Below are 56,861 nucleotides of genomic sequence, written 5' to 3'. Positions count from 1 at the left end.
CACCCTGTGCTTCGCCGTTCCGGGGCTCGATGCCCCGACGGCGCTGATGACGCTGGATCTCGCCGGCGTCGCGATCTCGTCCGGCTCGGCCTGCGCCTCCGGAAAGGTCGCCCGCTCGCCCGTCCTCGCGGCCATGGGCGTCACCCCTGCGCTCGCCGCAGGGGCCCTGCGCGTGAGCCTCGGGTGGAACAGCACCGAAAGCGACGCAGCGCGGTGTCGCGCCGCCTGCGAACGCCTGGTGGAGACCCTATATCGACGGCAGGGGCACGCGGCGTGAGTGCCGCCTTCCCAAGCCATCCGACCCACACCCGGCCCTTGACGCCGGGCATGTCAGGAGACGCATAATGCCTGCAGTGCAGGAAACCATCGACCGGGTCCGCTCGATCGACCTCGACCAGTACAAGTACGGGTTCGAGACCACGATCGAGATGGAGAAGTCCGCCAAGGGCATCTCCGAGGACGTGATCCGCTTCATCTCGGCCAAGAAGGACGAGCCCGCGTGGATGCTGGACTGGCGCCTCGACGCCTACAAGCGCTGGCAGACCATGCAGGAGCCTGATTGGGCCCGGGTGTCCTATGACAAGGTGGACTACAAGGACATCTACTACTACGCGGCGCCCAAGCGCCCGGCGGCGATGTCGCTCGACGAGATCGACCCGGAGATCCTGAAGACCTACGAGAAGCTGGGCATCCCGCTGCGCGAGGTCGAGGTGCTGGAGGGCATCGCCCCCGAGCGCCGGGTCGCGGTCGACGCCGTGTTCGATTCGGTCTCGGTGGCCACCACCTTCAAGGCCGAGCTGTCCAAGGCCGGTGTGATCTTCATGCCGATCTCGGAGGCGATCCGCGAGTACCCGGACCTGGTGCGCAAGTATCTCGGCTCGGTCGTGCCCGTGACCGACAACTTCTTCGCGACCCTGAACTCGGCGGTCTTCTCCGACGGCTCGTTCGTCTACATCCCGCCGGGCGTGCGCTGCCCGATGGAGCTGTCGACCTATTTCCGCATCAACGAGCGCGATACCGGCCAGTTCGAGCGCACGCTGATCATCGCCGACAAGGGCTCCTACGTCTCGTACCTGGAGGGCTGCACCGCCCCGAAGCGCGACGACAACCAGCTCCACGCCGCCGTGGTCGAGCTCGTCGCCCTCGATGATGCCGAGATCAAGTACTCGACCGTCCAGAACTGGTACCCGGGCGACAACGAGGGCAAGGGTGGCATCTACAACTTCGTCACCAAGCGCGGCGATTGCCGCGGCGCCAACTCGAAGATCTCCTGGACGCAGGTCGAGACCGGCTCGGCGATCACCTGGAAGTACCCGTCCTGCATCCTGCGCGGCGACAATTCCCGCGGCGAGTTCTACTCGATCGCGGTGTCGAACGGCATGCAGCAGGTCGATTCCGGCACCAAGATGATCCATCTGGGCAAGAACACCACCAGCCGGATCATCTCGAAGGGCATCTCGGCCGGGCGTTCGCAGAACACCTATCGGGGCCTCGTCTCGGCGCACCGCAAGGCGACGGGCGCGCGCAACTTCACCAACTGCGACTCGCTCCTGATCGGCGACCAGTGCGGCGCGCACACCGTGCCGTACATCGAGTCGAAGAATTCCTCCGCGCAGTTCGAGCACGAGGCCACCACCTCGAAGATCTCGGAAGACCAGATGTTCTACTGCCAGCAGCGCGGCCTCTCCAACGAGGAGGCAACCGCGCTCATCGTCAACGGCTTCGTCCGCGACGTGCTGCAGCAGTTGCCGATGGAGTTCGCCGTCGAGGCCCAGAAGCTGATCTCGATCAGCCTCGAAGGCTCGGTGGGCTGAGGACAAGGGACGCCGCAAGCCGTCGCGACGCGGCGCCGGCGCTCTGGTTCCCCATGGGGGGACCGGAACGCCCGGCGCCCTGCCGTCCGGGCCGGCAGCCGCACATCAGAGCTTTCCGACGCCAGGGACCGTTTCGGTTCCGCGCCGGGTATTCAACCTAGAACGGACTATGCTGCAATGATCGAAATCAAGAACCTCGTGGTCGCCATCGAGGACAAGCAGATCCTCAACGGCCTCAACCTCACCGTGAACGACGGCGAGGTCGCCGCCATCATGGGCCCGAACGGCTCGGGCAAGTCGACCCTGTCCTACGTCATCGCGGGCAAGGAAGATTATGAAGTCCTCGACGGCGAGATCCTGCTCGACGGCGTCAACATCCTCGAGATGAGCCCCGACGAGCGCGCCGCCTCGGGCGTGTTCCTGGCCTTCCAGTACCCGCTGGAGATCCCGGGCGTCGGCACCATGACCTTCCTCAAGGCGACCCTGAACGCCCAGCGCCGGGCGCGGGGCGAGGGCGAGCTCTCGACCCCCGACTTCATCCGCCGGGTGAACGGGGCGGCCGAGAAGCTCGAGATCAACAAGGACATGCTCAAGCGCGCCCTCAACGTCGGGTTCTCCGGCGGCGAGAAGAAGCGCATGGAGATCCTGCAGATGGCGCTCCTGGAGCCGAAGTTCTGCGTCCTCGACGAGACCGATTCCGGACTGGACATCGATGCGCTCCGCATCGTCTCCGAGGGCGTCAACGCGCTGCGCGCCCAGGGTCGCTCGTTCCTCGTCATCACCCATTACCAGCGCCTGCTCGACTACATCGTGCCGGACGTGGTCCACGTCATGTCGCAGGGCCAGATCGTGAAGTCGGGCGACAAGGACCTCGCCAAGGCCCTCGAAGCCTCCGGCTACGCCGAGTACCGCACGGGCGAGGCCGCCTGACCATGGCCGACATCACCCCCCTCCGCACCGCGGCCGAGACCGGGCTGTCCAAGCTCTTCGAAGCCACCAGGATGAAGTACCCGACGGGCGTCTCGATCGCCCGCGAGGAGGCGTTCCGCTACTTCGAGGCGGTGGGCCTGCCGACCCGCCGGGTCGAGGCCTTCAAGTACACCGACCTGCGCTCGGCCTTTCGCGATGCCGCGCACCCGGCGGAGATGCCGGCGGCCGAGGTCGCTGCGCGCGCCGTCGCCGATGCGAAGGGCTTCGCCGGGATCGAGGCGGTGCGCCTCACCTTCGTCAACGGCCACCTGATCGCGGATCTGTCCGACCTCGGCCGCATCCCGGCCGGCATCACGGTCACGCCGCTGACCCAGGCGCTCACCGACGGGCACGCCCTCCTCGAGAAGCTGGCGCCGGTGCGCCAGGCGTCCGAGAATCCGATCTATCAGCTCAACACGGCCTTCCTGGCCGATGGCGTGCTGATCGCCGTGGAGCCCGGCGCCAAGGTCGAGACCCCGCTGCACCTGCGCTTCATCGCCACCGGATCGGAGACGTTCTCGACCGCCACCCGCGCGCTCGTGGTGCTGGGGGAGGGTGCGGAGGCGCTGGTCCTGGAGAGCCATGAGGGGCCGGACGGCGTCGCCTACCAGCCCAACGACGCCCTCGACGTGACGGTGGCCGACAACGCCACCTTCCGGCACGCCCGCCTGAACGCGGAAGGCCGCGAGGCCGTGGCCCTGTCGACCTTGTCGGTCAAGCTCGGCGCCGCGTCGGCGGTCGAGACCGTCAACGTGGTCGTCGGCGGCGTACTCTCGCGTCACCAGGTCTACCTGAACTTCGCCGGAGCCGACGGCCGCGCGGTGGTGAACGGGGCGGCCATGCTCAACGGCCGGCAGCTCGCCGACACCACCTTCCTGGCCGATCATGCCGCCACCGGCGGCGTGAGCCGCGAGCTGTTCAAGACCGTGGTGGATGATGCGGCCACGGGCGTGTTCCAAGGCAAGATCATCGTCCAGCAGGCGGCTCAGCAGACCGACGGCAAGATGATGTCGGCCTGCCTCATCCTGTCCGACGAGGGGCAGATGATGAACAAGCCCGAGCTGGAGATCTTCGCCGACGACGTCGCCTGCGGCCACGGCGCCACCTGCGGCGCCCTCGACGAGGACCTGCTGTTCTACCTGATGCAGCGCGGGCTTCCGAAGGCCCAGGCCGAGAGCCTGCTGGTCCAGGCCTTCCTGGGCGCAGCCATCGAGTCGGTCAGCCACGACGGCGCCCGCGAGGCGCTGATCGGCACCATCGAGGCGTGGCTCGCGGCGCGGGGCTGATCACACCCCGCCGACGGCCCTCTCCCGCGACGGGGGAGGGCCGCGCGCGTCCGACACCACACAGGTCCACCCATGAACGCACCCGTCCCGAACATTCCCTACGACGTCGAAGCGATCCGGGCCCAGTTCCCGATACTCGGCGAGAAGGTCTATGGCCGGCCGCTGGTCTATCTCGACAATGCGGCCTCCGCGCAGAAGCCGCGCGCGGTCATCGACGCGATGGTGGCCTGCATGGAGACGGGGTACGCCAACGTCCATCGCGGGCTGCACTTCATGGCGAACGCTGCCACGGAGGGCTTCGAGGGCGCGCGCGAGACCACCCGGCAGTTCCTGAACGCCGACTCCACCGACGAGATCATCTTCACCCGCAACGCCACCGAGGCCTACAACCTCGTGGCCTCGTCGATGGGTCTGCTCGGCCAGATCGGGGAGGGCGACGAGATCATCCTGTCGATCATGGAGCACCACTCCAACATCGTGCCCTGGCACTTCCTGCGCGAACGGCGTGGCGCGGTGATCAAGTGGGCCCCGGTGGACGACGCGGGCAACTTCCTCGTCGAGGAGTACGAAAAACTCTTCACGCCACGCACCCGGATGGTGGCGATCACCCACATGTCGAACGTCCTCGGCACGGTGACGCCGGCGGCCGAGATCGTGCGCATCGCCCATGCGCACGGCGTTCCCGTACTCCTCGACGGGGCCCAGAGCGCGGTGCACACGCCGATCGACGTGAAGGCGCTGGATTGCGACTTCTTCGTCTTCACCGGCCACAAGGTCTACGGTCCCACCGGCATCGGCGTCCTCTACGGCAAGAAGGAATGGCTGGAGCGGCTTCCCCCCTACCAGGGCGGCGGCGAGATGATCCGGACGGTGAGCCAGGACAGCATCACCTACAACGATCCGCCCCACCGCTTCGAAGCAGGCACGCCCGCCATCATCGAGGCGGTCGGCCTCGGGGCCGCGCTGGAATTCATGATGGGCGTCGGGCGCGACCGGATCGCCGCCCACGAGGCGTCCCTGCTCGCCTACGCGCAGGAGCGCCTGGGCGCCATGAATTCCCTGCGGATGATCGGCACGGCGAAGGGCAAGGGCGGCGTCATCGCCTTCGAGATGAAGGGCGCGCACGCCCACGACATCGCCACCGTGATCGACCGCTACGGCGTCGCGATCCGGGCGGGGACGCATTGCGCGATGCCGCTGCTCACCCGCTTCGGCGCCACCTCCAGCTGCCGCGCCTCCTTCGGCCTGTATAACACCACGCAGGAGGTGGACGCCCTGGCCGAGGCGCTGGCCAAGGCCGAGATGATGTTCGCCTGAACGATTTTCGAGCGGGGCCCGGCCACTCCGCGCCATCGCGAGACCAGGACAGAGACCCATGAGCGATTCAGCCATCACCGGGGGGGCCAACACCCCCACCATCGCGAGCGACTCGGCGATCCCGCCCGAGGAGCTCGACCGCCTGACCGACGACATCGTGGTCGCCCTGAAGAGCGTCTACGATCCGGAGATCCCGGCCGACATCTACGAGCTCGGACTGATCTACAAGGTCGACATCGCCGACGACCGAAAGGTCGCCATCGATATGACCCTGACCGCGCCGGGCTGCCCCGTGGCCGGCGAGATGCCGGGCTGGGTCGAGACCGCCGTGGCCGCCGTGCCGGGGGTCCAGTCCTGCAGCGTCACGATGGTGTTCGATCCGCCGTGGGATCAGAGCCGGATGTCCGACGAGGCCCGCGTCGCGCTGGACATGTGGTAGCGGACCGTCAGGCGATGGGGGCCTCGCGCAGTCCGACGAAGGTCATGCCGTCGTAGATGTCGACCAACGACAGGGTCGCACCGATGGCGGGCAGATCGACCGCCGCGTCCATGGTCTCGAAAGCCTGCGTATCCCAGGTTTCTCCATCGCGCCGATAGAGCGTGGCGCTGGGCCAGCGTGTTTCCCCGAGCTGGATATAGGCGATCGTCGGATGTCGCTTGTATTCTTCCAGCTTCCGGAAGCGATCGAGGGTGCTCGTCGAGGGCGACAACACCTCCACGACGAGGCGCGGAGTCCGACTCTCGTAGCTGTCCAGGATCAGGGCTCCGCATTCCACGGTGACGTCCGGACGGCGCAGGGTCGCGATCCCGTTGCGCGCAGCTGGCCATGATGGGCGGCGATGATGTTGACGGTGCCCCGGTCCTGCCGGGCGCTGGCCCCCGTCATCATCTTCACAAGGGGGTACCGGCACGCCCTCGACGAGTTCGTGGAGACGATCCTGGCGCTGCTGGCAGGCGACAAACGCCTCGACGCTCATCGCGCGCCGCGCCCTTCGTGCCATGAAAGCCTCCATCGGCCGTCGCCGAGGATAACGCGGTTCAGGTCGGCTTCCGCCGGCCATGGACCGCAGGCTCCGCAATCCTTATCTTAACCGGGTTCAAGCACCCTCACCCGCCCGGGCCTTGAACCCGGCCGTCGGAGAGACATCATGGCATCGAAGTTCAAGGTCCTGTCGCTGACCGACGCGGCGGCAGCCCGCATCAAGGCGATCATCGCCGATGCGGACCAGCCCATCGCGGGCGTCCGGGTCGGCGTGAAGAACGGCGGCTGCGCCGGCATGTCCTACACGATGGAATATGCCGAGGGGCAGAAGCCCGGCGAGGACAAGGTCGAGGATCGCGGCGTCACCGTCTTCGTCGATCCGAAGGCGCTGCTGTTCCTGCTCGGGACGCAGATGGACTTCCAGACCAGCAAGCTCTCGTCCCAATTCGTGTTCAACAACCCGAACCAGACCTCGGCCTGCGGCTGCGGCGAGTCCGTGGCGATCACCCCGGTGAACCCCGAGGCGGTCCACGCCGGCGCCTGAGGCGCCGGGCCAGACGCAGGATCAGGCGACGCTCGACAGGTCCTCGACGCGCGACAGGTCCATGTCGGCGTCGTCGACCGTCCGGTTGCGGCCCTCGCGCTTGGCCCTGAACATGCACTGGTCGGCCCGCTCGAGCAGCGACACCGCGGTGTCGCCCGGGCGGTGCATCGCCACGCCGAGGGAGATCGTGATCTTGCCGAGCGACTCCCCGGTGGACCGCTTCACCAGTTCGCGCGCCATCACGCTGGTCCGCACCGTCTCGGCGAGGGCGTAGGCCGCTGCCCGGTTCGTGGCAGGCAGCAGCATGGCGAATTCCTCGCCGCCGAAGCGGGCGAGGACCGCGCGGGCCTTCACGGGCTCGCGCATCACCATGGCCACGAGGCGCAGCACCTGGTCGCCCGTGATGTGGCCGTAGACGTCGTTGAAGCGCTTGAACGAATCGACGTCGATGACGATCAGGCAGGCCGGGGCGGCCGGGGAGGCCCCCTGGACCAGCCGGCACAGGCTGTCCTCGAAGTGCTTGCGGTTCGACAGGCCGGTGAGCGGATCGGTGAGGCTCTCCAGGCGCGTCGCCTCCAGGGTCTCGCGCAGGGTCTCGATCTCGCGCCGGCTCTCGCGCATCCGCGCCTCCAGGGTGCGGTTGTTGGCCGTGACCTCCCGCGTCGTCGCCACGAGGGCGGCCACCACCTTGTGCACCCCGGCCGCCGTCGGGACCGTCCCGTCGAGGTCTCGCGCCAGGGTCCGCAACGACGCGTCGTACTGCGCCGTGGAGCCGAGGGAGAGGTCCAGCACCTCCATCACGCCCGCGATCTCCGACAGGACGCTGCTGCTCGCCCGCTCGGTGGCGGTCGAGAGGCGGGAGGGATCGAGATAGCTCTCGTAGAGGCCGTCGATGTCCGCGTGGCTCAGGCGCCCCGATGCGGCCGTGAGGCGCTTCACCGCGTCGTTCATCTGCGGCTGCGTGCCCGAGACGTAGGCGTACCAGACGGCGTAGGCGCGCGGTTCCGCCGACGGACCGTAATCGCGGATCAGCGCGTTGGCACGCTCGGCCAGCGCAAAGCTCCGTTCGCGGTCGCCCTGACTGCCGCCCATCGTTCGTCCAACCGTCCCATCCACCCGGCCCGATCCCGGAGCGGAGCGTTTCCGCAGGATCGCATCATGCGGACGCGATGGTGGAGATGCGGTTAAGGTTCGACAGGATGAACGACTGGCGGTGTCACGTTACTTCGAAGATTTGACCACGGCCGGACGCAGCAGAAAGGCCGGCACGTGCGAGCCGAGACCGACGGGTGTCTCGCCCTCGTCTTCGTCGCCGCGCCGCCGCGGCGAACGACGCTCGTCGCGGGACCGCTCGGACCGCTCGGCCGTGCGCTCGGGACGGGGCGCCCGCTGCGGGGCCGGGGCCGCGGGGGCGGCAAGGTCCTGCGCGACCTCCGCCTCCGGGGCCGCACGCTCGGACGAACCCCGGCGGGACGACCGCCCGCCCCGTCCGTCCCGGCGTCCCTCCCGCTTGGGGGCGCGCTCCTCGACGGACGCCTCGGGCCGATCGCCGGCCTCGGGCCTGGCATCGGATCGAGCGCTCTCGGCCCTCGGCTCCGAGCGGCCGGCCGATGCGGCGCGCCCCTCGGAATTTCGTGTCTCGGGATTCCGGGCCTCGGACTTGCGCCCTTCGGATCGGCGGGCCTCGCCGCCGCGGACCTGCCGGCCGGTCTTGCCGCGGTAGCGCGTGCGGGTCGCCTCGCCCTCCGCGGACGGGGCGGATTCAGGCACCGAGGCGAGGTCGCCCTCGGCCCAGGGGATCGGCTGGCCGATCAGCGCCTCGATGGCGTGGAGCGAGCGCTCGTCGGACCGGCTCACCAGGGTGAAGGCGTGCCCGGCGCGACCGGCGCGGCCGGTGCGGCCGATCCGGTGCACGTAGTCTTCCGGGTGATGCGGCACGTCGAAGTTGAAGACGTGGCTCACGGCCGGGATGTCGAGGCCGCGGGCCGCCACGTCGCTCGCCACCAGGAGCGGGACCTCGCCCGAGCGGAAGGCGTCGAGGGCGATGGTGCGGGCGCGCTGGTCCATGTCGCCGTGCAGGGCGGCCACGTTGAAGCCGTGGCTGGCAAGCGACTTCTGCAGCAGCGCCACGTCGCGCTTGCGGTTGCAGAAGATGATGCCGTTGTTCAGCTCGGCCTCGCCCCGGATGAGGCGGCGCAGGAGGTCGCGCTTCTCGTGCCCCTCGGAACTCGTGGCCACGAGCTTCTGCACGATGGTCGAGGCGGTGGAGGCGGGCCGGGCCACCTCGATCCGCTGCGGGGTGTGCAGGAACATGTCCGCCAGCCGCTCGATCTCCGGCGGCATGGTGGCGGAGAAGAACAGGGTCTGGCGCGTGAAGGGCACCATCTTCACGATGCGCTCGATGTCGGGAATGAACCCCATGTCGAGCATGCGGTCGGCCTCGTCGATGACGAGGAGCTCCACGCCGGTGAGCAGCAGCTTGCCGCGCTCGAAATGGTCGAGGAGCCGGCCCGGCGTCGCGATCAGCACATCGGTGCCGCGCATCAGCTTGGCGTCCTGCTCCGCGAAGGAGACGCCGCCGATGATGAGGGCGACGTTGAGCTTGTGGTTGATGCCGTAGCGGTCGAAATTCTCCACCACCTGGGCGGCGAGCTCGCGGGTGGGCTCCAGGATCAGGGTGCGCGGCATGCGCGCCCGGGCACGGCCGTTCTCCAGCAGGGTCAGCATCGGCAGCGTGAAGGCCGCCGTCTTGCCGGTGCCGGTCTGGGCGATGCCGAGGACGTCGCGGCGCGCGAGCACGTGGGGGATGGCCTGGGCCTGGATCGGCGTGGGCTCGGAATAACCGGCCGCCGTGACGGCCTGGAGGACTTTGTCGCTCAATCCGAGGTCGGCAAAAGACATATTCTATGAGAACCGTTGCGCGCGGGAATGGACCAACCGGCGCGGAGGACATCGACACGGCGACGGCTGGCATCAGGGGCGGCTTCGACACTCGACCCGCCGCGCACACGCGTTGCGGGGACACTTAGGGCCTTGCACGGCCTTGTCAATCGAGGGGAGCCCAAGCAGGACGGCTTATCCGCAGGCCCGTGGTCCGGCGTCCTCCCTGGCCGAGCTCTTGCTCGGGCCCTTGCTCAGGCCTGCACCATCCCCACCCTGGACGAGGTCCGGACCCCCTTGCGCATCCTCCTCATCAACCCGAACACCACCGCGTCGGTCACCGACCTCGTGGCCGGCCATGTCCGGGCGATCGCCGGGGCCAGCGTCACCCTGGTGCCCGCCACCGGGCGATTCGGGGCCCGCTACATCGCCAGCCGCGCGGCGGCGGCGATCGCCGGGCACGCCGCCCTCGACGCCTTCGCCGCGCACGGGGCCGGCTGCGATGCGGTCTACCTCGCCTGCTTCGGCGATCCTGGCCTCGCCGCCCTGCGCGAGGTCTCCCCGGTGCCCGTGGTCGGGATGGCGGAGGCCGCCTGCCGGGCCGCGCAGGCGGGCGGGCGGCGCTTCGCCATCGTCACGGGCGGCGTCCTGTGGGGACCGATGCTGACGGAGTTCGTGGCCGGCCTGGGCCTCGGCGAGCGCCTCACCGGCGTGCGCACCGTCGCGCCCACGGGGGGCGAGATCGCCGCCGACCCGGAGGCGGCCCTCGGCCTCCTGGCGGCGGCCTGCACCGCCTGCGTCCGGGAGGACGGCGCCGAGGCCGTGATCCTCGGCGGTGCGGCCCTGGGCGGCCTCGCCGCACGGATCCAACCCGCCGTCCCGGCGCCGGTGCTCTGCTCGGTGGAGGCCGGGACCCGCGCCGTCCTGGCCGCCGCGGCCGGGGCAAGGGCCGGGCGACAGGCCGAGGCTCCGCCCCTCGCGAGCCTCGGCCTGTCGCCGGCGCTCACGGCCCTGTTGGCGGGCGACTGACGGCCTCTCCGCCACGCGGCGATGATTCCTTGCAGGGCAGGGCGCAGGGAAAGCCCCTGCGTTGGTTCTGCAGGCCCATGTCGCTTGCGGCGCAAGGCATCCACGCCATGCGTCGGCTCGGCGGTTCGGGCGGGACAACGCGTCCCAGATCCTCGTGCACGAGAGCGACGGGCTAGGCTTGCGCACCGGTGTCCGCGCAGGGCTCGGCCCCACGGCGGCGGCCCCTCGCCCGAGAGGGGAGGATCTGACAGGCGAGAGTCCAATAGGCAGGGATCCGACAGGCAAGAAAACGCCGAGACACACCAGCGCTCGGCAGAATTCTGCCAGCCCCGCACATCTCAACAAAGTGTTCAGCCGCGCCTTGATTTCAACACGGCTTGCACAAACCGGAGATCACCTGTTTCTCGTGGATGTGCGTGATGGCACCCCCGCGCAAAGGTCAGGATGACCGATCGCTAACCTTTACCCTTCTTTGACATCTGGGGGCCTAATAGGTGGCCTTGTTGCAGGAAAGCGACAGACCTCGCGTCGGCCAGGGACTACAAGCGCGCCGGCTCTCGCCAACCAGGACCAGGTAAACCAATGAAAAGACTGCTTCTCGCCTCCACCGTGCTCGCCGGCCTGACTGCCGTCGCTTCGGCCGCCGACCTTCCGCGCCGCGCGGCTCCCCCGGTGTTCGTGCCGGTGCCGGTGTTCACCTGGACCGGCTTCTACGCCGGTTTCAACGCCGGTTACGGCTTCGACGCTTCCAGCAACAACCAGGCGACCGTCATCGGCGTGAACGGCGCCAGCACCCTGGTCCTGCCGGGCACCACCGCTGCCATCGCCTTCGGCAACGGCCGCAGCAACGATGGCTTCGTCGGCGGCGGTCAGATCGGCTACAACTACCAGTTCACCCCGGGTTCGGGCGTGGTCGTCGGTATCGAGGCCGATGCCCAGTACGTCGACTTCGGTCGTGAGCGGAACCGCTTCTCGGCCACCGGCCCGCTGGCCGCCCAGCAGGTCTTCAACCCGGCCGGCGTCTCGGGCCTCGACTACTTCGGCACCGTCCGCGGTCGCCTCGGCTACGCCTTCGACCGCACCCTCGTGTACGGCACCGGCGGCTTCGCCTACGGTTCGGGCGGCGGTCGCGACTTCGGTCTGACCAACTCCAGCCGTGACGACTTCCAGACCGGCTGGGCTGCCGGCGGCGGTATCGAGTACGCGCTTCCCACCGACTCGTTCCTGAACTTCTTCAAGTCCTCGGCCGTGACGCTGAAGGTCGAAGGTCTGTACGTGAACCTCGACCAGGGCAACCGCAACAACGGCGCCTTCGCGGTCAACAACGTCGGCACCGTCATCACCACCACCAGCCCGGGCGTCGTGCTCGTCAGCGGCGGCCGCCAGGTGCGCGACACCGAGTTCGCCGTCGTCCGCGCCGGCCTGAACTACAAGTTCGGCTCCTACTAGGATCTGAACTCACGGCCTCCCGCGCGGTCGATCCGATCGCGCGGGCCCCGGCCAACAAGAAAGCCCGGCCTCGCGGCCGGGCTTTCTTGCGTCTGGGCTCCTCTTCAAGACGGGCGTCCGTTCGGGGCCCGTCGATCGTCGCCCGCGCGTCCGGTCTTCCGAAGGCGCGGGCGATCGCCGTCTCAGATGTCGAGCTCGGCCCCGTCGGCGAAGGCGGCACGCTCGGAGATGAAGGTGAAGCGCGCCTCGGGCTTATTGCCCATCAGGCGCTCCACCGCGTCCCCGGTGGAGTCGCGGGCCTCGTCCAGCACCTCCACCCGCAGGAGCGTGCGCTTCTTCGGGTCCATGGTGGTCTCCTTCAACTGGGCCGGCATCATCTCGCCGAGGCCCTTGAAGCGGCCGATCTCGACCTTGCCGTTCTTGAACACCGTCTTGATCAGTTGCGCCTTGTGGTCGTCGTCGCGAGCGTAGGCCGTCTTGGCGCCCTGGCTGATCCGGTAGAGCGGCGGGATCGCCAGGTAGAGGTGCCCGCGGTCGATGAGCTTGGGCATCTGCCGGTAGAAGAACGTGATCAGCAGCGAGGCGATGTGGGCGCCGTCGACGTCGGCGTCCGTCATGATGATCACCTTCTCGTAGCGAAGGTCCTCCGAGCGGTAGCCCGTGCCGGTGCCGCAGCCGAGGGCCTGGGTCAGGTCCGAGATCAGCTGGTTGGCGCCGAGCTTGTCCCGGCTGGCCGAGGCGACGTTGAGGATCTTGCCGCGCAAGGGGAGAATCGCCTGGGTGGCGCGGTCGCGCGCCTGCTTGGCCGAGCCGCCGGCCGAGTCACCCTCGACGATGAAGATCTCCGAGCCGGCCATGCCGGCCTTGGAGCAGTCGGCGAGCTTGCCCGGCAGGCGCAGCTTGCGGGTGGCGGACTTGCGCGCGACCTCCTTCTCCTGGCGCCGGCGCAGGCGCTCCTCGGCCCGGTCGATCACCCAGTCGAGGAGCTTGTTGGCCTGGGCCGGGGAGGCGGCGAGCCAGTGGTCGAACGCGTCGCGGATCGCGGTCTCAACGATGCGCGAGGCCTCGACGGTGGCGAGCTTGTCCTTGGTCTGGCCCTGGAACTCGGGCTCGCGGATGAAGACCGAGAGCATCGAGGCGCAGGTCGCCATGACGTCGTCGGTGGTCACCGCCGTCATGCGCTTGGCCTGGCCGACGCGCTCGGCATGCTCGCGCAGGGCCCGCAGCAGGGCGACGCGCAGGCCGCTCTCGTGGGTGCCGCCCTCCGCCGTCGGGATGGTGTTGCAGTAGGAGGCCGAGACGCCGTCGTCGGTCACCATCCAGGCGACGGCCCATTCGAGGGAGCCGTGCCCGCCCGGCTTGGTGATCTTGCCGGAAAAGATCGCGTCGGTGACGAGTTCCTTGCCCTCGAGATCGCGGGCGAGATAGTCGCGCAGGCCCCCGGGGAAGCGGTGCACGGTCTCGGCCGGCACGTCGTCCAGGCCCTCGAGGAGGGCGGGGGCGCAGCGCCAGCGGATCTCGACGCCGCCGAACAGGTAGGCCTTGGAGCGGGCCATCTTGAACAGGCGGCGGGGATCGAACTTCAGCGCCCCGAAGATCTCGGCATCGGGGTGGAAGCGCACGCGGGTGCCGCGCCGGTTCTGCACCCGGCCGACGGTTTCCAAGGGACCCTGGACATGCCCCCGCGAAAAGGTCTGGCGGTAGAGGGTCTGGCTGCGGGCGACCTCGACCTCGAGCTCGTCCGAGAGGGCGTTGACCACCGAGATGCCGACGCCGTGCAGGCCTCCGGACGTCTCGTAGACCTTCGAGTCGAACTTACCGCCCGCGTGCAGGATGGTCATGATGACCTCGAGCGCGGACTTGTTCGGGTATTTCGGGTGCGGGTCGACGGGGATGCCGCGGCCGTTGTCGGTGACGACGAGGTGGCCGCTCTCCTCCAGCTCCACCTCGATGAAGCTGGCATGGCCCGCCACCGCCTCGTCCATGGAATTGTCGATCACCTCGGCGAAGAGGTGGTGCAGGGCGCGCTCGTCGGTGCCGCCGATATACATGCCGGGGCGGCGGCGCACCGGCTCCAGCCCCTCCAGCACCTCGATGGTGGAGGCGTCGTAACCGGCCTCCGCCGAGACGGGGGGAAGCGGCGCCACAGCGTCGAGCTTGCGGCGCTCGGCGGTCTTCGGCAGGGGCGCCTTGCCGCCGGCGAAGAGATCGCGTGCGGGGTCGCTCACCGGAGCGCCTCGCGCGGGTGAGGGGGCAGCCGCGGGCTTCGCGGGCCGGATCGCAGAGGGAGACCGTGCAGCATTCGCCTTCATCCTCTCACCATACCGGAACAAACCGGAAACAGAAAGGGGTTCCCGCTCCGAGAGGCGGGAGCCGGAAGCCCCCGCCGCACAGGGCGTACCACCCCATGACATGGTATGGGGGTGGTTAAGAAGGCCTGACGGTGGCGTGATCCGTGGATCGTCGCGCCGGGCGCCGCGCCCGTGGGCCGCCTCAGGTCCCGACGCGGCCGCCCCCGCGGCGGGTGATCGTCAGCACGGCGGGGCGGGGCGGCATCGCCGGGTCGAAGTCCGGCCAGCGGGTGGCGGGCGCCTCGAAGGTGGCGGGCACCGCCTTCGGGTCCTCCTCGTCGGCCTCGCCGGGATGCTGGACGGCCACGAAGAAGGTGGTGTCGTCGGGGGTGAAATAGGGGCCGCACATCTCGGCGCCGTGGGGCACGCGGAAGAAGTGCTTGCCCGTGCCGCGGCCCGCCCCTTCGGTCTCCACCGCCCAGATGCCGTCGTTGCGGCCGGTGCGCGATGGGGCATTGCCGTCCGTGGCGACCCAGAGCCGGCCGAGGCCGTCGACCGAGCAATTGTCCGGCATCCCGAACCAGCCGTTCGTCGTGGTGGCCGACGAGAAGGTGGCGCCGACCTGGGCGATGCTCGGGTCGCCGCAGCGGACCAGGATCTCCCAGGTGAATCCGGTGGCGGCATGGTCGCCGTCGTCGGGGGTGAGCTCGACGATATGGCCGAACCGATTGTCGGCCCGCGGGTTGGCGGCGTCGACCTGATCGGCCTTGCGCTTCCCGTTGTTGGTCAGCATCACGTAGACCTTGCCGGTCTTCGGGTTGGCCTCGACGTCTTCGGGCCGGTCCATCTTGGTGGCCCCGAGCCAGTCGGCGGCGAGCCGGGCGCCGATCACCACGTCGGCCTGGGATGCAAAGCCGTTCTCGGGCGTCAGCGGACCCTGCCCGAAGACCAGCGGCATCCAGGTGCCGCGCCCGTCGGCGTCGAAGCGGGCGACATGCAGGGTGCCGGAATCGAGGAGGTCGCGGTCGCCGCTGTCGGCCCGGCCCAGGGTGACGAACTTGTAGACGTAGTCGAAACGCTCGTCGTCGCCCTGGTAGATCACGTACTGCCCGGCCTTCGCGACGATGCCGGCCGCGCCCTCGTGCTTGAAGCGCCCCAGGGCCGTGCGCTTCTTGGGGACGCTCGTCGGGTCGAAGGGGTCGATCTCCACCACCCAGCCGAAGCGGTTCGGCTCGTTGGGCTCGCGGCCGAGGTCGAAGCGCGGGTGGAAGCGGCCCCAGGCATAGGCGTTGGCCGGCAGGTTGAAGCGCTTATGGTTGGCGGCCTCCGGCGAGTCCTTCGGCAGGGCGCCGGAGAAGTAGTAGTTGATGTTCTCCTCGCAGGTCAGCCACGTGCCCCAGGGGGTCGTGCCGCCGGCGCAGTTGTTGATCATCCCGAGGGCCGACCGGCCGCTGGGATCGGCGCCGGTCCGCACCCGGTCGGTGCCGGCGGCCGGGCCGGTCAGCGCCATCGGCGTCGTGGCGGTGATGCGGCGGGCGTATTTGGAATCCGGCACCACCGTCCAGCGGCCGTCCCGGCGCCGGATCTCGAGAACCGAGCCGCCATGGGCCGCCATCTCGATGTCGACGAGCGCCCGCGTCATGCCCTGGAAGTCCACCGCCTTGCCGTCCTGGCGCCCGAGGCCGGGGAACATGAGTTCCTCGTTGGTGTATTCGTGGTTGACGACGAGGAGGCCGTGCGCCGCCGGGTCGGCCGCCCCCGGCATGGGGAAGTAGCCGACGAAGTCGTTGTTGTAGCCGAACTGCTGGGCCTGTGCCGCCGCGGACTGATTGCGCGGGTCGAAGGCGGGCGCGCCGGGCAGCACCGGGTCGCCCCAGCGGATCAGGATCTCGGCATCGTGCCCTGCGGCGACGTGGTGGTGCGCGTCCGAGCCGGCCTCGATCTCCGCGAACGGGAATCGGGAGTCGCTGGCCGGCGACGCCGGACCCACCGCCCCGCCGGCGGCCAGGGCGCGGGGCGTCACCACCGCCGCGATGGCGCCGACCCCGAGGAGACCGCGCAGGAGGTCGCGCCGATCGAAGCGCGCCGCCACCACGTCGCCGAAGGTCGGGTTGGCGCTGCCGTTCGACCCGCGATCCTCGGCGGCCTCGGCGGCCTGCGAGCGGTTCTGGTTCGATGCGGTCATGGCGTGGCGGGTCCGGTGCGGGGCGCGGGCTGACGACCGTCCCCGCTACCCCGCCCGCATGGCACCGGTGTGACAGCGGCCGGTGCCCCGGCCACCGATCCTTAAGCCTTCCGGCGTGCCGCGGCGGCGGGCTTCTCGGCCGCAGCCTTGGTGCCCTTCGCCGGTTTCTTGGCGGCCGTCGCCTTCGCGGCGGGCTTGGCCGAGGCCTCGTCCCCGTCCGCTGCAGCCGTCTTCCCGGCGGCCTTCGCCGCAGGGGCCTTCTTGACCGCCGCCTTCTTCGCCGGGGCCTTGGCGCCCGCCGCCTTGCGGGCCGGAGCCTTCTTCTTGCCCCCGCCCGCGGCTTCCCGGGCGGCGATCAGCTCCAGGGCCTGGGGCAGGTCGACCGCCTCGGCCGCCATGGTCTTGGGCAGCGTCGCGTTGGTGGTGCCGTCGGTGACGTAGGGGCCGTACTTGCCCGACTTCACCACGATGGGCTTGCCCGTCTCCGGGTGCTCGCCGAGGGGCCGGCCCGGATCGGCCGCCGGCCCGCGCCGGCCGCCGCCCTGCTCCTTGGCGACGATGAGGTCGATGGCCCGGTTGGCGCCGATCTCCAGCACGTCGTCGTCGCGCCCGAGATTCGCGTACATCTTGCCGTGCTGCACGTACGGCCCGAAGCGCCCGAGATTGGCCAGGATCGGCTCGCCGGTCTCGGGGTGGCGGGCCACCTCGCGCGGCAGGGCGAGCAGCTTCAGGGCCATCTCCAGGTCGACCGAGGACGGGCTGGTGCCCTTCGGGATCGAGGAGCGCTTGGGCTTGGGCGCCTCCTTCTCGGCCGCGGCCTCGCCGAGCTGGACGAAGGGACCGAAGCGGCCGTCGCGCACCGTCACGGGCAGGCCGGAGGCGGGATCGTTGCCGAGCACCCGCGTGCCGGGCTGACCGCCGTTCTCCGACGAGCCCTCGCCGTCGCCCTCGACGCCCGAGGCGGCGAGCTGGCGCGTGTACTTGCACTCCGGATAGTTCGAGCAGCCCACGAAGGCGCCGAACTTGCCGAGCTTCAGGGAGAGCTGGCCGGAGCCGCAGGTGGGGCAGGTGCGCGGGTTCGAGCCGTCGGCCTTCTCGGGGAAGATGTGGGCGCCGAGCAGGTCGTTGAGCGCGTCGAGCACCTCCGCGACGCGCAGCTCCTTGGTGCCGGCGATCGCGGCGGAGAAGTCGCGCCAGAAGTCGCGCAGCACCTCGCGCCAGTCGATCTCGGCGTTCGAGACCCGGTCGAGCTGCGTCTCGAGATCGGCGGTGAAGTCGTACTCGACGTAGCGCTTGAAGAAGCTCTCGAGGAAGCCGGTGACGAGGCGGCCCTTGTCCTCGGCCACGAGGCGCTTCTTGTCGATCCGCACGTATTCGCGGTCGCGCAGGGTCTGCAGCACGGCGGCGTAGGTGGAGGGCCGGCCGATGCCGAGCTCCTCCATGCGCTTGACGAGGCTGGCCTCGGAATAGCGCGGCGGCGGCTCGGTGAAGTGCTGGGTCGAGGCGATGCGCTCGCGCTTGAGCGGGTCGCCCGCCTTCATGGGCGGCAGGCGCCGGCCGTCCTCGTCCTCCTCGTCGTCCTTGCCCTCCTGGTAGAGGGTGAGGAAGCCGTCGAACTTCACCACCTGGCCGGTGGCGCGCAGCTCCAGCGTGCGCGGCCCGACCTGGGCGACGACGTCCACCGTCGTGCGCTCCAGTTCGGCCGATTCCATCTGGCTCGCCACCGTGCGGGTCCAGATCAGCTCGTAGAGCTTGGCCTGCTCGGCATCGACGGTGCGGGCCACCGCCTTGGGCAGACGGCCCATGTCGGTGGGGCGCACGGCCTCGTGCGCCTCCTGGGCGTTCTTGGCCTTGACGCTGTATTTGCGCGGCGCACCCGGCAGGTAGCGCTCGCCGTATTCCTGGGCGACGACCCGGCGCACGTCGGCGATGGCTTCGGGCGCCATGTCGACGCCGTCGGTCCGCATGTAGGTGATGAGGCCCACCGTCTCGCCGTCGATCTCCACACCCTCGTAGAGCTTCTGGGCGGCGCGCATGGTCTGGGCCGGCGCCATCCCGAGCTTGCGGGAGGCCTCCTGCTGCAGGGTCGAAGTGGTGAAGGGCGGGGCGGGGTGGCGCTTGGCGGGCTTGGCCTCGACGCTGCCGACCGAGAAGGTGCCGAGTTCGAGATCGCGCTTGAAGGCCGCCGCCTCCTCGCCGGTGCCGACGTCCAGGCGCTGGATGCGCTTGCCGTCCGCGCCGGTGAGGCGGGCCTCGAAGCTGGCGCCGGTCTCCGTCACCAGGGTCGCCACCAGGGACCAGTATTCCCGCGGCTTGAAGACCTCGATCTCGCGCTCGCGCTCGCAGACGAGGCGCAGCGCCACCGACTGCACGCGCCCGGCCGAGCGGGCGCCGGGCAGCTTGCGCCACAGCACCGGCGAGAGGTTGAAGCCCACGAGGTAGTCGAGCGCCCGGCGGGCCAGGTAGGCGTCGACCAGCGCCTGGTCGATCTGCCGGGGCTGGCGCATGGCGGTCTCCACCGCCGTCTTGGTGATGGCGTTGAAGGTCACGCGCTCCACCGGCATGCCCTTGAGGGCGCGGCGGGCGGTGAGCGCCTCGACCACGTGCCAGGAGATCGCCTCGCCCTCGCGATCCGGGTCGGTGGCGAGAATCAGGCCGTCGGCGCCCTTCAGCGCCTTGACGATGTCAGAGACGCGCTTCGATCCGCGATCGTCGAGCTCCCACAGCATGTGGAAGTCCGCCTCCGGATCGACGGAGCCGTCCTTGGCCGGAAGGTCTCGGATATGGCCGAACGAGGCGAGAACCTCGTAGTCGCGGCCGAGATACTTGTTGATCGTCTTGGCCTTGGCCGGCGACTCGACGACGACGACTTTCATGTGCTGGTACTAGCCTCTCGTCAGGGCCTGACCCGCAGCAACGTCCATGCGCAGATTGTGCGGGGGGCGTCGCCACCCGTCCGGAGAGGGGGTCGGCGCGGGGGAGAAGTGGGTCAAGCCCAGGGGGATGTCAAATGGCCCCCCTGGCCCGGCCCGGCCTCACCCCCGTTTGGCGAAGGTCAGGGCGGCGTCGAGCGCCCCGTTCAGGGTGGTCACCAGCACGTCGGCGGAGAGGGTGCGGCGCAGCCGGTCGAGGGAGGCCGGATCCCGCTCGCGCCAGAAGCCGACGAGGACCCGGACGCCGGGAATCGCCCGCCGCGCCTGGCGGACGTTCAGCCGGATCTGCGACAGGCTGACGGGCTCCAGGTAGGAGAAGCAGACCAGGGCGATCCCCGAGAGATCGTCCGGCGTTTCGCCCCGGCGAAGCTCCGCCATCGACATCACCTGTGCGCCGAGGCCGTGCCGGCCGAGGATCTGCCCCAGCATCGCGGTGGCCGCCTCGTCGAAGGGGCCACGGCTCGACACGCAGAGCACGGGCCGGGCCGCCCGCCAGCGGGCCGGGAGGTCCTCCGGGCGCAGCACCACGGCGGCGACCTGCCGGTCGGGCCCGATGGCGGCGATGGCCGCCGAGGTCTCGGAATTGCCGGCCGAGGCGGAGGAACCGATCGTCCGGCCCGCCGGCACGGTCCCGAGGCGGGCGACCACGGCCCGGAGCGCGGTGCCGACCTCGTCCTGGCGGGTCCGGTCGAGGGTGCCGCGGGAGAGGTCCTCCTGCGCCATCAGCAGGCCGGCCAGCACCACCTCGTCGTAATAGGTGACGAGGGCGCGGGCCTTGAGGAACATCCGGCCCTGGTCGATCGCCTCCTCGGGGTCGCCCGCCAGCATGCGCTGGTAGAAGATCTCCGGCGGCGACAGGGCGGGGCGGTCGCCCAGGATGACGTCGAGGTACCAGAGCCGCTCGATGTGGCGCCCCAGCACCACGAGGCAGACGGTGATGGGGGTCGCCAGCACGAGGCCGATCGGTCCCCACAGGAAGGCCCAGAGGGTGGCGGCCAGGATCACCGCGATGGGCGAGAGCCCGGTGGAATGGCCGTAGAGCAGGGGCTCGACCACGTGGCCGGCGATGGGCTCCACCACCACGAACAGGATCGCGGTGGCGATGACCATGCTCCAGCCCGGATCGACGGCGGCGGCCACGATGAGGGGCAGGAGGGCGCTGATCGCCGCGCCGATATAGGGCACGAAGCGCATGATCGCGGCCAGCACCCCGAACAGGATCGGGTTCGGCACGCCGATCCACCACAGGCCGAGGCCGATCACGAGGCCGAAGGCGATGTTGAGGACGAGCTGGGCCAGGAAGAACCGGCTGAGGCGGGCCACCGCGTCGTCGATGGCCGCCGTGGTCCGGCGCAGGTCCCCCGAGCCCGCCAGCCGGATCGCGCGGTTCCGCAGATCCTCTCGCTGCAGCAGGATGAAGATCGTGAAGATCAGGATCAGGCCCGTGGTGGCGAGGGGATGCAGGATCGGGCCGGCGACGGCGCCGAGGGTTCCGAGCAGCCCGGCCTTGGCCGAGGCGATCTGGACGTGGAGGGGATGGGCGAGGCTGCCTGCGCTGCCCTCGGGCGGGGTCGCGTTCGGGTCCGGCTGCAGCTCGGCGCTGAGATCCTGCACCATGTCGACCATGCGCGAGAGGGTGCCGCTGCCGGCGGTCGCCTCCTTCAGGGAGGCGATCTTCTCGCGCATCGTCACCTGGTAGCGGGGCAGGTCGGAGGCGAGCTGCGCCGTCTCGTTGGCGATCAGGAGGGCGACCCCGAGGAGCGCCCCGAAGGCGGTGAGCACCACGACCAGGACGGCGAGCGCCCGCGGGACCCGGATGCGGCGCAGGAGGCGCACGCCGGGCACCAGGACGAAGCTGAGCAGGATCGCCAGGGTCACCGGCACGAAGACGTCGCGGCCGAGATACAGGGCCGCCGCGATGGTGATCACGAGGAGGCAGGAGGCCAGGGTCGTGAAGACCGGCATCGCCTGCCGCAGGAGGCGGGCGGTGATGGGATCGTCGCTCATGGATGGATCGGTCTCGTTGGGGTGAGCGACGCGGCAGCCGATGCGACGGCATCGGGCGCGCGGGGCGCGCGGCCGGGCGGGCCGCCTCAGGCGATGGCGGGCGCCTGCGGACCGACGGCGGCGTTGATCTGGGTCAGCAGCTTGGAGAAGTCCACCGGCTTCGGGTGGTAGTCGTTGCAGCCGGCCTGGATCGCCTTGTCGCGATCGCCCGACATGGCGTGGGCGGTCAGGGCGATGATCGGGATGCCCTTGGTGTCGCTGCCGGATTTCAGCACGCGGGCGGCCGACCAGCCGTCCAGGATCGGCAGGTTCATGTCGAGGAGGATGACGTCCGGCTGCCCGGTGCGGGCCTGCTGAACGCCGGATTCGCCGTCATGGGCGAGGATCACGTCGTAGCCGCGCCGCTTCAGCCGGCGGGACAGGAAGTCCCAGATCTCCTCGTGATCTTCCACCAGAAGAATTTTCGCCATCGCCCCAATATCCTTCGATCGTCTTCGGCCCCGATACCGCCGGATCTGTCGTAACCCCGGACGGTCCGCACGGGACCCAGCCCCCGATACACGAGCCCCCCGAGCAAGACACGTGCGCGGGCCGAGCGGTGAACGCGCGATCGGCCGGAACGGTCCATGGCATCCCACGCGATCCAGCGACACAGGCGCCGTGCTGTGACGGGCTTGCCCCTCAGGGGGCGCGCGGCGCCGGCGCCGGAGGATCGAGGCTCGTCCGGGGACGGTCGTCGCTGTAGCGCCCCTGGCTCCCCGGGAGGAGCCCGGTGTTCTGCATCCAGATCATCAGCATCACGGCCGCCAGCAGCGTCGCGAAGGAGGTGAGGCGACCGATGTGGCGCCGCCGGACCACCATCAGGACGACGGTCGCCAGGAGCAGGAGGGACAGGAGGAGGAGCAGCATGCGGCCTTCCCGGACGGGCCGTCCGGCCGGAGACGGTTCCGGCACGGACCGCGGAGCCAACGGGATCGATGCCGCCGCCGTTCCACGGGCCGGGTCCCCGGGAAGCAGGGGCGGCCATGGCGGGCCCCGGGGATCCGCGACGGGATCGTCGAGGCGGCGAACGGTGCCATCTGCGGCTCGGATCCAGGCGGGCCGGTTCGACAGGACCTCGCCGATGACGCAGCGGTCGACCGACCTCGCCGCCGACCCTGATCGCGACAAGACCTTCCGTGACAAGACGGAGGGCGGCGTGACGGTGGTTTTCCACTCTACCTGAGCCGCGACCGTCAAGACCGGGCAGGATCGCCGAAGTCAGAGCCCGCGCCGCGCGCGGGATTTCGACGCGCGGCCGGACAATAGCCATGGAGATCAGCCAAGGATATCTCGGCTCTCTTTCTCCGATGTGCATTGCGGGTCGCCCCCGGCATCCGCTAAAGCCGGACAATGTCAGACTTGGAATCCCTCCTCGACCGCCTCAAGGACGCTCAGAGGACCCTCATCACCGAAGCCGCGAAGATCGAGATGCTGCCGCCCGACAGCGTCCTGCGCCGCGTGGCCGACCTCGAGAACACGATCGCGGCCGTGGAGGCCCTGATCGAGGAGCAGGCGCATCGCCGTGGCCGCGCCACGGGGTAAGGCTCCGCCACGAACAGGAACGGCACCGCCCCTCGTGACGCCGGACGGACGCTACCTCGTGGTGCGCGGCCGGCTCTGGCGCCGGACCCGTCCCGACCTCGGCCCCGCCGCGCGCGACGCCCTCGTCGCCGCGCTGATGGATGCGCGCCGGGCCGTGAAGGCCGGCAAGGCGGCCGGGAATCCGGACGCGGTCGCGCAGGCCCGCCGGGCCGTCGACGCGGCCAAGCGCGGCCTCGGGGAGCGCGGCCCCGTCTGGTGGGACGACGGCGCGCCCGACCTCAACCGGCACATGGCCCACACCACCCCCTACGCCGATTGGTTCGCTCGGGAGACGGGTGCGGCGGGATAGCGCGCCGACTGGACCCGCGCGGCGATTTCGCCTATATCGGACCTGCGGTTGATGACCGGTTCGTAATAACGTTTCAGGACCCGGAGGGCAGTACTCCGGCGCCTCCACCACAAGCCCATCCACGTCGGCGGGTGGTCTTCTGATGGGGGCGAAATAGGATCGACTGGGCGGTAAAGGGATCGCGAGTTCGCTCTCACTTCGGTGCGGGACGATGCGGCTGTCGGTAAGGACTCGACCGGTTCGACGCAGGCAACCCCTGTTTCGAGCATTTGGCCAAAACTCTAAATGCCAACGATAACGTTGTCATGGATGCCCGCCTCGCGGCGTAAGCATCTTGCGGTAGGGTAACCGTCGAAACAGAACCCGGAGCTTCGGCTCCGGGACCCACCCTTTCCTGATCATCCCAGACCGTCGCGAGACCGTGGCCCGCGTACACGCGGAGAAGCCCAACGCGACCGCGCCTCGACGACTCCCCCAGTCCACGCACGAAAAACCCCGGGGCCGAGGGCCGCCGGGGTGTCCGCCGTTGCGAGGGCCGCCCCCCACGCGGAGGGCGGCCGTAGGGCGTCGATCAGACCGGCGTGGTCGGGTAGGCGCGCACGCGGTTGCGGCCCTCGACGGTTCCGCCCAGGGCGTTGCCCGGGATGGCGTTCGGCGAGGTGGCGGCGGCGGCCTGCGGGGCGGTCCAGCCCTCGGCCCGCCAGTTCTGGGCGCGCTCGTCGACGTCGATCGAACCGTGCTCCTCCAGGATGTCCATCACCCGGGCCGCCTGGGACTGGTCGGCCCGGACCGTCACCAGGGTGCCGCCGCGGCGCACGCCCTCGCTGTAGGTATGGGCGTCGGTCTCGCTGAGGCCCGCGCCGGTCAGGCCGCCGGCGAGGCCGCCCGCTGCCGCGCCGATGCCCGCGCCCGTCAGCGTGGCCACGAGCCAGCCCGCCGCCACGACCGGGCCGACGCCCGGGATCGCCAGCAGGCCGAGGCCGGTCAGCAGACCAGCGGCGCCGCCCAGGACCGTCCCGACGGTGGCGCCCGCTCCGGCGCCGCTGGACGCCTTCTCCGGGGTGTCACCGTGGACGGGGGCGTCCACGTCGGAGGCGGAGCGCACGCGCCCGGCATGCCGGTCCCCCTCGTTGCTGCTCACGATGCTGATGTCGGCATGCGCCACGCCGGCGGCCTCGAGCTTGGAGACGGCCGTGCTGGCAGCGTCGTAATCGTCGTACAGGGCGGTGATGGTCTGATGAGCCATGGGAAACTCCTGTGTGCGGGCGAGGGGAGGGGTGGGCGGTGGCGGCCTACTGGGCCGCGACGTTGCCCTTGAAGTCGACGCCGACCTTGACCGGCTTGCCGTCGAGCACCGCTTCGCCGCGCCAGATGCCCTTGTCGTCCTTGGTCAGACCCTTGACGTCCTTGTAGCCGGCCTCGGTGAGGCGGTGGTGCGTCTGGGCCTCGGTGAAGCTGTTGGCGCCTTCCTCGAGCTTGGCGTTCGAGGCCGCCTTGGCGGTGGCCGGCTTGGTGGCGTCCGGCTTGTCGGTGTTGGGCCGGGTCACGGCCTCCTGGCCGCCGGAGGTGGCACTCGACTTGGCGTCCGGGGCCGGGGTGCCGGTGACGGTGGTCTGGGCGGAGGCCGAACCCGCACCGAGGATCGTCAGAAGGGCGAGGGTGGTCAGGGACCGTTTCACGGCATTCTCCTTGGATAAGTCTAGGACGGGCAAGAGACCCTCTCAATTCCCGAGGACCGCAAAGCGTTCCAAGATGGAAACCGGCAATCCCGGTTCAAACGGCCAAGCCGAAGCGTTGTCATAAATGTTCCACCTTGCCCTGACAGTGATGACGGGATGAAACGACAAGATCACGAGCCGACAAAAAACCAATTTTGATCGACGCATACGCTGCATCCCGGCATCAGATCTGCCCTTCACCGCGAAAGAACACCTTCCGACCGAGACGAGCCTGCGTTCGAAGAACGAGATAGGGGATCGCCCGCCGGGAGGCCGGACGTCGTGCCCGCGCGCGCCCTCCCCGAACGGACGGCGAAGCGTACCGCCGCGAAAAATCTGTCCGGCCAGGGTTGCCAGCGCAAAAAGGAGCCTCTAAACACCCGCTCACACCGGGGGCGGCACCAACCCCCACCGGTCGCAGGCGCCCGTAGCTCAGCTGGATAGAGCACCAGACTACGAATCTGGGGGTCAGAGGTTCGAATCCTTTCGGGCGCGCCATTTCTTTCCGAAGCCTTTGCTGGGAAAGACAAATTCTCCACCTGACAGCGTGATGCGGATGCCGGCGGGACTCCGTCGCGCCGATGAGGCGTGGACGCGTCGGGCCCTTGGAGGCCCTTCCGCGCGCCCTATCTTCCCGCCCATGACAGAGCCCCCGGACGACAACCTGGATCACTACGCGCTGGGGTTCTACGCCCCCGGCAAGGGCCTGCGCCGGGAGGACTGCCCCTACGCCGAGGGCACGCAGGCGCATGCCCAGTGGATGGCGGGGTATGACGCTGCCGTGAAGGCGGGGGAGGGCGCGTGATGGTCTTCCGCCTCCTCCACGTCCTGCGCCTCTGGACCCTCCTGTCCGTCCCGGCCGGCATCGTGATCGGCAAGCTCCTCAAGGCGAACCGCCGGGCGACCACCCGGCCCGTTGACCGCCCGTAGGGGCGCAGCGGCACCGGACCCCATCGGGAAAAACGCGCGCCCGCGTCGGCGCCGGCCGGCGGCAGGGTCCCGTCGCCCCCGGCGCCCGCCCCGGGGACGGCCCGTGGGGGTAGGGGACAGATCGGAAAGGTTCGGAACACGCATGTCGCCACGTCTGACCGCCCTTTCGAGGCTCGTCCGCGCGGCGGCCTGGCTGAGCGTGGGGACCCTGGTCTGGCTCTCCTGGATTCCGCGGGATTGGGAGGCGCGCACCTCCCTGCCGGGTCAGGTCGAGCACGCCATCGCGTATGGCGGGACCGCCGGCCTGTTCGTCCTCGGCTACGGTGCCGGGCTGCGCTGGTGGCGGATCGGCGTGCCGCTCACCGTCCTGGGGGTCGTCATGGAGATCGGCCAGCGCTGGGTGCCCGGCCGGACCGCGCAGGTCATCGACGCTATGGCCAGCGGATCGGGCGCGCTCCTCGGCGCGCTGGGCGGCACGATCGTCGCCCGCTATCTGCTCAAGCCCGAGCCCCCGTTCCGGTAGGGCGCGCCGGCTCAGCCGGACGCCCCGAAGGTTCACGCCTTCCGGGGTTCGGCGGGCGAGGCCTCGGACGTCCAGAGCAGCGAGGCCGCGACATAGGACGCCTCCACCGCCACGAGCATCCAGACCGCATCGGTCAGGACGATCGCGAGGGCACGCTGCTCCAGGGCCCCCTCGATGCCGATCGCCACCGCCAGCAGCGATACGATCACCAGAAGACCCGGCAGGCGCACGGCCTGGCTTGCGACAGCTCCGAGCGAGGCAAAACAGATCAGAAGCATTTGCGCACCAACGACACCGGAAGCCAGACTACCTAGGTATTGAGAGGACACAAGCGGAAATAAACAGCACTTTTGTGCTTTGCACAATTTCAGCTGCACTGCGGTCGTTAGTCCATTATCAACCTTAGCACTCCGTGAGCGACCCAACACAGGAAGACGACCCAGGCTAGAGCCAGTCCGAACCCCAGCCCCAGGACCGTGAGGGTCGAGACCCCGTGCCCGGCGCGGCCGAAGGCGGCCCGCCGCGGCGGGATCGCGGGCCCGTCGACACGCGGTTCGGGATCGTTGGTTTTCTCCGGCAACCGCTCGATGAAGAACCCGAAGGCGATCGCCGTCGCCCGCACGGGCCGTATCGCGCCCTAAGCCGTCGCTCAGCACCGACCGCGTCGCCCGCGCCCTCACGGCGCGCGGCACATCCGGTGCGGGCGCAGGCGACGCGGGAACGGAGCGTTCCCCAACGGGAAGTCCCGATCCACGGATCACGGCGCAGTCCGGGCTGTTTCCGACTAGCCCGGCGGCGCCGCCGGATCTGGCGCGTCGAACGGCGCCCCCGCCCGCGGCGTCGCGACGGCGCCGGCCGGGCCTGCGCCCTCCCCATGCTGTCCGAGGGGGGATGTCCCACGTGTCCGCTCACCGCCAACGCCCGGATTCGGCGGGGGTGTCGGAACCGGGCCGGGAGGGCGGTCGCTTCCTGAAGCCCCTGCGCGCGGCGCGCGGCCTATGCCGGCGCCCGCTCGCCACTGTGGTCGGGGCCGAATACGACACCGTCCTCTCGCAGCTGGAGACCGGACGGGGACGGGTCCCACCGAATTGCTACCGCGCCTGGGCGGCCGTCCGCGACGTCCCCGCCTAGGCCCTCGTCCGGGACCCGATGCGCGTCGACGGCCCGCTCACCCACGCGATCCTGTTCGCGGACCACGACGCGGTGGCGGCGAGCGGCTGAGGCGACCCGCCCCCGAGCCCGTCCCCGGCGCCGTCAGGGACAGGCGGCGTCCTCCTGCGCCGGTGCGGCCGACTTCGGGGCGTTGCGGGCGCGCTCGGCCCGCAGCTCCCGCTCGGCCATCAGCCAGAACTCGACCTCGAACCCCTCGGGGCGGTGGTTGCGCTCCCAGATCTCATGGGCGCGCTCGCGGATCCGCTCGAACGTGATCCCATCCTCGGACATCGTGCTCTCTGCTCCTTCAGTCTCGGTCACAGCGTCACAGCCCGGTTCTCCCTGCGGGGCCAACGCTCCACGGCGGGATTTGTCCCCCGATCCGCGCGAGGCCGCCCCGGTCGCCCCCTGCGCAGGGCAGGCTGCCGAACCCCGGGGGATTTGACGGCGGCGCCGGAAACGGCCTAGCTTACCCGCGACGGTTCCTCTTTAACGAGGATCAAAAGGGAACGCGGTGAGGGCGAGAGCCCGAAGCCGCGGCTGCCCCCGCAACTGTAAGCGGCGAGCTCCTCATCAACACGTCACTGGGTGAACGGTCCGTCAGGACCCGGGACCTGGGAAGACGATGGGAGGGCGGTGACCCGCGAGCCAGGAGACCTGCCGTCAGTCGTGGTCACACGCGAAACGCATCGGGCGGGGTGTCCTGGTGGGTGTCGGGGCGTTCGCTTGCCGCGAACGGACCGACCTCTTCGCGGTGACGTGCCACTCCGCGCGACTCGTCGCGTCAGCCGTCCCGTCGATGCCCGTCCTCGCCCGCAAGTCTTGCTCCCGCATGCTCCCTCCGGCCGCCCCGCGCGGCCCGGTGACGGCTGCGCCGCGGACACGCCGGCCCCGGGCCCCGCTTGCCAATTGTGATGTTATAACATTCAGTCTAGCGGAGACGGCAGGTCGGCCCCGACCGATGCCCGCGCCCATGTTCGGTTGCCCCATGTCCGGTTGCCCCACGTCCAGTTACCCCACATCCCGTTACCCTATGCCCGTCGCCCCCATCCCGTCCCGAACCGCGAACGCGCGCGGGTCGCGGCAAGGCCCAACCTTGCCGTCGCGACACGTCCTGCCCCTGGCGGCCCTGCTCGGCGGCCTGCTGCCGATCTCCGCCGAGGCCGAGACCCGGGAGGTCCCGCCGGCCGTCACCCTGGAGACCCTGGAGGTCGCGGGCTCCGGGCGGGGCGGCCCGGCGCCCGCCGAGGGGCTCAACCTGCGCAGCCCCGGCCGCAGCGCCAGCCGCCTCGGCCTGACGGCCCTGGAGACCCCCGCCAGCGTCGACGTGATCGCGGGCGAGACCACGCGGCTGCGCGGCCAGAACACGGTGGCGGAGGCCGTCACCCAGAACGCCACCGGCATCACCACGGTGGCGGCGCCGGGCAACGGCAACGGCGCCTTCACGGCCCGGGGCTTTTCCGGCCCGAACTCGATCCAGCAGCTCTACGACGGCACCCGCCTGTTCGTGGGCGCCGGCACCGTCACCTTCCCGTTCGACACCTGGAACGTCGAGCGCATCGAGGTGCTGCGCGGGCCGGCCTCCGTGCTCTACGGCGACGGCGCCATCGGCGGCGTGATCAATGTCGTCACCAAGAAGCCGGTCTTCACGCTCCTCAACGAGGCCCGCGCGGCGGTCGGCTCGGACGGTCTGGCGCGTCTGGCCCTGGATTCCGGCGGCCCGATCGGGGAGGCGCTCGCCTACCGCCTCAACATCAGCGGCAACCGCGCCGAGGGCTGGATCGCCCCGGACGGGAGCTTCCGCAACCTCGCGGTCTCGGGCGCCCTGACCCTGCAGGCGACGCCGGACCTCGCCGTCACCCTGAGCCATGATTTCGGCTATCAGGAGCCGGCCCGCTACTGGGGCACGCCCCTCGTCGACGGGCGCATCCGCGACGCCCTCCGGTTCAACAACTACAACGTCCGCGACGCCCAGATCCTCTGGACCGACAACTGGACGCAACTGCGCGCCGAGTGGACGCCGAGCGCCGACGTCACGGTCCGCAACACCGCCTACCGGCTCCAGAGCCGGCGCCAGTGGCGGGACGTGGAGCAATACGCCTTCAACCGCGGCACCGGGCGGATCGACCGCTCCGACTACCTCGAGATCTACCACCAGCAGGAGCAGATCGGGAACCGCCTCGACGCCACCTTCCGCGGCACCCTGTTCGGCTTCCGCAACGAATTCCTGGCCGGGTTCGACGTGAACCACATCGCCTTCCGGCACACCAACAACTTCTATTTCGACACCACCACCAGCGTCGATCCCTTCGCCTACGACCCGGGCCTGTTCCCGGCCGAGGGCCGCGCCCGGCCCGCCTACGCCACCAGCACGCGCCAGGCCTCGGTCTTCGCCGAGAACCGCCTGATCCTGTCCGACCAGGTCTCGCTCCTGGCCGGCGTGCGCTACGACGCGCCGGTGCTGCAGCGGACCGACCTCGTCACCGGCAACACCTTCGACCGCGACTTCCGGGCGCTGAGCTACCGCTTCGGCGCCGTCTACAACCCGACGCCGCTGCTGGCGCTCTATGCCCAGTACGCCACCGCCACCGATCCGGTGGGCAGCCTGATCTCCCTGTCGCAGAGTCTCGCCAACTTCCGGCTCTCCACCGGCGAGCAGGTGGAGGTCGGCGCCAAGGGCGTGGCCTGGGACGGCCGGGCCGAGTGGACGCTGGCCGGCTACCGCATCGTCAAGGACAACCTGATCTCGGCGGTACCGGGCCAGCCGACGCTCTCGACCCAGGTCGGGCAGCAATCCTCCCTCGGCGTCGAGGCGGCCCTGAGCCTGCACCTCTCCGAGGCCTGGCGCATCGACGCCAACCTGGCGCTGCTGCACGCCCAGTACGACACCCTCGACCAGGCGGTCGGCGGGGCGGTGGTGTCCTATGCCGGGCGCCAGCCCATCGACGTGCCGGAGCGCGTCGGCAACCTCTGGGTCACTTACGCCTTCGCCCCGGCCTGGGAGGCCCGGGTCGGCCTGCAGCACGTGGGCGAGACCTTCAGCGACTTCGGCAACCAGGCGAAGCGCCCGGCCTACACCCTGGTCAATGCCGGGCTCGACCACCAGGTCACGCCGGATTCGCGCCTGTCGCTGCGCGCCTACAACCTGTTCGACACGATCTACGCGATCAGCGGCAACGCGGTGAACGGGGTCGGCACCAACTGGCTGCTGGGCCGGCCGCGCTCCGTCGAGGTCGCCTACAGCGTCCGGTTCTGATGCGGGCCTCTCCGAAACGGGCCTTCCTGAAGCCCCTGAAGCGCGGGCTGATCCTCGGCCACCGCTGGCTCGGCATCGCCACGGGGCTGTTCCTCGCCGCCTGGGTGCTGTCGGGGCTGGTGATGCTCTACGTGGCGTTTCCGGCCCTGACGGAGGCCGAGCGCCTGTCCCGCCTCGCGCCCCTCGCCTGGGACCGGGTCCTCCTCGGCCCGGACGCGGCCCTGGCCCGGGCCGGGCTCGACCCGGCCCCCGGCGGCCTGAGCCTCTCCATGCGGGGCGGGGCGCCGGTCTATCAGGTCACCACCCGCGACGACGCCCGGCACGTGGTCTCGGCCGAGACCGGGCAGGCCCTGGGCGAGATCGACGGGGCGGCCGCCCGGGCGTCGTTCGGCGAGGGCGCCACCGTGCGGGCGGTGAGCCGCGACCCATGGACGGTGCGCGACCGCTACGACCCGGTGCGCCCCTTCCACGTGGTGGCGCTCGGGGACGCGGCCGGCACCGAGCTCTACGTCTCGGCCCGCACGGGCGCGGTCGTCCTCGACACCAACCGCCGGGAGCGCCTGTGGAACTGGCTCGGGGCGATCCCGCACTGGTTCTACCCCACGCCCCTGCGGGCGCGGGGCGAACTCTGGCGCGGCACCGTGCTCTGGGTCTCCGGCCTCGCCACCGCCGGGGTGCTGAGCGGCCTGGCCCTGGGGATCTGGCGCCTGCGCCTGCGCCGGCCCTACGCCGCGGGGGTGAGCCCCTATCGCGGCCTCGGGCGCTGGCACCACCTCCTCGGCACCCTCGGGGGCCTGAGCCTCCTCAGCTTCGTGGCGAGCGGCTGGCTCTCCATGAACCCGAACCACTGGTTCTCGCCCCGCACGCCCCCGGCGGCCCTGCAGGCGGCCTATGCCGGGCCCCCGGCCGCGGTCGGCCGCGCGGCCCTCGACGGCCTGGCGCGGCCGGGGATCGTCGAGGTCCGGTTCACGCAGGTCGGCGGCCAGCCCGTGCTGGTCGCCGCCGATGCCCGGGGCCGCCGGGTCGCGGTCCCGCCGCCCACGGAGGCGATCTTGCGCGCCGCAGCCGCCCGCGCCTGGCCGGAGGCCCGCATCGCCGCGACCGAGACGCTGACCGCCTACGACGCCTACTGGTATCCCCACCACGACACCCGGCCGCTGCCGGTGCTGCGGGTGCGCTTCGACGACCCGGCCGCGACCTGGCTCCACCTCGACCCCGAGACCGGCGCGCTCCTCGACCGCCTCGATGCCAGCGGCCGGCTCCAGCGCTGGCTGTTCGAGGCACCCCACCGCCTGGACTTCGGAAACCTGTTCCAGGCCCGCCCGGCCTGGGACGCGGTGATGTGGCTCCTCAACGGCCTCGGCGCGACCATCGCCCTCTCGGGGGTGGTGCTGGGCTGGCGCCGCCTGCGGCGCAGGGCGCGGCTCGGGTAGGGGCGCCGCGCCCCCCGCGACGCGATCATCGCCTCCGGATCTTCCACGCCCGCGCCGACATCCTCGCGCCCTGCTCTTGAAGCCCGGACGCGCCTGTGCTGATCGATGGGCCGGACTCTTCCGGTCTATGGCAACATGATTTCGACAAAGAGAGCGCTTTGTCACTATAGTCCATTGCCTCCAGGCAATAGAGGCCTCACCCTAGACTGATAAAGCGGCGACGCGGCAAAGCGTCGTCAGCGATCAGGGGGGAAGGGCATGGCTGGCGCAACGCTGTCCGGGGCGGTCTTTACCGATGCCAACGGCAATGGCACGCGGGACGCCAACGAGACGGCCCTCGCGGGCGTCTCGGTCGACCTGCTCGCCGCCGACGGGAGCGGGGCCGCCCTCGCGACGGTCCGCACCGATGCGACCGGGGCCTACGCCTTCACCGCTCTCGCCGGCGGCGCCTACGCGATGCGCTTCACGCCGGCCGCGGCCGGATACCGGGGCAGCGCCGGGACGACGAACGCGAGCGGCCAGACGCTCGTCACCAACGTGAGCGTCCCGAGCGACGCGAAGACGACCGTCGACGAAGGGTTCTACAAGACCGGAAGCATCGCGGGCATCATCTTCAACGACACGAACGGCAACGGCGTCTTCAACGCGGGCGAGGTGCTGACGAACGGCGTCTCGGTCGATCTGTACAACGACATCGGCGTCCTCCTGGCCAGCACGACGTCGAGCAACAAGGACCCCTTCAAGCCGGGCACCAACGGGGTCTACAGCTTCCAGAACCTCGCCCCGGGGACCTATACGGTCGCGGTGACCGCCCCGGACGGCAAGGTCACCAGCGGCGTGACCACGCTGAAGGAGGTCGTCACCAGCGGCGCGGTGATCGCGTCGCAGAACTTCGGTGTCCGGAACAATCCCCCGACGGTCAGCCTGTCCGGGACGATCTTCGCCGACGGAGACGGGAACGGACGCCAGGGCCCCGGCGAGGCGGGCCTCGCCGGCACCAGCGTGCTCCTCAGCGATGCGGCCACCGGATTCGCGCTCAAGACCACGGTCACCGACGCCGCCGGGCATTACAGCTTCGGGACGACGGCCGGGAGCTACCGCGTCACCGTGGCGACCCCGGAAGGCCTGAAGGGCACCACCGCCACGACCCTCGCGACGGGCAGTCTCGCCAGCGGGGCCGCGAACGCGCAGCTGAATGTCGGGTTCGCGCCGGATCCGGTCCTCGACAAGACCGGCGCCATTCCGGCCGCCACGGTCCTCAACGTCGTCCTGCGCGGCCAGTCGAACACCTATTTCCCGACGCTGTACGGCGACCTGCCGAAGCTCGAGGCGGCCATCGAGGCGCAGCTCGGGTTCGACGGCGTCCGCCAGAAGGTCAACGTGATCGGCACGCGCGACAACGCCGACGGTGCCAACACGGAATGGCCGGGTACGGGGATGCTCACCGACTGGCTGAGCCCGGTCAACGGCGACTACCGCAACGGATGGACGGCGAACGCCCAGGAAATCGGCCTTCTCAGCACGATCGGGCAATGGTCCGCGGCGCAGAAGGCCGCGCCGACTGCGGTCGTCTGGCTGCACAACGAGAACGACAGCCAGAACGCGGCTCTCACGCCCGCCATGTGGGAGAGCGCCGTGCGCTACGAGGCCGGCCTCGTGCGCGGCGTGCTCGGCCAGGATGCCGCCACCGTCCCCTACCTGTTCGTCAACGCCATTCCGTTCCCGGCGCAGACGCCCGCGGTGCAGTCCACGCAGCCGGTCCAGAACCAGGCCATCCGGGTCGGGCAGGCCGAGCTGACGGAGGACAAGGACTTCAACGCCGGCTACGCCGCGCGCCAGGCCAGCGACGTCGACATGGACGTCGATGGCCACGGCATCACCCGACAGCCGGGGAGCGTTCACTTCAGCCGCGCCGACGCGACTCAGATCTTCGATCGGATCGCCCTGTCGGTCGCCGAGACGTTCCGGGCCTCGGCGCTGCCGGGCTCGCCCCTGGCGCTCGCCTCCGGCGACATCGACGACGACGGCCCCCGGGTCGTGCGCGCCGAGCGCGTGGCCGGCGCCCCCGACCAGCTCCTGCTCACCGTCGCGTTCGACCAGGCCACGTCCCTCCAGGCCCTCGGCAGCGTCGCCGCCGCCGGCACCGGCTGGAGCCTGCGCGCCGACTGGAACGCCGCCGCCAGCCAGGCGCTCGCCACCAGGGCCGAGCTCGTCGACGCCAGCCACCTGCGCCTCACCTTCGACCGCGACGTCCCCGCCGCCACCGAGCTGTTCTACGGATGGGGCGGCGCCCGCATCGCCCTGCCCGGACAGCCCGGCATCGGCGCCGCCATCTACGACGACCGCGACCTGCCCCTCTGGGTCGACCCCCGCGGCCTCGCCGTCTCCCAGGCCGTCACCCAGGCGGGCCCGATCGCGGTCCAGTCCATCGCGGACAGCGGGCCCGGCATCGACGGCAGCGGCAACGGCCTGCTCAAGGCCGGCGCCGCCGTCACCCTCGCGGTCCAGTTCACCGACGCCGTCGCCGTGACGGGCACGCCCGTGCTGACCCTGAACACCGGCGCCACCGCCGCCTATGCGGGCGGCTCGGGAACCGGAACCCTGCGCTTCACCTACACCGTGGCCCCCGGCCAGACCGCGCAGGACCTGGCCGTCACCGGCATCGACCTGACCAACGCCACCCTGGCCGGGACCGACGGCAGCCCCGTCACCCTGGCCGGATTCGCAACGGCCATGCCCGGCACCCTCACCGTCGACACCACCGCCCCGTCCCTGGCCCTGACCCAGATTCCGGCGGCCACCATCCAGGCGACCTCCGCCGCCGGGGCCGCCGTGACCTTCGCCGCCACCGCCACGGACGCGGTCGACGGCACCGACCCGGTGACGTTCCGCGAGGGCACGATGGTGGTCGCCTCGGGCCAGACCTTCGGGCTGGGCCCCCACACCCTCACCGCCACCGCGACGGACGCGGCCGGCAACGCGACGACGCGCAGCTTCAGCTTCACGGTGGCGCCTCCGGATCCCGCCAGGAACGCCACCCTGGCCGGCACCGTCTTCTCCGACACGAACGCCAACCGGACCCGCGATCCCAACGACGGCGGCCTGGCCGGGTTCGGCGTCGAGCTGCTCGCCGCCGACGGAAGCGGCGCCCCCCTCGCCACGACGATTTCGGACGCCACCGGCGGCTACAGCTTCGCCAACCTCGCGGCGGGCTCCTACGCGGTGCGCTTCACGCCCGGCGGCACGGGTTACATCGCCGAGGCCGGAACGGCCGTCGCGGGGGGCAAGACCCTCGTCACGAACGTGACGGCGGCCAACGACACCACGACGCCGCTGGACGAAGGCTTCTACAAGCTCGGCAGCATCGTCGGCCTGGCCTACGACGACGCCAACGGCAATGGAAAGCTCGACCGCGGCGAGGCGTCGATCAACGGCGTCGCGATCACGCTCTTCGATGCGTCGGGCCGCACCGTCGCCACGACCGTCACCCGGACGGGCGATCCGGCGTCCCCGAGCAAGGACGGCATCTACAGCTTCGCCAACCTCACGCCGGGCAACTACTACGTCGAGGCCGTCGCCCCCGGCGGCAAGGCCGTGACCGGCCCCGAGACGCTGTTCAAGAGCGTCGGAAGCGGCGCGACGCTCGCCTCCTCGCTGTTCAGCACCCGGGACGTCGCGACGTCCGTCTCCCTGTCGGGCACGATGTATGCCGACGCCGACGGCAACGGACGGCAGGATCCCGGAGATGCCGGCCTCGCCGGGGTCGACGTCGTGGTCCTCAACGCCGCAGGCTACGCCGTCGACACCACCGTGACGGATCGGAACGGCGCGTACAGCTTCCGCGGCCTGAACGCCGGGACCTACGAGGTCGTGGCGGCGACGCCGCAGGGCCTGAAGGGTTCGACCGCGACGTCGCTGTCCTCCGGCAGTCTCACCGCCGGCCAGAGCGCGACGCAACTCGACGCCGGATTCAAGGCCGATCCGGTGACCGACCACACCGGCGCGATCCCGGCCTCGACCACCCTCAACGTCATCGTGCGCGGCCAGTCGAACACTTATTTCCCCAGCCGCTACGGCGACATGGCCCTGATGCAGACGCAGATCCAGACCCTGCTCGGCTTCGACGGCGTCAACCAGAAGGTCAACGTCGTCGCCACCAACGTCGACGCGACGAAGGACGGCGCGCTGACCGAATGGCCGGGCACCGGAATGCTCACCGACTGGCTGACCCCGGTCAACGGCGACTACACCCAGGGCTGGAACGCGACGTTCCGCGAACTCGGACTGCTCAGCGCCATCGGCAAGCTGCCGGCGAGCCAGCAGGCCGCGCCCACCGCCGTGGTCTGGCTGCACAACGAGAACGACAGCCAGTTCGACGGGATCACGCCCGCCATGTGGAAGAGCGCGGCCCGCTACGAGGCCGGCCTCGTGCGCGGCGTGCTCGGCCAGGACGCCGCCACCGTCCCCTACCTGTTCGTCAACGCCATTCCCTTCGTCGGACAGACGACGGTCAATCAGTCCGTCAACAACCAGACCATCCGGGTCGGGCAGGCCGAGCTCGCCGAGGACAAGGGCTTCAACGCCGGCTACGCCGCGCGCCAGGCCAGCGACGTCAACATGGACGTGAACGCCAGCGGCTTCCCCTCGAAGCCCGGCGACCTCCACGTCGACCGGGCCGACGGCGCGCAGATCTTCTCCCGCGTCGCCCTGTCGGTCGCCGAGACGTTCCGGGCCTCGGCGCTGCCGGGCTCGCCCCTGGCGCTCGCCTCCGGCGACATCGACGACGACGGCCCCCGGGTCGTGCGCGCCGAGCGCGTGGCCGGCGCCCCCGACCAGCTCCTGCTCACCGTCGCGTTCGACCAGGCCACGTCCCTCCAGGCCCTCGGCAGCGTCGCCGCCGCCGGCACCGGCTGGAGCCTGCGCGCCGACTGGAACGCCGCCGCCAGCCAGGCGCTCGCCACCAGGGCCGAGCTCGTCGACGCCAGCCACCTGCGCCTCACCTTCGACCGCGACGTCCCCGCCGCCACCGAGCTGTTCTACGGATGGGGCGGCGCCCGCATCGCCCTGCCCGGACAGCCCGGCATCGGCGCCGCCATCTACGACGACCGCGACCTGCCCCTCTGGGTCGACCCCCGCGGCCTCGCCGTCTCCCAGGCCGTCACCCAGGCGGGCCCGATCGCGGTCCAGTCCATCGCGGACAGCGGGCCCGGCATCGACGGCAGCGGCAACGGCCTGCTCAAGGCCGGCGCCGCCGTCACCCTCGCGGTCCAGTTCACCGACGCCGTCGCCGTGACGGGCACGCCCGTGCTGACCCTGAACACCGGCGCCACCGCCGCCTATGCGGGCGGCTCGGGAACCGGAACCCTGCGCTTCACCTACACCGTGGCCCCCGGCCAGACCGCGCAGGACCTGGCCGTCACCGGCATCGACCTGACCAACGCCACCCTGGCCGGGACCGACGGCAGCCCCGTCACCCTGGCCGGATTCGCAACGGCCATGCCCGGCACCCTCACCGTCGACACCACAGCCCCGTCCCTGGCCCTGACCCAGATTCCGGCGGCCACCATCCAGGCGACCTCCGCGGCCGGGGCCGCCGTGACCTTCGCCGCCACCGCCGCGGACGCGGTCGACGGCACCGACCCGGTGACGTTCCGCGAGGGCACGACGGTGGTCGCCTCGGGCCAGACCTTCGGGCTGGGCCCCCACACCCTCACCGCCACCGCGACGGACGCGGCCGGCAATCCCGCCGATCCGGTCGCCTTCAGCTTCACGGTGGCCGACACCGCCAAACCCGTCATCGCCATTTCCGCCCCGGCGCCCACCATCCAGGCGACCTCCGCGGCGGGCGCGCCAGTGACCTTCGCCGCCACCGCCACGGATGCGGTCGACGGTACCGACCCGGTGACCGTTCGCGAGGGCACGACGGTGGTCGCCTCGGGCCAGACCTTCGGCCTCGGCCCCCACACCCTCACCGCCACCGCGACGGACGCGGCCGGCAATTCCGCCGATCCGGTCGCCTTCAGCTTCACGGTGGCTGGCACCCCGATCGCGGCGGCGGATACGGCCGCCCTCGACGCCCACACCTTCGCGACGGGGAACGTGCTCGCGAACGACGTCGATCTCGGCGGTGCGGCCCTGCACGTCACGGCCGTGCGCACGGAGGACGGCGCGACCACCGCCGTACCGGCCGGCGGCACCGTCACCCTCGCGAGCCCCCACGGGGCCCTGACGATCGGCGCCGACGGACGCTACGCCTATCTCGGGCGGAGCCCAGGGGCCGATTCCTTCGCCTACACCATCGCCGACAGCGACGGCGCCACCGCCTCGGCCACCCTCACCACCACCGTCGCGGCGCACGGCCCCGCGGCGGAGGCGACCTTCGCCTTCGCCTTCACGCAGGCGACCCTGACCTATCAGAACGGGGCGGCGGTGCTGACGGGGCCGGATGGCACGGTCCAGGACGTGACCGGCATCGGCCGCCTTCACTTCACCGACGGCACGATCGACGAGGCCGACGGATCCCCCCTCGTGGACGATCTGTTCTACCTCGCCCAGAACCGCGATGTCTGGCAGGCGCGCGTCGATCCCGATCGGCACTATGCCGAATGGGGCTGGCGCGAAGGACGCGATCCCAACCCTCAGTTCTCGACATCGGGCTACCTGGCGGCCAATCCGGACGTGGCCGCGGCCGGTGTCGATCCGCTCACCCATTACGATCGGTTCGGCTGGCAGGAGGGACGCAATCCCTCGGCGGCGTTCGATACGGAGGCGTACCTGGCCGCCAACCCGGATGTCGCGGCGGCGGGGATCGACCCCCTCGCGCACTACCTGGAATACGGGCAAGTCGAGGGCCGCACGGCCCTGCCCGTCCCGCCCGCGGGGCCCGCCCCCCACCACCTCGATGGCGCATTCGATGCCACCTACTATCTCGCGCAGTACCCGGACGTGGCCCGCGCGGCGGCGGCCGCCGGCGGTGATCCGGACAGCTTCGCCTTCGCGCATTACCTGCGATACGGGGCCGCCGAGGGGCGCGACCCGGACGCCTACTTCTCGACGACGGGCTATCTGGCGGCCAATCCCGACGTGGCCGAGGCCGGGCTGAATCCGCTCCTCCATTACGAGGCCTACGGCTGGCGGGAGGGCCGCAACCCCTCCGCCCTGTTCGACACGAAGGCGTACCTCGCCGCCAACCCGGACGTGGCCGCCGCGGGGATCGACCCGCTCGCCCATTATCTCCAGTACGGCCTCGCCGAGCATCGGGACCTCGCCTGACGGGGCACACGGCGCCCGGGCACCCGACGCCCGGGGAACACGGCCTCGTCGAGCCGGATCAACCCGGTGCGCGCCCCCGCGTGTCGCGGCAGAGGGCGGCCGCCTCGGCCATGGCCTCGCGGCCCTGGCGCAGGGCGGCCTCCGCGTCGGGCAGGGAATAAAGGGCGCTCCGCACCACCTGGTCCGCCTCCCGCACGGTCCAGCGGTACCGGGTGGCGTCCTCGGGGCAGCTCTCAACCTCCAGGGTGAGGGGACCCATCGCTTCGCGCGCCATCGTGACCTCCTGCGGTGCCGGGTTCGACGCCCGCGGCGGCGGGCGGACACTCGGGGAAGTCCATCCAGTCCGTGAAGGCCTCCGCCGGGTAGCTGTGCTGGCAGGAGGCGACGTGCCACGGCCGGGGATCGCCCAGGCCCGCCGGGTCCCAGCGGATCACCGCGCGCCGGTCCGGGTCGGACCGGTGGATCGCGATGATCCAGCGACCGTCATGCGGGGCCCGGTCCATCGCCCTCCAGGTGCGCATCCTGCTTCTCCCCCTCCGAGGCCACAGGAACGCGCGAACCGGCCGAACCGTTCGGCGAACCCTTCGGAACGACCCCGGCGTCGAGGCCGGGGTCGGCAGGGTCCCTCAGAGGACCGGCATCGCCCCGGCGACGGTGACGAGGGCGCCGGAGGTGTAGCTGCTCTCGGCCGAGGCCAGCATCACGTAGGCGGAGGCGAGCTCCGCCGGCTGGCCCGGGCGCCCGAACGGGACCTGGCTGCCGAAGGACTTGACCGCGTCCTCGCTCATCCCCGCGGGGATGAACGGCGTCCAGATCGGCCCCGGCAGCACGCCGTTCACCCGGATGCCCTTCTCGGCCAGCAGCTGCGCCAGGCTCAGGACCATGTTGCTGAGCGCCCCCTTGGTGGCGCTGTAGGCCATCAGCGAGGGCATCGGGTGCTTGGAGTTTACCGAGGAGGTGAAGATCACCGAGGCCCCGGGCTTGAGGTGGGGCAGGGCGGCCTTGGTCACGTAGAACGGCCCGAACACGTTGGTGCGGAAATGGTCCTCGAAGACCGCGTCCTCGATGGCGTCGAGCCCCTGGTTCGGCTGCTGGAAGGCGCCGTTGTTCACCAGCACGTCGAGGCGGCCGAAGGCGGCGACCGTGCGCGCCACGAGGTCGCGGCCATGGGCCGGGTCCTTGAGGTCGCCCGGCAGAAGCAGGGCGCGCCGGCCCGCCTTCTCGATCCAGCCGGCCACCGCCTCGGCATCCGCCTGCTCCTCCGGCAGGTAGGCGATCGCCACGTCGGCGCCCTCGCGGGCGAAGGCGATGGCCACCGCCCGGCCGATGCCGGAATCGCCGCCGGTGATCAGCGCCGCCTGGCCCGTCAGCTTGCCCGAGCCCCGGTAGCTCGCCTCGCCGTGATCCGGCTCGGGCACCATCCGGCCGGTCTTGCCGGGAAAGCTCTGCGGCTGGCCCGCGAAGGGCGGGCCGGGATAGGTCGTCAGGGGATTGTCGGTCACGCGGCATCTCCGATGGAATGCCGCGTCAACCGGAGGTCGCGTCGCGGCGTTCCCGGCACGCGATGCCGCGCGACCTCGCCGCGATCATCCGGGTATACCGCGTGCCGCCAGACCGGCGACGCCGTCCCGCCCGAGGGCGATCCGGTGGTCCACCGCCTCGGCCGAAAGCCCGATCAGCGCCCCGGCGGCGACGTCCACCGGAAAGTGCGCGCCACGCAGGACCTGGACGGCCACGACCCCGAGGGCCGCCGCCGTCGCGACGCCGCGGATCTCGGGATAGGCCCGGCCGGCCGCCGTCGCCACCGCGACGCTCAGGGCCGAGTGTCCCGACGGAAACGACTGCCACGGCCCGACATTCGGCCCGAACCAGCCCTTCTCGTAGAGGCCCTCATCCATCAGCACGTTGGGCCGGGTCCGGTGCACGACCCGCTTCACGGTGGTCTTGGTGGCCGCCGCCAGGATCCCGGCGAGGAGCATGTGCCGGCCGGCCTCGGCCAGACGCGGGTCCCGCCGCAGCACGCCGAGGGCGAGGGTTCCGCTGGAGAGCGCCAGCAGCCACTTCCAGCCGCCCGCCTCGCTGGCCGCCGCCAGGGCCCGCACCCGGCGGGTGTCCTTGGCACGCGCCAGAGAGACGCCGAGACGGATGTCCGCCGCTTCGAGGCGCCGACCCATCCCGACCGATCCATCCGCCATCACGTCGTTCGCCATCCCCGAGAAGCACGGCCGTAAACGCGGTCCCCGGCGGATCGTTCGCGGCACGGCCGGCGATCGCGGGCGCCGGCGGTCCGTCTCCGCGCCAGAGGCCGAAGGGCCGGTTCGCCGTGGCACCCCGGCACGATCCAGCGAACATCAAGACTTCGCCCTCGGCCGGGCTCGGCCACGAAGATAAGGCCACGTCGTCACGACGAATCTGCAGGATTCGGTGCATGCCGGCCATGATCCCGTCACCTTCACGTCGGATGGCGAGGCATCACGTGACAAGCGCTTGCCGTCCTGCGGACGAGGGCGGATCGCCACGGGGCGAGCGCATGAGGGTTGTTGGAAGCATGACGAATCGATCCACCATGGCGGGCGCCGCGCGCCGGCTGGCGCCCCTGGCCGGGCTCGTTGCCGCCGTTCTGCCGGGCCTCGCACTGGCTGCCGCCCCCAACGATGCCAGCGGCACCTGGCTCACCGAGGATGGGCGCGCCCGCATCCGCACCGAGAGGTGCGGCCCGCAGAACACCAACCTGTGCGGCTACGTCGTCTGGCTGAAGGTGCCCCTGAACGACCAGGGTCAGCCCCGCATCGACTTCAAGAATCCCGATCCGAAGAAGCAGTCCCGTCCCTCCCTGGGCCTTCAGCTGATCATGGGCCTGAAGCCGCAGCCGGACGGCCATTACGGCGGCAAGATCTACAACGCCGACGAGGGCAAGTTCTACGACGTGACGATGTGGTCGGACCAGCCGACGGAGCTGTCGGTGCGCGGCTGCCTCCTCGGCTTCCTTTGCGGCTCGCAGACCTGGAACCGGGTCAACGACGTGGTGCCGGGCCAGCTCACCGGCCCGACCAACGGCCCGGGCGGCCCGCGCGCCGATGCGGAATGGGCCCCCAAGGCGGCGCCGAGCGCCGGAGCGGGTGCGCCCGCCGCGACCGGCACGGCCAAGGCGCCCGCGCCCAAGCCGGCGGCCAAGCCGAGTGCCGCTCCGGCGGCGGCACCGGCCGAGTAGTCCCGCGCCGCACGCGCGAGGGGTCGTGAAACGCCGCCGTCCCGCCAAGGGCCGGCGGCGGTTCGCGTTTCCGGGGCCTTCAATCCACCAGGGCCGCGTAGGTCAGCACGCGCAGCTCGCGTCGCAGCGGCAAGGCCGAGGAGGGGATGAGCTGCGTGAGCAGCACCACGGCGAGATCCTCGGCCGGGTCGACCCAGAAGGCGGTGCTGGCAAGTCCGCCCCAGGCCACCTCGCCCGGCGTGCCGACGATCTGGGCGCGGGCCGGATCGAGCATCACCGAGAAGCCGAGGCCGAAGCCGATCCCCGTATAGGCGGTCTCGGAGAAGCGCGGCTGGCCCATCGCCGCCAAGTCCCCGTCGAGGTGATTCATCAGCATAAGGTCGACGGTCTTGCGCCCGAGGAGCCGGGTGCCCTCGAGTTCGCCGCGCCCGAGGAGGAAGCGGCAGAAGCGCATGTAGTCGGACGCGGTCGAGACGAGGCCGCCGCCGCCCGAGGCCACCGCCGGCGGGCGGGCGAAGCGACTGCCGACCGCATCGTCGTAGAGCTTCAGCGTCCGGTTCCGGAACAGGCTGTAATTGGCGGCCAGACGCGGCAGCTTCTCGGCGGGCACGAAGAAGTCCGTATCGACCATGCCGAGGGGACCGATCACGCGTCGGCGCAGGACGTCGGCGAAATCCTCGCCGGAGACGACGGCCACGAGGTGTCCGAGGACGTCGGTGGCCACCGAATAGTTCCACTCGGCGCCGGGCTGGGCGAGGAGGGGCTGCCGGGCGAGCCGGGCCACCACCTCGGCGAGGCTCGCCTCCTGGGCCTCGCCGAAATCGACGCCGTTCTGGCGATAGAGCGCATCGACGAGGGTCGCCTCCATGAAACCGTAGGTCAGGCCGGAGGTATGGGTGAGAAGGTCGCGGATCGTGATCGGGCGCCGGGCCGGCTCACTGTCGAACTTTGCCCGGTTGCCGCCGGTGAGAACTCGCAGATCCGAAAATTCCGGCAGGAAGCGGGTGATCGGGTCGTCGAGTTGGAAGCGGCCCTCCTCATAAAGCATCATCACCGCCACCGAGGTCAGCGGTTTCGTCATCGAGTAGATGCGCGCGATGGTGTCGGGGGCGAAGGGCGCGTCGCGCGCGATGTCGGCCCGGCCATGGGCGCGGAAGAAGGCCGTCCGGTCACCGCGGGCCAGCATCACCAACAGGCCCGCGACCTTGCCGTCGTCGACGAGGCGCCGCATCCAGCCGTCGATCCGCTCCAGGCGGTCCGGGCAGAGCCCGAGGGCCCGCGGCTCGCTTGCGATCTCACCGTGCATCACACCTGCTCCGTCCCTGGCCACCAGCCCTGCCGACCGGCCCTGGCATAGCGGCGCGGCCGGACGGCGCAAACCCTGGCCTGCGCCGGAACGCCGACGCGATCACCCGACGCTCCGTCCCGCCTCGAAGGCCGCCCGGCGCTCCCCTCCCAACGCTTCCCTCCCAACGCTTCCCTTGCGGGTCGGTGGCGACCCCGAAGCGTCCCTCGGGCTCCGCAACGCCGAGCAGAAAACTTTGCGCTGGGCCCCTGCCGCGGTCCATGGAGCAGCCATGATCCACCTGATCTTCAGCTTGCCCTGCCTGTACGTCGTCACCCGGGGCGTCTGGCCGCTGCCCTGGCCGCTTCCGCTCAAGCTCGGTCTCGCCGCCCTCCTGCTGGTCGCCTCGCAGTACCACCTGTGGAGCCGCCTCTCCTCCGGGTCCGTCTTCTCGCCCGAGTTTCCGCGGCCCATCGTTATGCTGTTCAGCGGGGCGTTCGGTGCGATCATCCTGCTGGCGGTGCTGCTCTTCGCGCTCGACGCCGTCGCCCTGGCATCCCTGGCCCTGCCCGGCGGCGGTTGGGCGGTTTCCAGCGCCTGGCGCATCGGGGCGGCCCTGGCGGTCGCGGTCCTGGCGGCGGTCGCGGTGCAGCAGGCCGTGCGCGTGCCGCCCCTGAAGGATGTCACGGTCGCAGTCAGGGACCTGCCGCCGGGCTTCGAGGGATACACCATCCTCCACCTCACCGATCTGCACATCAGCCGCCTGTTCCCCGCGACCTGGGCACAGGCGGTCGTCTCGCGCGCCAACGGGCTCGGCACGGACGTGATCCTCGTCACGGGGGATTTCATCGACGGTTCGTTCGCGGCCCGGCAGGCCGACGTGGAGCCGCTGCGCGACCTGACGGCGCGGGACGGCGTCTGGGCCATCCCCGGCAACCACGAATACTTCTTCGACGTCGAGACCTGGATGCGCCACTTCGCCGGCATGGGGATGCACATCCTCGCCAACGCCCATGCGGTCGTGACCCGCGGCGGCGACGCGCTGGTGCTGGCGGGAGTCACCGATCGCTCGGCGCCCGCCATCGGCCATCCGGGGCCCGACCTCGACGGTGCCCTGGCGGGTGCGCCCACGGATGCGCCGATCGTGCTCCTCGATCACCAGCCGGCAAATGCCCCTCGGGCAGCCGCGCGCGGCGTGGCGCTGCAACTGTCCGGCCATACACACGGCGGCATGATCATCGGACTGGACCGGCTCGTGGCGCGCGGCAACAACGGGTTCGTCTCCGGCGCCTACCAGGTCGGCGGCATGACCCTCTACGTCAGCAACGGGACGGGCCTGTGGGCCGGCTTCGCACTGCGCCTCGGCCGCCCGTCCGAGCTGACCCGCATCACCCTGCGCCGCACGTCTTGAGGGGGCACGGATACCGGGCGTCGCGCAGGCAGTCCGACGGGGCCTGGATCGGCGGCGATGCCTTTCGGCCCAGCCCGCGCTTCACCACCCCATGGTGCCGGGGCCGCCCTTGAACGGGCCGACGATGGCGGGCGTGATCCAGCCGCCGTAGAAGCCGCCGGGCTGCGGCGTCACACGCGCGTCGCCGACGAAGCAGGCCTCCATCGGACCGGCATAGAAGGCGATGTAGCCCGCGATCGCGGTGAAGTCCGGCGTGGGGGCGGGGTAGGCCCAGGCCGCGCCCTCGGCGCGAAAGCCGCCCGCCGCGACGTCGTACAGGACGGCGCGCCCCTTCCACTCGCAGATGCCGGCCCGGCGAGCGGGCCCGAGCACGCCGGCCACCACATCGCCGGGCGGAAAGTAGTAGGTCGGCGGATGGCTGGTCTCCAGCACCCGGTATCCGGCACCAGTCTCGGCGATGGTCCGGCCGTCGAGCACGACCCGCAGCCGCTCCGGAACCCTCTCGAGGCGGGGCGGGCGCGGGTAGTCCCAGACGCTCTCCTCGTTCGGGCCGGGCGGGATCGGGGTGGGCCACATGCGATCGGGACCTTGCCTCACAGGGATCGGAAGGTCGGACAGATAGGGCAGGGTGTTGCGCCCGCCCTGTTTTCCGGCCTCCCGATTTCCCCTTCCCGCGTTTTCCCCCGGCGCAGGGCATGCTAGCGCAGGCCCGGATCAGACGAAGGGACAACCTGCGTGACCGACCCGACCGCCTTCGCCCTCTATCTCGACTTCGACGGCACCCTGGTGGAGATCGCGCCCAAGCCCGATCAGGTCCGGGTCGATCCCGCCCTCGCTCCGGCCCTGGAGCGTCTGCGCGCCCGGCTCGGGGGCGCCCTCGCCATCGTCACGGGCCGGCCCATCGGGGTGATCGACGATTTCCTGGTCCCCGCCCGCTTCGATGTCGCCGGCCTTCACGGCGTCGAACGGCGGGTCGACGGCATCGTCTCGGGCGGCTCCGCCGAGGATCACCCTGACCTGCGGGCCCAGGTGCCGGCCCTGCATGCGGCGGTCACCGCCCTTGAGCACGTCCTGATCGAAGACAAGGGCGCCTCCGTGGCGGTGCATTGGCGCCTCGCCACCCCGAGCGATGCCGCCGCGGCCGAGGAGGCCGTGAAGGCCGCTGCCACCGCCCTCGGATCCGCCTATCGGCTCCAGCTCGGCAAGGCGGTAGGCGAGATCGTGCCCGCCTCCGCCACCAAGGGCCATGCCATCCGGGCGCTCGCCGAGAACCCGCCCTATGCCGGCCGCCGGGCGATCTTTCTCGGAGACGACCTCACCGACGAGAAGGCCTTCGCCGTGATCAACGAGACCGGTGGCGTCAGCGTCCGTATCGGCGGGGCCGAGACGATCGCGTCTCGCCGCCTCATCGATCCGGAGGATGTGCGCCGTCTGCTCTACGCCTGGGCCGATGGAGCACAGATCGACCCAGACGCCCTGCCGGCCGCCTGAGCGGCGTCCCACGACCGATCCCTAATCCCCGTTCCCCGGGGCCCAGACGGAAGCGACGCGCATGTTCGAATTTCCCGTCCTCGTCGGCGATATCGGCGGCACCAACGCCCGCTTTGCCCTGGTCCCCGAAGCGGGGGCGAAGCCGGTCCTCCTCTCCCACGAGGAGACGGCCGGCCACCCCGATCCCAGTGCCGCCATCCGCGCCTCCCTGGCCAAGGGGAACGGCACCGCCCCACGCTCCGCCATCCTGGCGGTGGCGGCCCGGGTTGACGGGCCGGCGGTGCAACTCACCAATGCCCATTGGGTGATCGAGGGCGCGCGAATCGGGCAGGATTTCGGCCTGTCGCGCTCGGTGGTGGTCAACGACTACGTACCCGTGGCGGCTGGTGCTGCCGGGATCAGCCCCTCCGAGCTGACGCCCATCGGTCCGAACCGGGAGGAGGGCCGGGCCGGCGACCAGGGGGCGCGCCTCGTCCTCGGGCCCGGCACCGGGTTCGGTGCAGCGGCCCTGTTGCCGGTGGGCGGGCGCCTCGTCATCGTCTCGACCGAGAGCGGCCACGTGGATTTCGGGCCGAGCTCGCCGGCCGAGCTCGCCCTGTGGCCGCATCTGGAGCGGGTCGAGGGCCGCATCACCGTCGAAACTCTCCTTTCCGGCCCCGGCCTGACCCGGCTCCATGCAGGCCTGCACCGGCTGCGCACCGGCGCCGACGGCCCGCGCCTCGACCCGGCCGCGGTCACGGAGGCGGGGCTCACCGGCGCCGACCCGGACGCGGCGGCCGCCCTCAACCTGTTCGCCAAACTCCTGGGCCGCGTCTGCGGCGACCTCGCGCTCACGTTCCTGGCCACCGGAGGCGTCTATATCGGCGGCGGGATCGCGCCCCGCATCATCGACGTGCTCCGGCGCGGCGCCTTCCGCGCGGCCTTCGAGTACAAGCCCCCCTTCGTGGCGCAGATGGAGGCGATCCCCACGAGCGTCATCGCCGTGCACGATCCCGCGCTGACGGGCCTCGCCGCCCTCGCAAGCCAGCCCGACCGGTTCGACTATCACGGCCAGGTCTGGCAGGCGCCCTGACCGATCGCGCAGCCATGCGCACGGGTCGGTGGGGACTCGCTCGAATTGTCGCGGGCCTTGCCGCCCTGATCGTCACCCTGGTCGGACTCGTCGTCCTCGCAGCGCTGCTGACGGTGCAGCGGGGCGACCCGGACCTTTATCCGCCGGCGGACGCGGACAGTATCGGCATCGCGCTGGTGTCGCACGGCTGGCATTCCGGCCTCGTGCTGCCGCGGGCCGCTCTGACGGGAGCGGGGAGCGGGCCGGCCCTCGCCAGCATCGCAACGCGGTTCCGCGCCTATCCGCAGATCGAGTTCGGTTGGGGCGAGGCCCGCTTCTACCGGGCGACGCCGACCCTGGCCCAGTTCGATCTCGGCCTCGCGCTCGCAGCCCTGTTCACGCCGGGCGGACGGGCCGGGGTGGTCCAGGTGGTCGGCCTCGAGCGGCCGGTGCGTGATAGCTTTCCCTATTCGGACCTCGTGCCGCTGCGGGTCTCGAAGCCCGGCCTCGCGCGCCTTCTCGCGCGCCTGGAAGGAAGCTTCCGCCTCGTCGACGGACAGCCGGCCGCGGGCGGTCCGGGCCTCTACGGGCCGAGCCTGTTCTACGATGGGGCAGGGCGCTTCTCCTACGCGAACGTCTGCAACCACTGGGCGGCACGCCTGTTGCACGCCGCAGGCCTACCCATCACTCCCGTCCTCGATACCCACCCGGCGGGCCTCCTCCTCGACCTGCACTGGCGGTCCGGACTTGCCCCTCAGCCGCCGTCCGCGAACCTGTCCAAACCGTAATCTTCACGCCACGCCCGGGTCAGGCGGCGCCCTCTACAAACCGGATCACGGCCCGCCAATGGCGGCCCCCCGATCCGGAGACCCCTATGACCGCTCAGCCCAACCGTCTGCGCCGCAACGCCCTCGCCTCCGTCGCCGTGGCCGCCCTCGTGGCGACCGGCGCGGCCGGTGTCGGCCTGACCCAGCCGGCCGCGCCGGCCTACGCCCAGTCCCTTTCCAAGAACCCGATCGAGACCCCCGATCATCCGCCGGGCTCCTTCGCCAGCGTCGTCGACAAGGTGAAACCGGGCGTCGTCGCCGTGAAGGTGAAGCTCGACGACAGTGCCGATTCCGACGACGAGGACGGCCCCGGCCAGGGACAGCAGGTCCCGCCGCAGCTGCGCGAATTCTTCAAGCGCTTCGGCCAGGGCGGACCGGGTCAGGGTGGTCAGGGCCAGGGCTTCGGCATGCCCAAGCGCCAGGGTCAACGCGGCGCCATGGGCTCGGGCTTCATCATCTCGGCGGACGGCTACGTCGTCACCAACAACCACGTGGTCGACAAGGCCAAGTCGGTGCAGGTGACCCTGGACGACAACCGCACCCTCGATGCGAAGGTGATCGGCAAGGATCCCAAGACCGACCTCGCCCTCCTCAAGATCACCGAGGGCGGCACCTTCCCTTACGTCTCCCTCAGCAAGTCGGCGCCCCGCGTGGGCGACTGGGTGGTGGCGATCGGCAACCCGTTCGGCCTCGGCGGCACGGTGACGGCGGGCATCGTCTCGGCCCGCGGCCGTGACATCGGCGCCGGCCCCTACGACGACTTCCTGCAGATCGACGCGCCGATCAACAAAGGTAACTCCGGCGGCCCGACCTTCAACGTCGGCGGTGAGGTGGTGGGCGTGAACACTGCCATCGCGTCGCCCTCCGGCGGCAGCGTTGGCCTGGCCTTCGCCATCCCGGCCGAGACTGTGCAGGCGGTGGTCGACCAGCTCCGGGCCGACGGCAAGGTGGCCCGCGGCTACCTCGGCGTACAGGTCCAGCCGGTGACGAAGGACATCGCCGACGGCCTCGGTCTCGACAAGGCCAAGGGCGCCCTCGTGGATCATGCCGAGGCGGGGACTCCGGCGGCGAAGGCGGGCCTGAAGTCCGGCGACGTGATCGAATCGGTCAACGGTGCCCCGATCAACGACGCCAAGGAGTTGTCCCGCAAGATCGCCGGCATCAAGCCGGGGGCCAAGGTCGAGCTGACCTACCTGCGCGGTGGCAAGACCGACACCGCAACGGTGGAACTCGGCGTGCTGCCCAACGACACCAAGGTGGCGAGCACCGACCGCGGCTCCTCGGTGAACGGACAGCCGCGGCTGGGCCTCAGCCTCGCCCCGGCCTCCGAGGTCGGTGCCGGCTCCGAAGGCGTGGCGGTGATGGAGGTCGATCCCGACGGTCCGGCTGCGGCCAAGGGCATCGAGCAGGGTGACATCATCCTGGATGTCGCGGGCTCCAGCGTCTCGCAGCCCTCGGAGGTGGCCGAGCGCGTCCGCTCCGCCGAGTCGAGCGGCCGCAAGGCGGTACTGATGCGGGTCAAGAGCGCCAAGGGCGTCACCCGCTTCGTCGCGGTGGCCCTGAGCAAGGCGGGCTGATCCGGAGTCTCCTCGGAGGGGGATCGAACGAGACCGAACGGCGGCCCACCCTGCGGGCCGCCGTTCGCCATGGTTCCTCCAGGCGCACGGACTGGACGCGCCGAGCCGACATCGGAGGCATGGACTCGGATCCGAGCCACCTGGCATGCCACGCAACCCTGAGACCGGGAGCCCCGCGCCCGCGCGGGGTGACGCGGGCGACGTGAGACGTCATGGTGCGCGCGCTTTTTGAACGCCCGCGCGGCCCCACCCGGACCTGAGCCCACCATGACGACGATCGCCGACCGCAGCACGGCCGACCTCGCGGACCTGCACGCGCAGGCTCGCAACGCCTACGACGCCTTCAAGGCCCGGGGCCTCAAGCTCGATATGACGCGCGGCAAGCCGGCGCCCGAGCAGCTCGACCTCTCCAACGGCATGCTCGCGCTGCCGGGCAACGGCGACTACACCACCGCGGCGAAAGAGGATGCGCGCAATTACGGCGGTCAGCAGGGCCTGCCCGAGCTGCGGGCCCTGTTCTCACACCTCATCGATGCGCCGGCCGATCAGATCGTGGTCGGCGGCAATTCCAGCCTGGCCCTGATGCACGACACCATCGTGTGGGCGCTCCTGAAGGGCGTGCCCGGCTCCGAGCGGCCGTGGTCGCAGGGCGAGACGCCGGTCTTCCTCTGCCCGGTGCCGGGCTATGACCGCCACTTCGCCCTTTGCGAGGAGTTTGGAATCCGCATGATCCCCGTGCCGATGACGGGGCAGGGGCCCGACATGGACGTGGTCGAGAAGCTGGTCGCCGACCCCGCCGTGAAGGGCATGTGGTGCGTGCCGAAATACGCGAACCCGTCGGGCGAGATCTTCTCCGACGAGACCGTCCGGCGCCTCGCCACGATGACGACGGGCGCTCCCGATTTCCGCCTGTTCTGGGACAACGCCTACGCGGTGCACCACCTCACCACCGATCGCCACCCGGTACGCGATATTCTCGCCGCCTGCGCCGAGGCCGGCCGTCCGGACCGGCCCTTTCTCTACGCTTCGACCTCGAAGATCACCCTGGCGGGCGCCGGTCTCGCGGTCTTTGCCGGCTCGCCCGAGAACACGCGCTGGTTCCTCGCCCGTGCCGCCAAGCAGACCATCGGCCCCGACAAGCTGAACCAGCTCCGCCACGTGCGCTTCCTGCGCGACGCCGCCGGACTCCAGGCCCACATGGACGCCCACCGGGCCCTCATCGCGCCGAAGTTCGCGGCCGTACAGGAGGCCCTGGAGCGGCACCTGGCCGGAACCGGAGCCGCGCGCTGGACCCGGCCCGAGGGCGGCTACTTCATCACCGTCGAAGCCCGTGAAGGCACCGCCACCGAGGTGGTTCGGCTCGCCAAGGAAGCGGGCATAGCCCTGACACCGGCCGGAGCGACCTCGCCCTATGGCCGCGACCCGAAGGACAGCGTCCTGCGTCTTGCGCCGACCTTTCCCAGCCTCAGCGACGTGACGAAGGCAGCCGAGGGCATCGCCATCTGCATCCTTCTTGCATCCCTGGAGGCCGAGCACCGGGCCCGCGCGCGCTCGGCGGCCTGACCCCTCTGACGCAATCCGGAAACGTCGGCGCCGGATGATGCGGCGCCTATCCGGGAGGCAACGCGATGGTGGCCCTGAGGACGTTGACCCCGAGAACGCTGCAACGCGCCGGCGCTCATGTTTTGCCCGGCCTGGCTTTCTGCATCCTCATGGCCGAGGCGGCCCCGGCCCAGGCGCGCACCGCCTGGGCGTCCGGCACCTTCGTCTACGCCGACCTTTGTACCCTGCCGCAGACCGGCACGCGCAGCGGCCAGCGCATCACCCTGCGGCGCTCACCGAACGGGGACGGGCTGACCTACGAGAGGGCCGAGCAGCGTGGCCCCCGCGCTGCCGCCGACGTCACCCTCGACGACGCCACCAAGGCGATCCGCTTCGCGGTTGAGACGGAGGTCGGGCCGCTCCACTTCCAGGGCGTCGCCGGCGCAGATGCTCTCACTGGCACCTTCGAGGACGAGGCGGGCGCACATACGTTGTCCCTGCCGCGGGTCCTGCGCTCCCATGCTCACGAGGCCTGCCACGGCGACACCACGGGTTCGATCACCCCGCGGCGGTAAGTGGTGGGCGCGGTCTGTCTCCTGCGCTAGATCGGACCGATGACGCTTTCCTTCCGGCTCGCCGCGATCCTGCTTTCCCCGGTGCTGTACGCTGCGGCTCCGGCGGCGGCGGATGGCTGCGATGCCCTCGCCGCACGGATGATCCGCGCCACCGGGGCTTCTCTGGCCGGTCGCGAGGGGACACGCGCCGTATTCCGCGCAGCCGATGCCGAGCGGATGAGCCTCGATTGCCGGGCGCACCGGATGGTCTTCTCCGCCCTGGAACGGGAGCCGGCTCGCCGCTACTACGCGCTGATCGGCCTCGCCGCCGGGGCGCTCACCGGCGCGAAACCCGAGGCTGTCGAGACCCTCGCCCTCAGTCTGCACCAAGGTGCCCTGGTCACGGGACGCCCCCAGGAGGGCGTTGTAGGGCGCGCTGCGCTCCGCTGCGAGACGGCGCCCGATACCGACCCGTTCGTGTCGCCGCGGACCCGCTGCGTGCTGATCCCCAGCACCCGGGGCGTGCTTCGCCGCCATGCCGGCCTTCCCGTGGCAGCGCAGGCGGGCTAGACCGGCGCTATGCCTCAGATTGCTTCATCCGAGACCGCGTCTTCCACCGCTCCCATCGTGATGGCCGGTTCGGTCGCGTTCGCGAACCACCTGCCCTTCGCGCTGATCGCCGGCCCGTGCCAGCTCGAGAGTCGCGATCACGCGGTCGAGATCGCCGATGCCCTGAAGGCGATGACCGACCGCCTCGGAATCGGCCTCGTGTTCAAGGCCTCGTTCGACAAGGCCAACCGGACCTCCGGCACCACCGCGCGCGGCCTCGGCCTCGCCGGGGCCCTGCCGATCTTCTCGGAGATCAAGGAGCGCTTCGGCCTGCCCGTCCTGACCGACGTGCACGAGGCAGCGCAATGCGCGGCTGCGGCCGAGGTGATCGACGTGCTCCAGATCCCGGCCTTCCTCTGCCGGCAGACCGACCTCCTTCTCGCGGCCGCCGCCACCGGCCGAGTGGTGAATGTGAAGAAAGGTCAGTTCCTCGCACCCTGGGACATGGCTCACGTGGCCGCGAAGGTGACCAGGGCAGGCAATCCCAACGTGCTGGTGACCGAGCGCGGCGCCTCGTTCGGCTACAACACCCTCGTCTCCGACATGCGCAGCCTGCCGATCATGGCGCAGGTGACCCACGGCGCCCCAGTGGTGTTCGACGCCACCCACTCGGTGCAGCAGCCGGGTGGTCAGGGCGCGACCTCGGGCGGTCAGCGGGAGTTCGTCGCCGTGCTCGCTCGCGCGGCCGTAGCGGTGGGCGTCGCCGGCCTGTTCATCGAGACGCATCCCGACCCGGACCAGGCCCCCTCGGATGGACCGAACATGGTGCCCCTGACGGCGATGCCGGCGCTGCTCGCCGAGTTGCAGGCCTTCGATCGCCTCGCCAAGGCGCGGATCGTCGGCCAGGCCCCCTGAGATCGAGGAAAACCGTCAATCTAGATCCAGCAAGTCCAGGCACGGGCTCGACAACTCCGGACGGCTGAAGCGATTCACCAAGGGCGATGAACCACGTTGCGCTTTGTTCATCTGGGAAAGCGGACGGGAACGATCGGGACATCCTGACGTTGGAATATCCAATTCGTTCTCGAATGCTGTAGGATACCATGCGCAAGCTCGCTCTGATTTCTGCCCTTACCCTTTCGCTCGGCGGTCTCGCTGCTGCCACCTCCGCCGAGGCCGGGCCGCGTGGCTATGGTTACGGTCATGGGGGCTACGGTCATGGCCATGCCTACGGCCATCGCGGCTATGGTCGCGGCTACGCGTATGGCGGTCGTCGTCGTGGGATCGGAACCGGCGCGGCCGTCGGTCTCGGCATTGCCGGTCTCGCGGCGGGCGCAATCGCTGCGGGCGCTGCGCGGGATTCCTATTATCGCGACGGTTATGCGCGTCCTGCCTATGGCTACGGCGCCCCCGCTTACGGTTATGGCTACTAAGCTCTTCATCGTCTGACACCGAAGACCGATACGCAAACGCAAGCAGGGGCGGCCAACGAAAGTTGGCCGCCCCTGCTTGCGTTTGGACCCCGCCCGGAACTACGAACCGCTCCGCTTCGCGCGCTCGCGGCCATATCGATTTTTGCGCCTCGTCCCACAAGCTTCGCACAGGGGTTCGCGTCCGATCCCCACGGTTGCGAGGAATGTGGAATGGCCATCTTGACGGACCTAAACGCGGGACAGCGCGACGAGGTCACTTTCCTGTCGGGCCTCGACGAGAATGGGCGGATCGGAGGCGATACCTACTACACTTGGAACTACAAAGATTTCAGCACGACCGATGTCTGGATGAACAAGTGGTACAACGACAGTAAAGGCGCTCCTCTCGCCACCACGAGCCAAGCCGGGACACCGGGCGGAACGATTACCTATTCCTTCAGCGCCGGTCTACCGGTCGCTGCGCAGCCTGCCTATACGGCCGCCCTGTCGCTCTGGTCGGACATTGCGGACATCAAGTTCGAATATGTCCCTGATGCCAAGTCCGCGAATCTCCTGTTTACGACATTTGGAGAGGGCGGCGCAGCGACTTTCATACCAAACAACGGTAAGACGCCGATCGGCAGCGGGGATATTCCTTCGCAGACGTCGCCTCTCGCTCGGGGCGGCCAAGCGAGCATCGCCCTCGAGGCGCCGGACAACATATGGGGCAGCTTCGAGCTCGGTCGCTCCAAGATCATGAGCGACACCGCCCACGAGATCGGTCACGTCCTCGGTCTGGGCCATGGCGGATACTACAATGGCGGCACCTTCGAAGGGCAGCGGGGACCATACGACCAGAATCTGTGGACCTTGATGTCCTACATCGGAACGGGTGATCCGAACGCTACCTTCGCGTCGCAAGCTCCCGTCAACGCAGATTGGCAAGGCGGGTGGGCCCAGACGCCGATGGCGATCGATGTTCTGGCCAGCCAGCGCTACTACGGTGAGTCGAAGACCAGCACCTTCGCCGGTGGACAGACCTACGGCTTCAATACGAACATCACTGGCGCTTCGCGGGACTATTTTGATTTTACCAAGAACAGTACCCCCTTCGTCAACTTGTACAACCGTGGCACCAATAACACCCTCGATGTCTCCGGCTTCAGCACGGACACTCGGATCAACCTCAATCCCGGCACCTTCAGCACTGCCAGTGCCAACAGTGCCGTCACCAACAACATCAGCATTTCGTTCGGCACGCGGATCGACAAGGCCGTCACCGGTGCCGGAGACGACGTCATCTATGGCAACAACAACAGCAACGTGATCGACGGCGGCGGCGGCAACAACGCCTTCGTGATCACGGGCTCCAGCGCGAACTTCACGATCGACCGGACCAGCGCCACAAGTGCCATCGTCACCGACAAGACCACCGGCGCCGTCGATACGCTGACGAACATCGATAACATCTTTTTCGTCGATCCCGTCTGCTTCACCACCGGAACGCGCCTCGCGGTTGTCCGGGACGGCGTCGTCGGCGAGGTGTCGATCGAGGATCTGCGCCTGACCGATGTGGCGGTGACTGCCACGGGCGGCCGCCGTTCGATCCGCTGGATCGGCCGACGAGACGTCCTGCCCGACACGTATCCCGTGCCTGCGACGCAATGGCCCGTACGCATCCTGGCCGGAGCGTTCGGCACGGATGCCTGCGGTCAGGCCGTCCCGGCCCGAGACCTGCGCCTGTCGCCCGGACACCCGGTGCTGATCGGCGCCGATGCGGCGAACGCGGGCGGCGTGCTGGTGCCGATCATGAACCTCATCGATGGTATCGCGATCTGCCGAGAGGCTGTGGACCGGGTGACCTACTGGCATGTGGAGCTCGACCGGCACGACATCCTGTTGGCGGAAGGCCTGCCGGCCGAATCGTACTTCGAGAGCGGCGCGCGCGCCTGGTTCGGCAGCGACACCAGGCAGGGCTGGTGGAGGGACGTCGACGGGACCGCCAATCCGCTGTCCGGTCGCTGCCGTCCGGTGGCGTTCGACGGTCC

At 70.5% G+C, this 56,861-nt stretch carries 48 protein-coding genes, 1 tRNA gene, 1 other RNA gene and 1 riboswitch (2 of these 51 cut by a window edge); of the genes, 32 read left to right on the top strand and 18 right to left on the bottom strand.

The features are described 5' to 3' along the window. The 6 genes from AC6EUL_RS11990 to AC6EUL_RS11965 form a co-directional block, all read left to right on the top strand. Window positions 1-277 carry the end of a cysteine desulfurase family protein gene (locus AC6EUL_RS11990; RefSeq protein ID WP_499870273.1) on the top strand. The gene continues 884 nt to the left of window position 1, outside the view, so 277 of the gene's 1,161 nt are visible here — the last part of the coding sequence; the start codon falls outside the window, past its left edge; the stop codon is at window positions 275-277. Between the two features lie 67 nt (window positions 278-344). Next, on the top strand, window positions 345-1,814 hold the full coding sequence (gene sufB / locus AC6EUL_RS11985) for a Fe-S cluster assembly protein SufB (protein WP_056217733.1): 1,470 nt from the start codon (window positions 345-347) through the stop codon (window positions 1,812-1,814). 177 nt (window positions 1,815-1,991) lie between these two features. Then, window positions 1,992-2,744 (top strand): Fe-S cluster assembly ATPase SufC, encoded by a 753-nt coding sequence (gene sufC / locus AC6EUL_RS11980; RefSeq protein ID WP_056217730.1) that lies wholly within the window; start codon window positions 1,992-1,994, stop codon window positions 2,742-2,744. A 2-nt stretch (window positions 2,745-2,746) separates the two neighbouring features. Continuing rightward, window positions 2,747-4,069: a Fe-S cluster assembly protein SufD gene (sufD, locus tag AC6EUL_RS11975; RefSeq protein ID WP_499870270.1), complete on the top strand. Its 1,323-nt coding sequence runs from the start codon at window positions 2,747-2,749 to the stop codon at window positions 4,067-4,069. A gap of 72 nt (window positions 4,070-4,141) precedes the next feature. Further along, window positions 4,142-5,386 (top strand): cysteine desulfurase, encoded by a 1,245-nt coding sequence (locus tag AC6EUL_RS11970; protein WP_056217723.1) that lies wholly within the window; start codon window positions 4,142-4,144, stop codon window positions 5,384-5,386. 58 nt (window positions 5,387-5,444) lie between these two features. Continuing rightward, window positions 5,445-5,825 (top strand): SUF system Fe-S cluster assembly protein, encoded by a 381-nt coding sequence (locus tag AC6EUL_RS11965; protein WP_056217719.1) that lies wholly within the window; start codon window positions 5,445-5,447, stop codon window positions 5,823-5,825. Window positions 5,826-5,832: 7 nt separating this feature from the next. On the opposite strand, the gene AC6EUL_RS11960 is transcribed toward AC6EUL_RS11965, so the two are convergent. Then, window positions 5,833-6,363: a Uma2 family endonuclease gene (locus tag AC6EUL_RS11960; protein ID WP_499870267.1), complete on the bottom strand. Its 531-nt coding sequence runs from the start codon at window positions 6,361-6,363 to the stop codon at window positions 5,833-5,835. Window positions 6,364-6,534: 171 nt separating this feature from the next. Between AC6EUL_RS11960 and AC6EUL_RS11955 the strand changes: the two genes are divergently transcribed. Then, window positions 6,535-6,912 carry a HesB/IscA family protein gene (locus tag AC6EUL_RS11955; protein WP_056217716.1) on the top strand — a complete coding sequence of 126 codons (378 nt, stop codon included), beginning with the start codon at window positions 6,535-6,537 and terminating at the stop codon, window positions 6,910-6,912. Between the two features lie 21 nt (window positions 6,913-6,933). Here the strand turns inward: AC6EUL_RS11955 and AC6EUL_RS11950 are convergent, their stop codons facing one another. Beyond that, on the bottom strand, window positions 6,934-8,004 hold the full coding sequence (locus AC6EUL_RS11950; RefSeq protein WP_499870264.1) for a GGDEF domain-containing protein: 1,071 nt from the start codon (window positions 8,002-8,004) through the stop codon (window positions 6,934-6,936). A 129-nt stretch (window positions 8,005-8,133) separates the two neighbouring features. Beyond that, window positions 8,134-9,813, bottom strand: coding sequence for a DEAD/DEAH box helicase (locus tag AC6EUL_RS11945; RefSeq protein WP_499870262.1), 1,680 nt, complete (start codon window positions 9,811-9,813; stop codon window positions 8,134-8,136). A 276-nt stretch (window positions 9,814-10,089) separates the two neighbouring features. On the opposite strand from AC6EUL_RS11945, the gene AC6EUL_RS11940 reads away from it, so the two are divergent. Then, window positions 10,090-10,821 (top strand): aspartate/glutamate racemase family protein, encoded by a 732-nt coding sequence (locus tag AC6EUL_RS11940; RefSeq protein WP_499870260.1) that lies wholly within the window; start codon window positions 10,090-10,092, stop codon window positions 10,819-10,821. A gap of 582 nt (window positions 10,822-11,403) precedes the next feature. After that, on the top strand, window positions 11,404-12,270 hold the full coding sequence (locus AC6EUL_RS11935; protein WP_499870258.1) for an outer membrane protein: 867 nt from the start codon (window positions 11,404-11,406) through the stop codon (window positions 12,268-12,270). A 182-nt stretch (window positions 12,271-12,452) separates the two neighbouring features. Here AC6EUL_RS11935 and parE read toward each other — a convergent pair whose 3' ends face one another. The 6 genes from parE to AC6EUL_RS11905 form a co-directional block, all read right to left on the bottom strand. Then, complete coding sequence (gene parE, locus AC6EUL_RS11930; RefSeq protein WP_056272126.1) at window positions 12,453-14,498, bottom strand: DNA topoisomerase IV subunit B; 2,046 nt, start codon at window positions 14,496-14,498, stop codon at window positions 12,453-12,455. A 265-nt stretch (window positions 14,499-14,763) separates the two neighbouring features. Beyond that, window positions 14,764-16,746, bottom strand: a complete 1,983-nt coding sequence (locus AC6EUL_RS11925) for a PhoX family protein (RefSeq protein ID WP_499870256.1) — start codon at window positions 16,744-16,746, stop codon at window positions 14,764-14,766. Window positions 16,747-16,847: 101 nt separating this feature from the next. Then, window positions 16,848-19,622, bottom strand: coding sequence for a type I DNA topoisomerase (gene topA, locus AC6EUL_RS11920; protein ID WP_499870254.1), 2,775 nt, complete (start codon window positions 19,620-19,622; stop codon window positions 16,848-16,850). A 159-nt stretch (window positions 19,623-19,781) separates the two neighbouring features. After that, window positions 19,782-21,686 (bottom strand): AI-2E family transporter, encoded by a 1,905-nt coding sequence (locus tag AC6EUL_RS11915; protein WP_056272117.1) that lies wholly within the window; start codon window positions 21,684-21,686, stop codon window positions 19,782-19,784. Between the two features lie 86 nt (window positions 21,687-21,772). After that, window positions 21,773-22,156: a response regulator gene (locus AC6EUL_RS11910; RefSeq protein WP_055955569.1), complete on the bottom strand. Its 384-nt coding sequence runs from the start codon at window positions 22,154-22,156 to the stop codon at window positions 21,773-21,775. Between the two features lie 211 nt (window positions 22,157-22,367). Next, the gene (locus tag AC6EUL_RS11905) at window positions 22,368-22,595 is read right to left on the bottom strand and encodes a hypothetical protein (RefSeq protein ID WP_056382219.1); all 228 of its coding nucleotides are present in this window, start codon (window positions 22,593-22,595) and stop codon (window positions 22,368-22,370) included. A 483-nt stretch (window positions 22,596-23,078) separates the two neighbouring features. On the opposite strand from AC6EUL_RS11905, the gene AC6EUL_RS11900 reads away from it, so the two are divergent. The 3 genes from AC6EUL_RS11900 (at window position 23,079) to ssrA (ending at window position 23,990) form a co-directional block, all read left to right on the top strand. Beyond that, window positions 23,079-23,270, top strand: a complete 192-nt coding sequence (locus AC6EUL_RS11900) for a hypothetical protein (protein ID WP_056219697.1) — start codon at window positions 23,079-23,081, stop codon at window positions 23,268-23,270. Further along, window positions 23,251-23,619 (top strand): hypothetical protein, encoded by a 369-nt coding sequence (locus AC6EUL_RS11895; protein WP_499870252.1) that lies wholly within the window; start codon window positions 23,251-23,253, stop codon window positions 23,617-23,619. The genes AC6EUL_RS11900 and AC6EUL_RS11895 overlap by 20 nt, the downstream gene beginning before the upstream one ends. A 5-nt stretch (window positions 23,620-23,624) precedes the next feature. Next, window positions 23,625-23,990, top strand: a transfer-messenger RNA (tmRNA) gene (gene ssrA, locus AC6EUL_RS11890). Between the two features lie 200 nt (window positions 23,991-24,190). Here ssrA and AC6EUL_RS11885 read toward each other — a convergent pair. Next, window positions 24,191-24,865 carry a hypothetical protein gene (locus tag AC6EUL_RS11885; RefSeq protein WP_056272107.1) on the bottom strand — a complete coding sequence of 225 codons (675 nt, stop codon included), beginning with the start codon at window positions 24,863-24,865 and terminating at the stop codon, window positions 24,191-24,193. A gap of 46 nt (window positions 24,866-24,911) precedes the next feature. Beyond that, complete coding sequence (locus AC6EUL_RS11880) at window positions 24,912-25,298, bottom strand: hypothetical protein (protein ID WP_056219689.1); 387 nt, start codon at window positions 25,296-25,298, stop codon at window positions 24,912-24,914. 460 nt (window positions 25,299-25,758) lie between these two features. Between AC6EUL_RS11880 and AC6EUL_RS11875 the strand changes: the two genes are divergently transcribed. The 4 genes from AC6EUL_RS11875 (at window position 25,759) to AC6EUL_RS11860 (ending at window position 26,790) form a co-directional block, all read left to right on the top strand. Further along, window positions 25,759-25,835: transfer RNA gene (locus AC6EUL_RS11875), tRNA-Arg, on the top strand. A 142-nt stretch (window positions 25,836-25,977) separates the two neighbouring features. After that, on the top strand, window positions 25,978-26,142 hold the full coding sequence (locus AC6EUL_RS11870; protein ID WP_056213461.1) for a ribosome modulation factor: 165 nt from the start codon (window positions 25,978-25,980) through the stop codon (window positions 26,140-26,142). Beyond that, entirely contained in the window at window positions 26,142-26,267 is a 126-nt protein-coding gene (locus AC6EUL_RS11865; protein ID WP_274534723.1) for a hypothetical protein, read from the top strand. The genes AC6EUL_RS11870 and AC6EUL_RS11865 overlap by 1 nt, the downstream gene beginning before the upstream one ends. Before the next feature lie 142 nt (window positions 26,268-26,409). Next, window positions 26,410-26,790 (top strand): VanZ family protein, encoded by a 381-nt coding sequence (locus AC6EUL_RS11860; protein ID WP_056272103.1) that lies wholly within the window; start codon window positions 26,410-26,412, stop codon window positions 26,788-26,790. A gap of 32 nt (window positions 26,791-26,822) precedes the next feature. Here AC6EUL_RS11860 and AC6EUL_RS11855 read toward each other — a convergent pair whose 3' ends face one another. Next, entirely contained in the window at window positions 26,823-27,068 is a 246-nt protein-coding gene (locus AC6EUL_RS11855) for a hypothetical protein (RefSeq protein WP_499870248.1), read from the bottom strand. Window positions 27,069-27,726: 658 nt separating this feature from the next. On the opposite strand from AC6EUL_RS11855, the gene AC6EUL_RS11850 reads away from it, so the two are divergent. After that, window positions 27,727-27,921, top strand: coding sequence for a hypothetical protein (locus AC6EUL_RS11850; protein ID WP_499870246.1), 195 nt, complete (start codon window positions 27,727-27,729; stop codon window positions 27,919-27,921). 123 nt (window positions 27,922-28,044) lie between these two features. On the opposite strand, the gene AC6EUL_RS11845 is transcribed toward AC6EUL_RS11850, so the two are convergent. Beyond that, a complete protein-coding gene (locus tag AC6EUL_RS11845) occupies window positions 28,045-28,233 on the bottom strand; it encodes a DUF2934 domain-containing protein (RefSeq protein WP_056213470.1) in 189 nt (62 codons plus the stop codon). 171 nt (window positions 28,234-28,404) lie between these two features. Continuing rightward, window positions 28,405-28,621: riboswitch (cobalamin riboswitch) on the top strand. A 354-nt stretch (window positions 28,622-28,975) separates the two neighbouring features. Here AC6EUL_RS11845 and AC6EUL_RS11840 point away from each other — a divergent pair. From AC6EUL_RS11840 to AC6EUL_RS11830, 3 genes are all read left to right on the top strand, one after another. Further along, window positions 28,976-31,198 (top strand): TonB-dependent receptor, encoded by a 2,223-nt coding sequence (locus AC6EUL_RS11840; RefSeq protein ID WP_499870243.1) that lies wholly within the window; start codon window positions 28,976-28,978, stop codon window positions 31,196-31,198. Further along, on the top strand, window positions 31,198-32,631 hold the full coding sequence (locus AC6EUL_RS11835) for a PepSY domain-containing protein (RefSeq protein WP_499870241.1): 1,434 nt from the start codon (window positions 31,198-31,200) through the stop codon (window positions 32,629-32,631). The genes AC6EUL_RS11840 and AC6EUL_RS11835 overlap by 1 nt, the downstream gene beginning before the upstream one ends. A 258-nt stretch (window positions 32,632-32,889) precedes the next feature. Further along, window positions 32,890-39,903 carry an SdrD B-like domain-containing protein gene (locus AC6EUL_RS11830; protein WP_499870239.1) on the top strand — a complete coding sequence of 2,338 codons (7,014 nt, stop codon included), beginning with the start codon at window positions 32,890-32,892 and terminating at the stop codon, window positions 39,901-39,903. A gap of 58 nt (window positions 39,904-39,961) precedes the next feature. Here the strand turns inward: AC6EUL_RS11830 and AC6EUL_RS11825 are convergent, their stop codons facing one another. The 3 genes from AC6EUL_RS11825 to AC6EUL_RS11815 form a co-directional block, all read right to left on the bottom strand. Then, window positions 39,962-40,177 carry a hypothetical protein gene (locus AC6EUL_RS11825; RefSeq protein WP_056213480.1) on the bottom strand — a complete coding sequence of 72 codons (216 nt, stop codon included), beginning with the start codon at window positions 40,175-40,177 and terminating at the stop codon, window positions 39,962-39,964. A 352-nt stretch (window positions 40,178-40,529) separates the two neighbouring features. Beyond that, the gene (locus AC6EUL_RS11820) at window positions 40,530-41,405 is read right to left on the bottom strand and encodes an SDR family oxidoreductase (protein ID WP_499870237.1); all 876 of its coding nucleotides are present in this window, start codon (window positions 41,403-41,405) and stop codon (window positions 40,530-40,532) included. A gap of 84 nt (window positions 41,406-41,489) precedes the next feature. Beyond that, window positions 41,490-42,077 (bottom strand): phosphatase PAP2 family protein, encoded by a 588-nt coding sequence (locus tag AC6EUL_RS11815; RefSeq protein WP_082501212.1) that lies wholly within the window; start codon window positions 42,075-42,077, stop codon window positions 41,490-41,492. 374 nt (window positions 42,078-42,451) lie between these two features. Here AC6EUL_RS11815 and AC6EUL_RS11810 point away from each other — a divergent pair, with 374 nt between their 5' ends. After that, window positions 42,452-43,114 (top strand): DUF2147 domain-containing protein, encoded by a 663-nt coding sequence (locus AC6EUL_RS11810; protein WP_056213487.1) that lies wholly within the window; start codon window positions 42,452-42,454, stop codon window positions 43,112-43,114. Window positions 43,115-43,193: 79 nt separating this feature from the next. Here the strand turns inward: AC6EUL_RS11810 and AC6EUL_RS11805 are convergent, their stop codons facing one another. After that, window positions 43,194-44,420 carry a serine hydrolase domain-containing protein gene (locus tag AC6EUL_RS11805; protein ID WP_499870234.1) on the bottom strand — a complete coding sequence of 409 codons (1,227 nt, stop codon included), beginning with the start codon at window positions 44,418-44,420 and terminating at the stop codon, window positions 43,194-43,196. A gap of 271 nt (window positions 44,421-44,691) precedes the next feature. On the opposite strand from AC6EUL_RS11805, the gene AC6EUL_RS11800 reads away from it, so the two are divergent. Continuing rightward, complete coding sequence (locus AC6EUL_RS11800) at window positions 44,692-45,810, top strand: metallophosphoesterase (protein ID WP_056350612.1); 1,119 nt, start codon at window positions 44,692-44,694, stop codon at window positions 45,808-45,810. An 81-nt stretch (window positions 45,811-45,891) separates the two neighbouring features. Here AC6EUL_RS11800 and AC6EUL_RS11795 read toward each other — a convergent pair whose 3' ends face one another. Continuing rightward, window positions 45,892-46,386 carry a DUF427 domain-containing protein gene (locus tag AC6EUL_RS11795; protein ID WP_056213493.1) on the bottom strand — a complete coding sequence of 165 codons (495 nt, stop codon included), beginning with the start codon at window positions 46,384-46,386 and terminating at the stop codon, window positions 45,892-45,894. Window positions 46,387-46,545: 159 nt separating this feature from the next. Here AC6EUL_RS11795 and otsB point away from each other — a divergent pair, with 159 nt between their 5' ends. From otsB to AC6EUL_RS11745, 10 genes are all read left to right on the top strand, one after another. Continuing rightward, window positions 46,546-47,301, top strand: coding sequence for a trehalose-phosphatase (gene otsB / locus AC6EUL_RS11790; RefSeq protein WP_056213495.1), 756 nt, complete (start codon window positions 46,546-46,548; stop codon window positions 47,299-47,301). A gap of 61 nt (window positions 47,302-47,362) precedes the next feature. Next, complete coding sequence (locus AC6EUL_RS11785; protein ID WP_056213498.1) at window positions 47,363-48,373, top strand: glucokinase; 1,011 nt, start codon at window positions 47,363-47,365, stop codon at window positions 48,371-48,373. Between the two features lie 14 nt (window positions 48,374-48,387). After that, window positions 48,388-49,140, top strand: a complete 753-nt coding sequence (locus tag AC6EUL_RS11780) for a DUF2459 domain-containing protein (protein ID WP_499870231.1) — start codon at window positions 48,388-48,390, stop codon at window positions 49,138-49,140. Between the two features lie 86 nt (window positions 49,141-49,226). After that, complete coding sequence (locus AC6EUL_RS11775) at window positions 49,227-50,756, top strand: Do family serine endopeptidase (protein ID WP_499870229.1); 1,530 nt, start codon at window positions 49,227-49,229, stop codon at window positions 50,754-50,756. A gap of 267 nt (window positions 50,757-51,023) precedes the next feature. Then, window positions 51,024-52,319, top strand: a complete 1,296-nt coding sequence (locus AC6EUL_RS11770; protein ID WP_499870227.1) for an aspartate aminotransferase type Ic — start codon at window positions 51,024-51,026, stop codon at window positions 52,317-52,319. 122 nt (window positions 52,320-52,441) lie between these two features. Continuing rightward, window positions 52,442-52,873 carry a hypothetical protein gene (locus AC6EUL_RS11765; RefSeq protein WP_499870225.1) on the top strand — a complete coding sequence of 144 codons (432 nt, stop codon included), beginning with the start codon at window positions 52,442-52,444 and terminating at the stop codon, window positions 52,871-52,873. Between the two features lie 39 nt (window positions 52,874-52,912). Next, a complete protein-coding gene (locus tag AC6EUL_RS11760; protein WP_499870223.1) occupies window positions 52,913-53,422 on the top strand; it encodes a hypothetical protein in 510 nt (169 codons plus the stop codon). Between the two features lie 60 nt (window positions 53,423-53,482). Continuing rightward, window positions 53,483-54,316: a 3-deoxy-8-phosphooctulonate synthase gene (gene kdsA / locus AC6EUL_RS11755; protein ID WP_200927193.1), complete on the top strand. Its 834-nt coding sequence runs from the start codon at window positions 53,483-53,485 to the stop codon at window positions 54,314-54,316. 188 nt (window positions 54,317-54,504) lie between these two features. After that, window positions 54,505-54,834: a hypothetical protein gene (locus AC6EUL_RS11750; protein ID WP_499870221.1), complete on the top strand. Its 330-nt coding sequence runs from the start codon at window positions 54,505-54,507 to the stop codon at window positions 54,832-54,834. A gap of 210 nt (window positions 54,835-55,044) precedes the next feature. After that, on the top strand, window positions 55,045-56,861 hold the 5' portion of the coding sequence (locus AC6EUL_RS11745; protein WP_499870220.1) for a Hint domain-containing protein. It continues 103 nt past the right edge of the window; 1,817 of the gene's 1,920 nt are visible here — the first part of the coding sequence; its start codon is at window positions 55,045-55,047; the stop codon falls past the right edge of the window.

The sequence above is a fragment of the Methylobacterium sp. 001424705 genome (assembly GCF_059816145.1).
This window is presented reverse-complemented; position numbering and strand designations above follow the sequence as displayed.

Bases quoted from the DNA above. Each gene is read 5' to 3' on its own strand.
- AC6EUL_RS11950 (WP_499870264.1), bottom strand. From the start codon at position 8,004: ATGGGCGGCAGTCAGGGCGACCGCGAACGGAGCTTTGCGCTGGCCGAG.
- AC6EUL_RS11910 (WP_055955569.1), bottom strand. From the start codon at position 22,156: ATGGCGAAAATTCTTCTGGTGGAAGATCACGAGGAGATCTGGGACTTC.
- AC6EUL_RS11905 (WP_056382219.1), bottom strand. From the start codon at position 22,595: ATGCTGCTCCTCCTCCTGTCCCTCCTGCTCCTGGCGACCGTCGTCCTG.
- AC6EUL_RS11960 (WP_499870267.1), bottom strand. From the start codon at position 6,363: ATGAGCGTCGAGGCGTTTGTCGCCTGCCAGCAGCGCCAGGATCGTCTC.
- AC6EUL_RS11855 (WP_499870248.1), bottom strand. From the start codon at position 27,068: ATGCTTCTGATCTGTTTTGCCTCGCTCGGAGCTGTCGCAAGCCAGGCC.
- AC6EUL_RS11760 (WP_499870223.1), top strand. From the start codon at position 52,913: ATGACGCTTTCCTTCCGGCTCGCCGCGATCCTGCTTTCCCCGGTGCTG.
- kdsA (WP_200927193.1), top strand. From the start codon at position 53,483: ATGGCCGGTTCGGTCGCGTTCGCGAACCACCTGCCCTTCGCGCTGATC.
- AC6EUL_RS11825 (WP_056213480.1), bottom strand. From the start codon at position 40,177: ATGGCGCGCGAAGCGATGGGTCCCCTCACCCTGGAGGTTGAGAGCTGC.
- AC6EUL_RS11845 (WP_056213470.1), bottom strand. From the start codon at position 28,233: ATGTCCGAGGATGGGATCACGTTCGAGCGGATCCGCGAGCGCGCCCAT.
- AC6EUL_RS11965 (WP_056217719.1), top strand. From the start codon at position 5,445: ATGAGCGATTCAGCCATCACCGGGGGGGCCAACACCCCCACCATCGCG.
- AC6EUL_RS11775 (WP_499870229.1), top strand. From the start codon at position 49,227: ATGACCGCTCAGCCCAACCGTCTGCGCCGCAACGCCCTCGCCTCCGTC.
- AC6EUL_RS11885 (WP_056272107.1), bottom strand. From the start codon at position 24,865: ATGGCTCATCAGACCATCACCGCCCTGTACGACGATTACGACGCTGCC.
- AC6EUL_RS11840 (WP_499870243.1), top strand. From the start codon at position 28,976: ATGCCCGTCGCCCCCATCCCGTCCCGAACCGCGAACGCGCGCGGGTCG.
- AC6EUL_RS11810 (WP_056213487.1), top strand. From the start codon at position 42,452: ATGACGAATCGATCCACCATGGCGGGCGCCGCGCGCCGGCTGGCGCCC.
- sufB (WP_056217733.1), top strand. From the start codon at position 345: ATGCCTGCAGTGCAGGAAACCATCGACCGGGTCCGCTCGATCGACCTC.
- AC6EUL_RS11945 (WP_499870262.1), bottom strand. From the start codon at position 9,813: ATGTCTTTTGCCGACCTCGGATTGAGCGACAAAGTCCTCCAGGCCGTC.
- sufD (WP_499870270.1), top strand. From the start codon at position 2,747: ATGGCCGACATCACCCCCCTCCGCACCGCGGCCGAGACCGGGCTGTCC.
- AC6EUL_RS11780 (WP_499870231.1), top strand. From the start codon at position 48,388: ATGCGCACGGGTCGGTGGGGACTCGCTCGAATTGTCGCGGGCCTTGCC.
- AC6EUL_RS11785 (WP_056213498.1), top strand. From the start codon at position 47,363: ATGTTCGAATTTCCCGTCCTCGTCGGCGATATCGGCGGCACCAACGCC.
- AC6EUL_RS11815 (WP_082501212.1), bottom strand. From the start codon at position 42,077: ATGGGTCGGCGCCTCGAAGCGGCGGACATCCGTCTCGGCGTCTCTCTG.
- AC6EUL_RS11795 (WP_056213493.1), bottom strand. From the start codon at position 46,386: ATGTGGCCCACCCCGATCCCGCCCGGCCCGAACGAGGAGAGCGTCTGG.
- AC6EUL_RS11865 (WP_274534723.1), top strand. From the start codon at position 26,142: ATGGTCTTCCGCCTCCTCCACGTCCTGCGCCTCTGGACCCTCCTGTCC.
- topA (WP_499870254.1), bottom strand. From the start codon at position 19,622: ATGAAAGTCGTCGTCGTCGAGTCGCCGGCCAAGGCCAAGACGATCAAC.
- AC6EUL_RS11805 (WP_499870234.1), bottom strand. From the start codon at position 44,420: ATGCACGGTGAGATCGCAAGCGAGCCGCGGGCCCTCGGGCTCTGCCCG.
- AC6EUL_RS11770 (WP_499870227.1), top strand. From the start codon at position 51,024: ATGACGACGATCGCCGACCGCAGCACGGCCGACCTCGCGGACCTGCAC.
- AC6EUL_RS11915 (WP_056272117.1), bottom strand. From the start codon at position 21,686: ATGAGCGACGATCCCATCACCGCCCGCCTCCTGCGGCAGGCGATGCCG.
- AC6EUL_RS11870 (WP_056213461.1), top strand. From the start codon at position 25,978: ATGACAGAGCCCCCGGACGACAACCTGGATCACTACGCGCTGGGGTTC.
- AC6EUL_RS11750 (WP_499870221.1), top strand. From the start codon at position 54,505: ATGCGCAAGCTCGCTCTGATTTCTGCCCTTACCCTTTCGCTCGGCGGT.
- AC6EUL_RS11900 (WP_056219697.1), top strand. From the start codon at position 23,079: ATGTCAGACTTGGAATCCCTCCTCGACCGCCTCAAGGACGCTCAGAGG.
- AC6EUL_RS11830 (WP_499870239.1), top strand. From the start codon at position 32,890: ATGGCTGGCGCAACGCTGTCCGGGGCGGTCTTTACCGATGCCAACGGC.
- sufC (WP_056217730.1), top strand. From the start codon at position 1,992: ATGATCGAAATCAAGAACCTCGTGGTCGCCATCGAGGACAAGCAGATC.
- AC6EUL_RS11935 (WP_499870258.1), top strand. From the start codon at position 11,404: ATGAAAAGACTGCTTCTCGCCTCCACCGTGCTCGCCGGCCTGACTGCC.
- AC6EUL_RS11955 (WP_056217716.1), top strand. From the start codon at position 6,535: ATGGCATCGAAGTTCAAGGTCCTGTCGCTGACCGACGCGGCGGCAGCC.
- AC6EUL_RS11925 (WP_499870256.1), bottom strand. From the start codon at position 16,746: ATGACCGCATCGAACCAGAACCGCTCGCAGGCCGCCGAGGCCGCCGAG.
- AC6EUL_RS11860 (WP_056272103.1), top strand. From the start codon at position 26,410: ATGTCGCCACGTCTGACCGCCCTTTCGAGGCTCGTCCGCGCGGCGGCC.
- AC6EUL_RS11970 (WP_056217723.1), top strand. From the start codon at position 4,142: ATGAACGCACCCGTCCCGAACATTCCCTACGACGTCGAAGCGATCCGG.
- AC6EUL_RS11835 (WP_499870241.1), top strand. From the start codon at position 31,198: ATGCGGGCCTCTCCGAAACGGGCCTTCCTGAAGCCCCTGAAGCGCGGG.
- AC6EUL_RS11800 (WP_056350612.1), top strand. From the start codon at position 44,692: ATGATCCACCTGATCTTCAGCTTGCCCTGCCTGTACGTCGTCACCCGG.